Origin of the sequence: Tsukamurella ocularis (assembly GCF_965138335.1) — a bacterium.
GTDB classification, from domain to species: domain Bacteria; phylum Actinomycetota; class Actinomycetes; order Mycobacteriales; family Mycobacteriaceae; genus Tsukamurella; species Tsukamurella ocularis_A.
On the sequence record NZ_CBCSDV010000022.1, the window covers coordinates 1 to 56,438 of the forward strand.

General features: G+C 71.7%; 49 protein-coding genes and 1 pseudogene (1 of these 50 running past the window's edge). 25 read left to right on the forward strand and 25 right to left on the reverse strand.

The genetic code is table 11. The features are described 5' to 3' along the window. Window positions 1-594 precede the first annotated feature (594 nt). From ACNAYW_RS18085 to ACNAYW_RS18120, 8 genes are all read left to right on the forward strand, one after another. Entirely contained in the window at window positions 595-2,130 is a 1,536-nt protein-coding gene (locus ACNAYW_RS18085) for an ABC-F family ATP-binding cassette domain-containing protein (protein WP_415851047.1), read from the forward strand. Window positions 2,131-2,234: 104 nt separating this feature from the next. Next, entirely contained in the window at window positions 2,235-3,080 is an 846-nt protein-coding gene (locus tag ACNAYW_RS18090; RefSeq protein WP_415851048.1) for a Fic family protein, read from the forward strand. A gap of 46 nt (window positions 3,081-3,126) precedes the next feature. Next, window positions 3,127-3,708, forward strand: a complete 582-nt coding sequence (locus ACNAYW_RS18095; protein ID WP_415851049.1) for a hypothetical protein — start codon at window positions 3,127-3,129, stop codon at window positions 3,706-3,708. A gap of 101 nt (window positions 3,709-3,809) precedes the next feature. Further along, window positions 3,810-4,454 (forward strand): TetR/AcrR family transcriptional regulator, encoded by a 645-nt coding sequence (locus ACNAYW_RS18100; protein ID WP_415851050.1) that lies wholly within the window; start codon window positions 3,810-3,812, stop codon window positions 4,452-4,454. 79 nt (window positions 4,455-4,533) lie between these two features. After that, window positions 4,534-5,448, forward strand: coding sequence for an ABC transporter ATP-binding protein (locus tag ACNAYW_RS18105; RefSeq protein WP_415851051.1), 915 nt, complete (start codon window positions 4,534-4,536; stop codon window positions 5,446-5,448). Continuing rightward, window positions 5,445-7,100 carry an ABC transporter permease gene (locus ACNAYW_RS18110; RefSeq protein ID WP_415851052.1) on the forward strand — a complete coding sequence of 552 codons (1,656 nt, stop codon included), beginning with the start codon at window positions 5,445-5,447 and terminating at the stop codon, window positions 7,098-7,100. The genes ACNAYW_RS18105 and ACNAYW_RS18110 overlap by 4 nt, the downstream gene beginning before the upstream one ends. A gap of 256 nt (window positions 7,101-7,356) precedes the next feature. Then, entirely contained in the window at window positions 7,357-8,613 is a 1,257-nt protein-coding gene (nhaA, locus tag ACNAYW_RS18115) for a Na+/H+ antiporter NhaA (protein WP_415851053.1), read from the forward strand. Continuing rightward, the gene (locus ACNAYW_RS18120; protein WP_415851054.1) at window positions 8,610-8,963 is read left to right on the forward strand and encodes a hypothetical protein; all 354 of its coding nucleotides are present in this window, start codon (window positions 8,610-8,612) and stop codon (window positions 8,961-8,963) included. The genes nhaA and ACNAYW_RS18120 overlap by 4 nt, the downstream gene beginning before the upstream one ends. A gap of 9 nt (window positions 8,964-8,972) precedes the next feature. On the opposite strand, the gene ACNAYW_RS18125 is transcribed toward ACNAYW_RS18120, so the two are convergent. Genes ACNAYW_RS18125 through ACNAYW_RS18135 form a run of 3 tightly spaced genes read right to left on the reverse strand, consistent with a single transcriptional unit; the run spans window position 8,973 to window position 11,947 of the window. Further along, complete coding sequence (locus tag ACNAYW_RS18125) at window positions 8,973-10,130, reverse strand: winged helix-turn-helix domain-containing protein (protein ID WP_415851055.1); 1,158 nt, start codon at window positions 10,128-10,130, stop codon at window positions 8,973-8,975. Further along, on the reverse strand, window positions 10,127-10,531 hold the full coding sequence (locus tag ACNAYW_RS18130; protein ID WP_415851056.1) for an NUDIX hydrolase: 405 nt from the start codon (window positions 10,529-10,531) through the stop codon (window positions 10,127-10,129). Before ACNAYW_RS18130 ends, ACNAYW_RS18125 begins: the two co-directional genes overlap by 4 nt. Window positions 10,532-10,570: 39 nt before the next feature. Continuing rightward, window positions 10,571-11,947: an L-serine ammonia-lyase gene (locus tag ACNAYW_RS18135; RefSeq protein WP_415851057.1), complete on the reverse strand. Its 1,377-nt coding sequence runs from the start codon at window positions 11,945-11,947 to the stop codon at window positions 10,571-10,573. A gap of 31 nt (window positions 11,948-11,978) precedes the next feature. Here ACNAYW_RS18135 and ACNAYW_RS18140 point away from each other — a divergent pair, with 31 nt between their 5' ends. Next, window positions 11,979-13,064 (forward strand): adenylate/guanylate cyclase domain-containing protein, encoded by a 1,086-nt coding sequence (locus tag ACNAYW_RS18140; RefSeq protein WP_415851058.1) that lies wholly within the window; start codon window positions 11,979-11,981, stop codon window positions 13,062-13,064. A 25-nt stretch (window positions 13,065-13,089) separates the two neighbouring features. Here ACNAYW_RS18140 and ACNAYW_RS18145 read toward each other — a convergent pair whose 3' ends face one another. Beyond that, complete coding sequence (locus ACNAYW_RS18145; RefSeq protein ID WP_415851059.1) at window positions 13,090-13,407, reverse strand: helix-turn-helix domain-containing protein; 318 nt, start codon at window positions 13,405-13,407, stop codon at window positions 13,090-13,092. Between the two features lie 10 nt (window positions 13,408-13,417). After that, entirely contained in the window at window positions 13,418-14,824 is a 1,407-nt protein-coding gene (locus ACNAYW_RS18150; protein WP_415851060.1) for an MFS transporter, read from the reverse strand. 87 nt (window positions 14,825-14,911) lie between these two features. Here ACNAYW_RS18150 and ACNAYW_RS18155 point away from each other — a divergent pair, with 87 nt between their 5' ends. Then, window positions 14,912-16,270 (forward strand): MFS transporter, encoded by a 1,359-nt coding sequence (locus ACNAYW_RS18155; RefSeq protein ID WP_415851061.1) that lies wholly within the window; start codon window positions 14,912-14,914, stop codon window positions 16,268-16,270. Here ACNAYW_RS18155 and ACNAYW_RS18160 read toward each other — a convergent pair. Next, window positions 16,257-17,174: a LysR substrate-binding domain-containing protein gene (locus ACNAYW_RS18160; RefSeq protein ID WP_415851062.1), complete on the reverse strand. Its 918-nt coding sequence runs from the start codon at window positions 17,172-17,174 to the stop codon at window positions 16,257-16,259. The genes ACNAYW_RS18155 and ACNAYW_RS18160 overlap by 14 nt on opposite strands. 70 nt (window positions 17,175-17,244) lie before the next feature. Between ACNAYW_RS18160 and ACNAYW_RS18165 the strand changes: the two genes are divergently transcribed. Next, window positions 17,245-18,201 (forward strand): DMT family transporter, encoded by a 957-nt coding sequence (locus tag ACNAYW_RS18165; protein ID WP_415851063.1) that lies wholly within the window; start codon window positions 17,245-17,247, stop codon window positions 18,199-18,201. Here the strand turns inward: ACNAYW_RS18165 and ACNAYW_RS18170 are convergent. Next, the gene (locus ACNAYW_RS18170) at window positions 18,104-18,877 is read right to left on the reverse strand and encodes an alpha/beta fold hydrolase (RefSeq protein WP_415851064.1); all 774 of its coding nucleotides are present in this window, start codon (window positions 18,875-18,877) and stop codon (window positions 18,104-18,106) included. The genes ACNAYW_RS18165 and ACNAYW_RS18170 overlap by 98 nt on opposite strands. A 52-nt stretch (window positions 18,878-18,929) precedes the next feature. Here ACNAYW_RS18170 and ACNAYW_RS18175 point away from each other — a divergent pair, with 52 nt between their 5' ends. After that, entirely contained in the window at window positions 18,930-20,687 is a 1,758-nt protein-coding gene (locus ACNAYW_RS18175; protein ID WP_415851065.1) for a GNAT family N-acetyltransferase, read from the forward strand. Here ACNAYW_RS18175 and ku read toward each other — a convergent pair whose 3' ends face one another. Then, window positions 20,688-21,500, reverse strand: a complete 813-nt coding sequence (ku, locus tag ACNAYW_RS18180) for a non-homologous end joining protein Ku (RefSeq protein WP_415851066.1) — start codon at window positions 21,498-21,500, stop codon at window positions 20,688-20,690. 412 nt (window positions 21,501-21,912) lie between these two features. Between ku and ACNAYW_RS18185 the strand changes: the two genes are divergently transcribed. The 6 genes and pseudogenes from ACNAYW_RS18185 (at window position 21,913) to ACNAYW_RS18205 (ending at window position 26,996) form a co-directional block, all read left to right on the forward strand. Next, on the forward strand, window positions 21,913-24,330 hold the full coding sequence (locus ACNAYW_RS18185; protein ID WP_415851067.1) for an ATP-dependent DNA ligase: 2,418 nt from the start codon (window positions 21,913-21,915) through the stop codon (window positions 24,328-24,330). A gap of 47 nt (window positions 24,331-24,377) precedes the next feature. Further along, entirely contained in the window at window positions 24,378-24,836 is a 459-nt protein-coding gene (locus ACNAYW_RS18190; RefSeq protein ID WP_415851068.1) for a MarR family winged helix-turn-helix transcriptional regulator, read from the forward strand. Continuing rightward, window positions 24,833-25,219 carry a DUF5313 family protein gene (locus ACNAYW_RS18195; protein ID WP_415851069.1) on the forward strand — a complete coding sequence of 129 codons (387 nt, stop codon included), beginning with the start codon at window positions 24,833-24,835 and terminating at the stop codon, window positions 25,217-25,219. The genes ACNAYW_RS18190 and ACNAYW_RS18195 overlap by 4 nt, the downstream gene beginning before the upstream one ends. A gap of 83 nt (window positions 25,220-25,302) precedes the next feature. Further along, window positions 25,303-25,347, forward strand: a 45-nt coding sequence (locus ACNAYW_RS24710) for a hypothetical protein (RefSeq protein WP_462972179.1), incomplete at its 3' end; no start/stop codon positions are given. Window positions 25,348-25,352: 5 nt separating this feature from the next. Beyond that, window positions 25,353-26,151 (forward strand): annotated as a pseudogene (locus ACNAYW_RS18200) (P1 family peptidase); the annotation flags it as partial. Window positions 26,152-26,168: 17 nt separating this feature from the next. Further along, on the forward strand, window positions 26,169-26,996 hold the full coding sequence (locus ACNAYW_RS18205; RefSeq protein ID WP_415851070.1) for a chymotrypsin family serine protease: 828 nt from the start codon (window positions 26,169-26,171) through the stop codon (window positions 26,994-26,996). 4 nt (window positions 26,997-27,000) lie between these two features. On the opposite strand, the gene ACNAYW_RS18210 is transcribed toward ACNAYW_RS18205, so the two are convergent. Then, the gene (locus ACNAYW_RS18210; protein ID WP_415851071.1) at window positions 27,001-28,479 is read right to left on the reverse strand and encodes a bifunctional phosphatase PAP2/diacylglycerol kinase family protein; all 1,479 of its coding nucleotides are present in this window, start codon (window positions 28,477-28,479) and stop codon (window positions 27,001-27,003) included. A gap of 40 nt (window positions 28,480-28,519) precedes the next feature. After that, window positions 28,520-29,392 (reverse strand): LysR family transcriptional regulator ArgP, encoded by an 873-nt coding sequence (locus ACNAYW_RS18215; protein WP_415851072.1) that lies wholly within the window; start codon window positions 29,390-29,392, stop codon window positions 28,520-28,522. 71 nt (window positions 29,393-29,463) lie between these two features. Between ACNAYW_RS18215 and ACNAYW_RS18220 the strand changes: the two genes are divergently transcribed. Continuing rightward, window positions 29,464-30,075: a LysE/ArgO family amino acid transporter gene (locus ACNAYW_RS18220; protein ID WP_415851073.1), complete on the forward strand. Its 612-nt coding sequence runs from the start codon at window positions 29,464-29,466 to the stop codon at window positions 30,073-30,075. A 53-nt stretch (window positions 30,076-30,128) separates the two neighbouring features. On the opposite strand, the gene ACNAYW_RS18225 is transcribed toward ACNAYW_RS18220, so the two are convergent. After that, window positions 30,129-31,022 carry a DUF559 domain-containing protein gene (locus tag ACNAYW_RS18225; RefSeq protein ID WP_415851074.1) on the reverse strand — a complete coding sequence of 298 codons (894 nt, stop codon included), beginning with the start codon at window positions 31,020-31,022 and terminating at the stop codon, window positions 30,129-30,131. A gap of 95 nt (window positions 31,023-31,117) precedes the next feature. On the opposite strand from ACNAYW_RS18225, the gene ACNAYW_RS18230 reads away from it, so the two are divergent. Continuing rightward, window positions 31,118-31,768 carry an NAD(P)H-binding protein gene (locus ACNAYW_RS18230; RefSeq protein ID WP_415851075.1) on the forward strand — a complete coding sequence of 217 codons (651 nt, stop codon included), beginning with the start codon at window positions 31,118-31,120 and terminating at the stop codon, window positions 31,766-31,768. Between the two features lie 78 nt (window positions 31,769-31,846). Here the strand turns inward: ACNAYW_RS18230 and pntB are convergent, their stop codons facing one another. The 4 genes from pntB to ACNAYW_RS18250 form a co-directional block, all read right to left on the reverse strand. Beyond that, the gene (gene pntB / locus ACNAYW_RS18235) at window positions 31,847-33,295 is read right to left on the reverse strand and encodes a Re/Si-specific NAD(P)(+) transhydrogenase subunit beta (protein ID WP_415851076.1); all 1,449 of its coding nucleotides are present in this window, start codon (window positions 33,293-33,295) and stop codon (window positions 31,847-31,849) included. 7 nt (window positions 33,296-33,302) lie between these two features. Continuing rightward, the gene (locus tag ACNAYW_RS18240) at window positions 33,303-34,829 is read right to left on the reverse strand and encodes a Re/Si-specific NAD(P)(+) transhydrogenase subunit alpha (RefSeq protein ID WP_415851077.1); all 1,527 of its coding nucleotides are present in this window, start codon (window positions 34,827-34,829) and stop codon (window positions 33,303-33,305) included. A gap of 313 nt (window positions 34,830-35,142) precedes the next feature. Further along, window positions 35,143-35,619: a MarR family winged helix-turn-helix transcriptional regulator gene (locus ACNAYW_RS18245; protein WP_415851078.1), complete on the reverse strand. Its 477-nt coding sequence runs from the start codon at window positions 35,617-35,619 to the stop codon at window positions 35,143-35,145. Continuing rightward, entirely contained in the window at window positions 35,619-36,539 is a 921-nt protein-coding gene (locus tag ACNAYW_RS18250; protein ID WP_415851079.1) for a D-isomer specific 2-hydroxyacid dehydrogenase family protein, read from the reverse strand. Before ACNAYW_RS18250 ends, ACNAYW_RS18245 begins: the two co-directional genes overlap by 1 nt. 110 nt (window positions 36,540-36,649) lie before the next feature. Between ACNAYW_RS18250 and ACNAYW_RS18255 the strand changes: the two genes are divergently transcribed. Next, window positions 36,650-37,267, forward strand: coding sequence for a hypothetical protein (locus ACNAYW_RS18255; RefSeq protein WP_415851080.1), 618 nt, complete (start codon window positions 36,650-36,652; stop codon window positions 37,265-37,267). 78 nt (window positions 37,268-37,345) lie between these two features. On the opposite strand, the gene ACNAYW_RS18260 is transcribed toward ACNAYW_RS18255, so the two are convergent. The 4 genes from ACNAYW_RS18260 to ACNAYW_RS18275 form a co-directional block, all read right to left on the reverse strand. Further along, entirely contained in the window at window positions 37,346-37,603 is a 258-nt protein-coding gene (locus ACNAYW_RS18260; RefSeq protein WP_068523395.1) for an HPr family phosphocarrier protein, read from the reverse strand. A gap of 67 nt (window positions 37,604-37,670) precedes the next feature. Continuing rightward, the gene (locus tag ACNAYW_RS18265) at window positions 37,671-39,716 is read right to left on the reverse strand and encodes a PTS fructose transporter subunit IIABC (protein WP_415851081.1); all 2,046 of its coding nucleotides are present in this window, start codon (window positions 39,714-39,716) and stop codon (window positions 37,671-37,673) included. 39 nt (window positions 39,717-39,755) lie between these two features. Then, window positions 39,756-40,715: a 1-phosphofructokinase family hexose kinase gene (locus ACNAYW_RS18270; protein ID WP_415851082.1), complete on the reverse strand. Its 960-nt coding sequence runs from the start codon at window positions 40,713-40,715 to the stop codon at window positions 39,756-39,758. Then, window positions 40,712-41,485 carry a DeoR/GlpR family DNA-binding transcription regulator gene (locus ACNAYW_RS18275; RefSeq protein WP_415851083.1) on the reverse strand — a complete coding sequence of 258 codons (774 nt, stop codon included), beginning with the start codon at window positions 41,483-41,485 and terminating at the stop codon, window positions 40,712-40,714. Before ACNAYW_RS18275 ends, ACNAYW_RS18270 begins: the two co-directional genes overlap by 4 nt. 102 nt (window positions 41,486-41,587) lie before the next feature. On the opposite strand from ACNAYW_RS18275, the gene ACNAYW_RS18280 reads away from it, so the two are divergent. The 3 genes from ACNAYW_RS18280 to ACNAYW_RS18290 all read left to right on the forward strand — a co-directional run. Next, window positions 41,588-43,152: phosphoenolpyruvate--protein phosphotransferase (locus ACNAYW_RS18280; protein WP_415851084.1), on the forward strand; the 1,565-nt coding region annotated here is incomplete at its 3' end. Window positions 43,153-43,345: 193 nt separating this feature from the next. After that, on the forward strand, window positions 43,346-43,714 hold the full coding sequence (locus tag ACNAYW_RS18285; RefSeq protein WP_415851085.1) for a VOC family protein: 369 nt from the start codon (window positions 43,346-43,348) through the stop codon (window positions 43,712-43,714). A gap of 111 nt (window positions 43,715-43,825) precedes the next feature. Then, on the forward strand, window positions 43,826-44,362 hold the full coding sequence (locus ACNAYW_RS18290) for a YceI family protein (RefSeq protein ID WP_415851086.1): 537 nt from the start codon (window positions 43,826-43,828) through the stop codon (window positions 44,360-44,362). Between the two features lie 62 nt (window positions 44,363-44,424). Here the strand turns inward: ACNAYW_RS18290 and ACNAYW_RS18295 are convergent, their stop codons facing one another. The 3 genes from ACNAYW_RS18295 to ACNAYW_RS18305 all read right to left on the reverse strand — a co-directional run bounded on the left by ACNAYW_RS18295 (window position 44,425) and on the right by ACNAYW_RS18305 (window position 47,721). Further along, the gene (locus ACNAYW_RS18295) at window positions 44,425-45,366 is read right to left on the reverse strand and encodes an HpcH/HpaI aldolase/citrate lyase family protein (RefSeq protein ID WP_415851087.1); all 942 of its coding nucleotides are present in this window, start codon (window positions 45,364-45,366) and stop codon (window positions 44,425-44,427) included. Between the two features lie 114 nt (window positions 45,367-45,480). Beyond that, the gene (locus ACNAYW_RS18300; RefSeq protein ID WP_415851088.1) at window positions 45,481-46,443 is read right to left on the reverse strand and encodes an alpha/beta hydrolase; all 963 of its coding nucleotides are present in this window, start codon (window positions 46,441-46,443) and stop codon (window positions 45,481-45,483) included. A 300-nt stretch (window positions 46,444-46,743) separates the two neighbouring features. Beyond that, a complete protein-coding gene (locus ACNAYW_RS18305; RefSeq protein ID WP_415851089.1) occupies window positions 46,744-47,721 on the reverse strand; it encodes an alpha/beta hydrolase in 978 nt (325 codons plus the stop codon). 363 nt (window positions 47,722-48,084) lie between these two features. Between ACNAYW_RS18305 and ACNAYW_RS18310 the strand changes: the two genes are divergently transcribed. Beyond that, window positions 48,085-48,582: a GAF domain-containing protein gene (locus tag ACNAYW_RS18310; RefSeq protein WP_415851090.1), complete on the forward strand. Its 498-nt coding sequence runs from the start codon at window positions 48,085-48,087 to the stop codon at window positions 48,580-48,582. Here the strand turns inward: ACNAYW_RS18310 and ACNAYW_RS18315 are convergent. The 3 genes in view from ACNAYW_RS18315 to pks13 are tightly spaced (at most 19 nt apart) and all read right to left on the reverse strand, a layout consistent with a single transcriptional unit that may run on beyond the window. Beyond that, complete coding sequence (locus tag ACNAYW_RS18315) at window positions 48,579-49,928, reverse strand: FAD-binding oxidoreductase (RefSeq protein WP_415851091.1); 1,350 nt, start codon at window positions 49,926-49,928, stop codon at window positions 48,579-48,581. The genes ACNAYW_RS18310 and ACNAYW_RS18315 overlap by 4 nt on opposite strands. Then, window positions 49,929-51,512, reverse strand: coding sequence for an acyl-CoA carboxylase subunit beta (locus ACNAYW_RS18320; RefSeq protein WP_415851092.1), 1,584 nt, complete (start codon window positions 51,510-51,512; stop codon window positions 49,929-49,931). A gap of 19 nt (window positions 51,513-51,531) precedes the next feature. Then, on the reverse strand, window positions 51,532-56,438 hold the 3' portion of the coding sequence (pks13, locus tag ACNAYW_RS18325) for a polyketide synthase Pks13 (protein WP_415851093.1). Its footprint extends 211 nt past the window's final position; 4,907 of the gene's 5,118 nt are visible here — the last part of the coding sequence; the start codon falls outside the window, past its right edge; its stop codon occupies window positions 51,532-51,534.

The window sequence follows — 56,438 nt, forward strand, 5'->3', positions numbered from 1 at the left end:
GGTCGGGCCTGCGCGGCGCGGGCCTGCGCGGCGCGGGTGGGGGAAACGGCGGGGAGATCAACGACGGTCATGGTTCCTCGAAGTGTGTGCGTACGCCGCGACCTCCGGGATCGTCCCGGGCGCTGGCGTGAAATGGAGTTGTCGAACGGATCAGCCCAGGTGAAAGGGCCGGCGGAAATGCGAGCGGGAACGCTCAGCAGCAACACATTCGACAGTGCACGCGAACCATGGGGAGACGGCAGCCCAGCGCGACGGTCTCATAACCGACGCGCAGATGGGCCTCAAGACTCCCGGACATGGTTTGAAAGTAGCACTCCGAACCGCCGAGCGCGCAAGCGCACGGGACGGAACTGCGACGCAGGTCACACTCCGCTCGTGCGTCGGCGTCCGAAACCGCCGTTTCGCCGGGTCACGGCGATGTATTCGCATCGAGACCGAACAGAGGGCCGGTTTCGGACGGCGAAAAGCGGTGGCGCGCCGCACGCACCGGCTCCTATACTCATCGCCATGCTGTCCTGAGACGTCCTCGGCCCTGCCGCCACCCGGTGTGTCCACTCCACCCGTCGCGGCCCCTGACGACCTCAAGGAGCATTCATGGCTACCTCTCTCGCTGTCTCCGCACTGTCCCTGCGCTGGCCCGACGGCACCGTCGTGTTCGACGACCTGAGTTTCACCGTTCCCGCCGGACGCGCCGCGCTGGTCGGGGCCAACGGCGCCGGGAAGAGCACGCTGCTGCGCATCCTCGCTGGTCGGATCACCCCGACGTCGGGTTCCGTGAGCGGCGCCGGGGTCGTCGGCTACGTGCCGCAGCACCCGCAGGCGCGGTCCGAGGCGACCCTCGCCGACGCGCTCGGCATCGGCGGCGCCGTCGCCGCCCTCCGCCGCATCGAGGGCGGCTCGGCCGAACCGGAGGACTTCGAGGCGGTCGGCGACGACTGGGACGTCGAGGAGCGGGCGACCGCGGTCCTCGACGGCCTGGGCCTGCGGCTCGGGTCGCTGGACCGCGCCGTCGGCACGTTGTCCGGGGGCGAGGCCACCCTGCTCGCGATCGCCGGGCAGCTGCTGCGCAGGCCCGACACCCTGCTGCTCGACGAGCCGACCAACAACCTCGACGAGCGCGCCCGCGGCCTGCTCACCGACGCGCTGGAACGGTTCGCCGGCACGGCCGTCGTGGTCAGCCACGACCTCACGCTCCTCGACCGCATGGACTCGACCGTCGAGCTGTACCGGGGCTCCGTCCGCGTGTTCGGCGGGCCGTACTCGCACTACCGCGAGGTGCTGGACGCCGAGCAGGCCGCCGCGGAGCAGGCCGTGACGTCGGCGAAGGTCGACCTCAAGGCGCAGCGCCGCGACCTGGTGGAGGCGCAGATCAAGCTGGACCGCCGTGCGCGGTTCGCCGCGAAGGCCGAGGCCGAGAAGCGGGTGCCGAAGATCATCGCGGGACTGCGGAAGAACGCCGCTGAGGTCTCCGCCGGCAAGCACCGCGGCCTGCACGAGGACCGCGTCGACTCCGCGCGGGACGCCCTCGACCAGGCCAGGGAGGGCGTCCGCGACGACCGGTCCGTCCGGATCTCCATGCCCGAGCCGGGACCGGGCCTGCACAGGTCGCAGCTCGACGACGGCCCGCTGCAGGTCGTGGGCCCCGAACGGATCGCACTCGTGGGTCCCAACGGCGCCGGCAAGACGACGGTGCTGCGCCGCGCCATCGCCACCGCCCGGGCCGCGGAGCCGCCGACGGTGATCGGCTACGTCCCGCAGGACGTGCGGTTCGGGGCCGCCGAGGAGGGCTCGCTGCTCGACGCGGTGCGCGACGCCCACCCGGACCTCGACGCGCAGCACGCGCACGCCGCTCTCGCGCGGATGTTGTTCCGGGGGCGGCAGTCGGAGCGGATCGTGAGCACCCTCAGCGGCGGCGAGCGCCTGCGGCTCGCGCTGGCGATCGCCCTGCTCGGGGACCCGGCACCGTCGCTGCTGGCGCTCGACGAGCCGACCAACAACCTCGACGTCCCCTCGGTGGAGCTGTTGGTGGAGGCGTTGAAGTCCTGGGAGGGGGCGCTCGTCGTCGTCTCGCACGACCGCGCCTTCCTCGACCTGCTGGGGTTGACCCGCGAGGTCGAGATCACCCGCTGATCGCCTCGTGAAATCGGCCGATTCGGGCGGTACGAGGCCCATATCGGCCTCGTACCGCAGGATTCGGCGGTTTTCACGACAGCCGACCTCGATAAGCTGCGGGGATGGATCGGGCGACGGTGATGGGGGCGATCGCGAACAGCGTCCTCGAGGGCTGGGCTCCCACCGCGCTGGATTCCGAGCGACTGCTCGCGCTCGCGGACGGCGCCGTCACCCTCGACGAGTACGTCGCCGCCGCGATCGACCGCGCGCTGGCGGGTGCGGAGGTCGGCCCGCCCGACTGCATCGAGGTGCCGCGCGACTTCCCGGACACCTTCTATCCGGGAACCCGGATCCTGCGCAACCGCTTCGGGATCCGCGACCCGCACGTGCTGCGGCAGCTGGAGTTCGAAGTCGGGACCGCCCAGCAGGTCGGCATCGAGGCCGGGCTCATCGCGCTGCCCGCCACGTTCGACGGCGCGCACCTGGTCGCGATCCACCGCACCCTGTTCGGAGCGATCTACCCGTGGGCGGGCGTCTTCCGTCGCTACGACATGGGCCTACGGGACCAGACGTTCGGGGCCGCATTGATCGAGCGCTACCTCACGGACGCGACCGTGATCCTCCAGCTCCCCCAGGCGTCGTTCGCGGCGGCGATCGAACCCCGCGAGCGCGACCGGCGGGCCTACGCGCACCGCGCGGCCACCGCCTACGCCTACCTCAACTGCGCGCACCCCTTCCGCGAGGGCAACGGACGCGCCGCCAAGACGCTGCTGCAGCTCGTCGCCGCGCAGGCCGGGTACCGATTCGACTACGCCGCCGTCACGAAGAAGATGTGGGACGGCGCCTCCCGCCGATCGGCGCCCGACCCCGGCCACTACCGCCCCGACGCGCACGCCCTGTACCGCGTCTTCACAGCGATCACCGCGCGGAACGTCGCGACCGTGATCCCCCGGTCTGATGCTGAATAGCGATTCGTCGATTTGCCATATCTCATAGAGGCGTAGACTTCGACTCGTGGGGTTCGAATCACAGCGGAAGCGGTTCGCCGTGTTCGGGCTGCTCGCGATTCCGATGCTCATCGCTGCTGTCGCCGCCTACCTCGTGATTCACCTGGTCGTCTTCGGCGCCTGTCTGATCGCCATCGACGCGGTGTTGAGCCGTGTCTTCGCGAACGCGGCCTTCACCTACTCGGGCTGGTGGACGGTGTCCGTGATCGCGCTCGCGATCGCGACGACCGTCGCCCTCGGCCGGGGTTACGACCGGGCCGTCATCGCGCGGCGACGCCGGCGCGGTGCGGACGTCGACGGCCTGCACGCGACGACGCTCCGCAGAGACCTGGGCAGACTCCTGACCGGCGGTGTCGACTGGTGGGGGTTCCTTCGTTTCCTGGTCGCCACCGTTCCGGCGGTCGTCACTGCGATCTACGTCATGAAACACACCGTCGCGCAGTGGTTCGAGCTGTCGCCCGTCGTGACGGAAGTGCTCGTCGTTGTCCTCGCGTTCCTGATCGCCTATCCGATCCTCAGCCTGCAGGAGCTGCTTCTGGCGATCCACCACCGACGACGGACGGACGCGAACCGCGATCAGAGCCGGTAGCCCTCGATTCCCTGCCGGCCGGTCATCTCCGCGGTCGCGCCCCGCGGATTCAGAAGGGAACACCTCTTGCCTCCTCCATTGAACGGGTGTTCAATGGAGGAATGAGTGAGGCGGCCAGCGCTACCGCGCAACGGATCCGAGACGCTGCGGTGTACCGGTTCGGGGCCGACGGATTCGGTGTCGGGCTCCGGGCGATCGCAGGCGACGCCGGCGTGACCGCCGGGCTGATCATCCACCACTTCGGTAGCAAGGACGGCCTGCGCCGGGCGTGTGACGAGCAGGTCCTGGAGCTCCTGTGGTCGCACGAGCGCACTCAGGCGAGAACGTCGGCGATCACGGACTTCGGCGCCGAGGAGATCGCGGAGCTCAGTCCGGCCCTGCAGTACATGATGCGCAGCTTCCAGTCCGGCGGGAACTTCGCCCGGTCCATGATGGAACGGCTCGTCGCCGACACGGAGGGCTACCTCGAGCGAGGCGTCGCCGACGGGATGTTCACGCCGAGCGCGGTACCGGCGAGCCGGGCACGCTTCCTCACCTATCAGGCGGTCGGCGGCATGCTGGTGTGGCACCTGCTGCACGCGGACCCCGAGCGGCCCGACTTCGCCGACGAAGTGGCGACCTACATGCAGGCACTCACGCCCGGGGCACTCGAGCTGTTCACCCACGGACTCCTGGTCGATCGGACCATGCTCGACGACTACCTGATGTACGTCCCCGATCCGCCCCAGGACGACATACCCGCCTGAGTCCGGCGCACCATCCTCGATCATTCACGCGGTGTACGACGCCGCCGCAGTTCACCTCTCCCGGAAGGGATTCCTCATCATGTCTCCAGTCATTGACGTCACCGGACTGTCGAAGAACTTCGGCACCGTCACAGCCCTCGACCACCTCGACCTCCAGGTCGAGACCGGGCACGTGCACGGCTTCCTCGGACCCAACGGGGCGGGGAAGTCCACGACGATCCGCGTCCTGCTCGGACTACTGCGGAAGGATTCCGGCGCCGTGTCGGTGTTCGGCCGCGACCCGTGGGCGAGCGCCGTCGATCTGCACCGCAACCTCGCCTACGTGCCCGGCGATGTCGAGCTGTGGCCGTCGCTCACCGGCGGCGAGGCGATCGACCTCTTCGCCCGCTTCCGCGGCGGGGTCGACTCGCACCGCAAATCCGAACTCTGCGAACGCTTCGATCTCGATCCCACCAAGAAGGGACGGACCTACTCGAAAGGAAACCGACAGAAGGTCGCGTTGGTCTCCGCATTGGCGTCCGACGTCGATCTGCTGCTGCTCGACGAGCCGACCGCCGGCCTGGATCCACTCATGGAGGCGGTGTTCCAGGAGTGCATCGGCGAAGAGAAGACCGCGGGGAAGACCGTCCTGCTCTCGAGCCATCTGCTGTCGCAGGTGGAGGCACTGGCGGACCGCATCTCGATCATCCGGCAGGGCGCCGTCGTCGAATCGGGCTCGTTGCGCGAGCTGCGGCACCTGACCCGGACGACGGTCGAGGCCGTCACCGACCAGGCGCCCGCGGGACTGGCGGACCTGCCGGGTGTGCACGGGCTGACGACCGACCACGGCGTGATCCGGTGCGACGTGGACAACGCCGAACTGTCCGCTGTCACGGCGGAGCTCTCCCGCGCCGGACTCCAGAGCCTCACCGCACACCCGCCGACGCTCGAGCAGATCCTGCTGCGGCACTACGGCGATGCGGCGACCGCGGTGCACGAGGGGGCGGAACGATGACCGCCGCTCTCGCCGCCCGCCCCCGCACCGGATCCCGAGCCGGCGCGGACGGCCTGGTCGGCACCGGCGTACTGATCCGGTCGATGCTCCGGCGCGACCGGATCCGGTTCCCCGCGTGGACGATCGGACTGGCGGCCCTCATGCAGTACTTCGTCGCCGCGATCGGCCAACTGGTGCAGAGCGAGGACGACCTCCAGGGCCTGACCGGATTCACCTCCAGCGGCGTCGGAGCGCTGTTCGGCGGCGTGATCGGATTCGATCAGCTCACGATCGAGCGGTTCCTCGTGGGCCAGTACGGCCTCTACATCATCCTCGGGGCGGCACTGATGGGCCTGCTCACGGTCATCCGGCACACCCGCGCCGAGGAGCAGACCGGTCGCGCGGAACTCGTGCGCGCCAACGTGGTAGGCCGACATGCCCAGCTGACGGCAGCACTCGTGGTGACGCTGCTGATGGCGGTAACGGTCGCCGCCCTGGTCACCGGGGTGATGGTCGGCGGCGGGTACGGAGCCGGTGGAGCAGTGCTGTTCGGCTGCTCGATAGGGGCGGCCGCGATCGTGTTCGGCGCGATCGCCGCGGTGACGGCGCAGCTGTCGGAGTACCCACGGGCAGCGGCCGGGATGGCCGGCGCGGTCCTCGGGACCTCCTTCGTACTGAGAGGATTCGGCGACATGGCCGCATCGCAGGGCGCCGGCCCGGCCTGGCTGAGCTGGCTGTCGCCCATCGGCTGGTCGCAGCAGACGGGACCGTACACCTACGACCGCTGGTGGCCGCTCGGGCTCTCGCTGGTCGCGGCCGCGGTCGTGGCGGCCGTCGGGTACCACCTCTCCACCCGTCGCGACGTGGGCGCCGCACTGATCGCGCCGACCCCCGGTTCGCCGACTCTCGCGGCCTGGGTGACCGGCCCCGCAGGCCTGGCACTGCGCCTCCAGCGCCCCGGACTCATCGGCTGGACCGCTTCGCTGGCCGTCGCCGGAGCCGCCTTCGGCGCGTTCACCAAGCCCATCGCCGACGGATTCGCCGACGCACCTGAGGAATTGACGAAAGTGCTCGGCGGCAGCGGCGACCTGCTCCGCGGCTACCTGGGCGTGATGGGCTCGACCTCGGGCTTCCTCGTGGCCGTCTTCGCCGTGCTCGCAGTGCAGGCCCTCAAATCCGAGGAGACGGAGGGACGCGCGGAACCGGCCCTGTCGTGCGCGATCAGTCGAACGCAGTGGATGGCCGGTTGGTTGGCGGTGACCGTGGCCGCCGTCCCCGTCCTGCTGCTCGTGATGGGACTCGGCACCGGCCTCGGCGCGGGCATCGGCACCGGCGACGCCTCGCTGATCGGCAGCACCGTTCTAGGACACGTGGCGCACACGCCCGCCGTGTGGACCGTCCTGGCCATCGCCGCTGCGCTCTACGGCATCACTCCGCGGCTCACGGCTCTGACGTGGGTGATCGTCGTCTACGGCTACTTCGCCGGCATGTTCGGCGCACTCCTCAACCTGCCCGGCGCGATCGAATGGCTGTCGCCGTTCGCGCACATCGGGAACCACCCGGCCGACCCGATCAGCTGGATCGCCGCGGCGGTCCTGACGGCGGCCTCGGCGGCGATCGCGGCAACAGGTGTGCGGGCCTTCGGACGCCGGGATCTCGCTCTGACGACCTGAACGCGAGCACCCCTCGAACGAACGGCACCGGGCCGCCCCTCCGCGTGGGCGGCCCGGCGTCGATCTGCGAGCCGGCGACTCCTCCCTCGGGAAGGAATGCTGTAAACTGCATCCTGGAGCGCCGGGAAGTCTGGTCGGCACATTCGTTGTCGTCGACCCACGAGGTACCCCGACCATGCCTTCGCTCGTCCCCACAAATCTTGGCCCCGTTCTCTTCCGGCGCGGTTCCCCCGATGAGACACGACGAATCACCGAGTTGCTCCGCAAGGAGACGGTCGGCGGTTTCCTCCTGGTCCTCGCCGCGATCGCCGCCCTGATCGCCGCGAACAGTGCCTTCGCGGACGATTACGAGCGCCTTCGCACAATCACGATCGGTTACGCCCCTTGGCATCTCGATCTGACTATCGGTCAGTGGGCCTCCGACGGCCTGCTCGCCATCTTCTTCTTCCTCGTCGGTCTCGAACTCAAACGCGAATTCGTCCTCGGCGAACTGCGATCGCCTCGGACCGCCGCCGTCCCCGTCGTCGCCGCCGTCGGAGGCGTCGTCGCGCCGGCGCTGATCTACCTCGCCTTCACTGCGGGTACGGCTGGTTCCGACGGCTGGGCCATCCCGACGGCCACCGACATCGCCTTCGCCGTAGCGGTTCTCGCCGTGGTCGGGTCGCACCTGCCCTCCGCGTTGCGGCTGTTCCTCCTCACCCTCGCCGTGGTCGACGATCTGCTGGCGATCAGCATCATCGCCATCGCCTACACGGCCGAAGTGTTCTGGACTCCGCTGCTGTGGTCCGTCATTCCCCTGGGCCTGTTCGCCTACCTCACCCATCGCTATGCCGCCTTCTACTCGCGACATCACATCGCCGCTTGGCTGGTGCTCCTCCCCATCGGCTTCGCGTTCTGGGCGCTGGTGCACGCTTCGGGGATCCACGCCACCATCGCGGGCGTTCTCCTCGGTTTCGCGGTGCCCGTCCTGCGCGGCGGGCCCGATTCGGGGGCAGGCCTCGCCGAGGAGTTCGAGCACCGCTTCCGCCCGTTGTCGGCGGGAATCGCCGTACCCGTCTTCGCCTTCATGGCGGCGGGCGTGCCCGTGCTCGGCAGCGGTGATGCCGGACTGTCGGACACCCTGACCGACCCGATCGTCCTCGGCATCGCGGCGGGCCTGCTGCTCGGCAAGCCACTCGGGATCCTCGGCTGCACATGGGTCGTCACGAAGCTCACCCGCAGCACACTCGATCCCACCATCCGCTGGATCGACCTCGTTGCCGTGTCCCTGCTCGCCGGAATCGGCTTCACCGTCTCGCTCCTCATCGCCGAGCTCACCTTCGCCGACTCCGCCGCGGCGCTGACCAACGCCAAGTTGGCCATCCTCGTCGCGTCCACCGCGGCCGCGATCGCCGCCGGCACGATCCTCGCGTTCCGGAGCCGTCACTACCGCCGCATCGAGGAGGCCACCGCCGCAACGGGCTCCGCAGCAGCCCGCGGCGGTGCGACGCCCGCACCGGTGTCCGATCGATGACCGGGACCGACGCCGGCAGTCCCGCGATCCTCATCGTGAAGACCTTCGTTCCGACGACCGCTCGGTGGCTCCTCGGCACTGCGCGCCGGCCGATCTGGCTGCACGTCGGGGATCGTCCGATCCGGCTCGACGTCGATCAGGACCTCCGGCTCGAACTCGCCGCGGGGCCGCGCACGCTGGCCGCGGCTCCGTCCTCCGGCCTCACGGAGACGCCCACTCCCCGTCAGTGGTCGCGGTCGTCGGCGAGCCTGCAGACGCACCTCCGCGGGGGCCGGACCGCCGTGGTCGTGGTGATCTCCACCCCGCTCGGGCTGAAGATCGGCTCGCTCGTCCGCTGCCGCCGGCCGTGACCCCGGGCCTCAGAGCCGGTAGGACTCCAGCCCCAGCCAGCAGGCCATCTCGGCGACGGTCTGCTCCAGCGCGGCCTCCGTCGCGGCATCGCGGCCGCCGGGCTCCCAGGTGGTGGAGTGCACCAGCAGCTCCCCCGCCGCGCGGTCGGCCTTGACGTCGCACCGGGCCACGATCCGGTCGCCGAACAGGAAGGGCAGCACGTAGTAGCCGTGCACCCGCTTCTCCTTGGGCGTGTAGATCTCGATCCGGTAGAAGAAATCGAACAGCGCCTCCGCCCGCTCGCGCTGCCAGACGACGGGGTCGAACGGCGAGAGTAGCGCCCGCGCCGCGATCGCCCGGGGCCGCTTGGCCTCCGCGTGCAGGTAGACGGTGCCGGGCCACCAGTCGGCCTCCACCGGGATGAGTTCGCCCGCGGCCACCAGCTTCTCGACCGCGGGCGCGGCCTGCGCGGTGGACAGCCGGAAGTAGTCGCGCAGGCAGCGCAGGTTCCCGATGCCGTGCGCCTTCGCCGACTGCCGCAGCAGCTCCACGAAGGCCTCCTCGTCCGAGACCTCCCGCTCCGCGAGCGGGCCGAGCACCGTCGACGTGGGGGCGTACAGGCGCTCGAACTGGCTGGTGCGGCCGGCGCTGGTGACCTCGCCCGCGTGGAAGAGCACCTCCAGCCCCTCCTTCACCGACGACCAGTTCCAGCCCCAGTGCGTCTTCTCCACCACCTGCTCGTGCTCCAGATGCGCCTCGAGCGCGCGGGCGGTGAGCGGCGGCAGCTCGGCGAGCGCGCCGCGCAGTCGGTCCAACTGGCCGGGGTGCCGGGCGTCGTAGCTCGCGAACCGCTGCGCCACCCGGTCCGCGGTCCGACGGTGCCGCAGCAGCGGCCACGTCTCGGGCGGGACCAGCGAGGCCTCGTGCGCCCACGCCTCGACGAGCCGCCGCGGGTTCTTGTCACGCGCGCGGTCGAGCAGCGCCGTGTCGTAGTCGCCGAGCCGCGCGAAGACCGGGAGGTACTGGCTGCGCGCGACCACGTTGACGCTGTCGATCTGGAGGAGCTTGAGCCGGTCGATGGTCTTCTGGACCTGCCGCATCGTCGGGGTGGACGTCCCTGCGAAGCCCGGCTCGAAGCCCTGGGCCGCGAGCGCGATGCGCCGCGCCTGGGGCTGGGTGATCCTCATGCGCTCGGCGCGCCCGCCAGCCGCGGGAAGAGGTACTGCTCGAGCATCGGCGCGATGGTCACGTCGCCGTGGTCCGCCGGGTCGATCCAGCGCGCCTCGGCGATCTCCGCGGCGGCCCGCGGCTCCACGCGCAGCTCGGTGGCGAAGACGGTGGACTCGATATCGGTGTTCGCCTCGTTCGCGGCGGGGCCGCGCCAGGACACCAGATGGGTCAGGTCGTCAGTGGTCAGCGCGACGCCGAGCTCCTCGTCGATCTCGCGGACCGCGCAGTCGATCGCGGCCTCCCCCGGCTCCAGCTTGCCGCCGGGCAGCATGAACGCGTCGGTGCCGCGTTTGCGCACCGTGAGCACCCGCCCGGCCTCGTCCCGGAAACACACCGCCGCCACCGTCAGCACGTCCATGCCCGCCACCCTAGCGACGACCCCCGACAGCTTCTGCGCTCAGCACTCCGGCACGTTGACGGCGAGGCCGCCGAGGGAGGTCTCCTTGTACTTCGACAGCATGTCAGCGCCGGTCTGGCGCATGGTCTCGATGGCCTGATCCAGGGAGACGCGGTGCGTGCCGTCGCCGTGCAGGGCGATGCGCGCGGCGTTGACGGCCTTCACGGACGCGATGGCGTTGCGCTCGATGCAGGGGATCTGCACGAGCCCGCCGATCGGGTCGCAGGTCAGGCCCAGGTTGTGCTCGATGCCGATCTCGGCGGCGTTCTCCACCTGCGCGGGCGTGGCGCCCATGACCTGCGCGAGCGCGCCGGCCGCCATGGAGCACGCGGAGCCCACCTCGCCCTGGCAGCCCACCTCGGCGCCGGAGATGGAGGCGCGCCGCTTGTAGAGCACGGCGATCGCGGCGGCGGTGAGCAGGTAGTCGCACACCGTCTCGTCGCGCCGCTCGGCGAGGTGCGGCCGGAACTTCAGCGCGTAGTAGAGCACCGACGGCACGATCCCGGCCGCGCCGTTCGTCGGTGCCGTCACGATCCGCCCGCCGCACGCGTTCTCCTCGTTGACGGCCATGGCCGCGACGTTAAGCCAGTCCATGGCGTCGGCACCGTCGGAATCGACGATCCGGCGGTACAGCCCCGGCGCGCGCCGCTTGACCCCCAGGCCCCCGGGCAGCAGGCCCTCGGCGCGGAAGCCCCGCTCGATGCACGCCTCCATGACCTCCCAGATGTGCAGCAGCCCGGCGCGCACCTCGCGTTCCGCGATGTCCGACGGTCCGCCGTGGAGCGCGATCTCGTTCTCCAGCATCAGCTGCGGCACCGATTTTCCGGTGCGCGGGCAGGTCTCCAGCAGCGCGGCGGCGGTGTCGAAGTCGTGGGGCACGCCGGGGGTCCCGGCGAGCGGGTTCACCGTGTCGGCGCCGGACTCGCGCTCGACGAAGCCGCCGCCCACGGAGTAGTAGACGGCCTCGTGCTCGGAGCCGTCGGCGAGCTCGGCGCGGAACCGGATGCCGTTGGTGTGCCGCGGCAGCACGGTGAGCGGGTGCAGCACGATCTGTTCGGCGCACAACGGCACGTCGTCGCGCCCGGCGAAGCGCACCGTCCGGGTCGCCTCGATCTCGGCGCCGCGCCTTTCGACGTACTCGGGGTCGACGCTCTCCGGCCGGTTCCCCTCGAGCCCCAGGAGCACGGCCGCGAAGGTCCCGTGCCCGCGCCCGGTGGCCGCGAGCGAGCCGTACAGGTCGACGCGCACGGTGCGCACCGTCGACGGCGACGCGCGCAGCTCATCGGCGAAATCGGCGCCCGCCCGCATCGGCCCGACGGTGTGTGAACTCGACGGGCCGATGCCCACCGAGAACAGCTCGAACACACTGATCGTCACCCTTCCAGCCTATGCCCCATACAGTGGTCTCATGGGCGACGCCGAAGATCTGGACATCGACGGTCTGCTCCTCCCGGGCAAACGCAAGTACACCTTCCGAGAGCTCGCGGAGCAGGGCGGCATCGACGTGGAGGACCTCCGCGTCTGGTGGACCTCCGCGGGCTTCGCGGACCTGCGTGACGACGACCAGAAGGCGTTCACCCGCGACGACGTGGCGATCGTCAAGGACCTCGCCGACCTGTTCGCATTGGACGTCATCGACCGGGAGGCCGTGCTGCCGGGGGCGCAGTCCCTCGGCCAGGCGATGTACCGGCTCGCCGAGTGGCAGGCCGGCATCGTCAAGGCGCACCTCGACACCGCCCACGACGCCGGCGTGAAGGATCCGTCGGCCGGGGTGGCGCAGGTCATCGACAAGATGGAGAACCTGCAGGCCCACGTCTGGCGGCGGCACCTGTCCACGGCCACCCAGCGCCTCGTCACGCACGACTCGTCCGACGCGATGACCGCGATGATGGCCGTCGGCTTCGCGGACATGGTCGGCTACACGCGCCTGAGCCGCGGGCTCGCGGTGGAGGAGCTCAACACCCTGGTCGCGACGTTCGAGGCGCGGATGCAGACCGTGATCTACGGCGGCGGCGGGTGGATCATCAAGGGCGTCGGCGACGAGGTGATGTTCGCGGCCGAGGATCCCGCGGCGGCGGCCCGCATCGGCCTCGAGCTGCAGGAGCCGCACGACTACCCCGAGCTGGACGTCATCGAGATCGAGTTCCCGCAGCTGCGGGTGGGCATGGCCTACGGCGAGGTGCTGCAGCGCTACGGCGACCTGTTCGGCAGCGTGGTGAACCTGGCGGCCCGGCTGACCAGCGCGGCGCGGCCGGGAACCGTGCTCATCGACGACAACTTCACGCAGGTCATCGCCGACGAGCCGGGGCTCGAGACGCGCAGCCTGCGCGCCTACCGCGCCCGCGGGTTCCGGGCCGTGCACCCGCACCTGCTGCGCTACGACAAGGACACGCGCGCAGCCAAGGAAGCGGAAGCCGCCGAGGCGGTCAAGGAAGCAGAGGCCGCCGAAGCGGCCGCCACTGCGGAGGCCGCCGAGCCGACCGACGGGTCGTAGCCGCCCACCGCACGGGGAGGGGCGGTCAGGCGGCGGCGAGCGCGACGGGGCGCGTGCGCGCGCCGAGCAGCTCGCGGTGCACGCCGCCGACGAACTCGATCATCGAGCCGCCGAGCGCGTCGCAGACGCTGGCGAGGACCTCGGACGAGGCCTCCTTGCGGCCGCGCTCGACCTCGGAGAGGTACTGCGTGGAGACGCCGGCATCCCGGGCGACCTCGGCCAGCGTGCGGCCCTGACGGGTGCGCTCCTGGCGCAGCACGCGGCCGAACACCTCGCGCAGCAGCGGCGGACGCGCGGCCTCCGCCGACTCGTGCGTCTCGATGCTCGCCACCCCGCTTGTCATACGAGTCAGCCTATCCGACGGTGCGCTCGCTCGGCGGAGCGTTCACGGTCGGCGAAACCGGCGCGTCGCCGGATCCCCCGGCTCGGTCGTCCGCCGCCCCGGCGATCCGGTCGGCTACGTCCGCGTCCGCGTCGGCTCCGTCCGCGTCGTCGCGGAGCGGATGCGCCAGCTCGTCCTGCGGCATCCGCGCGGCGAGGATCGCGACCACCGCGAGCGGGATCGGGATCAGCGCGGCCAGGGCGAAGGTGGCGGTGAGGCCGATCGCCTGGCTCACCGGGCCCGCCAGCGCGAAGGAGAGCGGCATGAACACCAGCGAGACGAAGAAGTCCAGGCTGGAGACGCGGCCCAGCAGGCGCCGCGGCACGCGGCGCTGCAGCAGCGTGCCCCAGATCACCACCGGCGCCTCGAACAGCACGCCGAGCACGAAGCCCGCGATCACCATGGGCCACACGGTCTCGGCGATGCCGAACACCAGCATCGGCAGCGACGCGATGCCCCAGATGCCCATCATCACCGTGAGGTAGCGGTGCGGCATCTTCCGGGCCGCCATGACCAGCGCACCGGCCACGCCGCCGAATCCGTACGCGGCCAGGATCATCGAGTGCTCGCTCGCGGCGCCGTGCGCCTGGTCCTTGATCGCGAAGGGCAGCAGGACGTCGATCGGCCCCACGGTGACGAGCACCATCAGGCTCGCGAACAGCAGGGTCGCGAGCAGCCACGGGGTCCGCCGCACGTAGGCGATGCCCTCCCACAGCTCGCGCAGCGGCGAGCCGGGCTGCTCGGCCTCGTCGGCACCGTCGGCCTTCGGCACGCGGATCCGGACCACCCAGAGCGCGGCGAGCAGGCAGATCCCGCCCGCCACCAGGAGGGCCACGCCGGGATCGGCGACGGCGATGATCCACGCCGCGACCGCGGGCCCGACGGCCATCGCCGCGGCGGGGCGGACCGCGGACTCGTAGCCGTTGACCGCGAGCAGCTCCGCCGGCGGAACGAGCCGGGGCACGAGCGCGGAGTAGGCGGGGAAGTAGAAGCCCGACACCAGCCCCAGGGCGAGGGAGCCCGCCATCAGGACCGGGACGGTGACCGCACCGGTCACGATGAGCGCGCCGATGCCGCCGATCACCAGTACCTTGAGCAGTTCGAGGACGAACAGGATGCGCTGCTGCGACACCCGATCCGCGAGGACGCCGCCGGCGAGGGTGGAGACGAGCAGGCCGATCGAGGCGGCGCCGGAGACCAGCGAGACGCTGGTCGCGGAGCCGCCCATGTGGATCACCTGCCACACCACCGAGACCAGCCACATGCCGTCGGTGACGAGGGCGCAGAGCAGCGTCACGAAGAGGAGTCGGTAGTCCCGGCGCAGCAGCGGCCGCAGCATGCGGGGCACGCGGGGGCGGGCGCCGAGGTCGGTGTGCACCGTTCCACGATGCCGCCGCGGGCTGCCGCATTCAACCGATTTTTCTCGGTTGACCTCAACCGAGGTCGACGTATTAGCGTGCTGGCAGTGACCGTCGACGAGGATGCCCGCACGCTCCCCGACCGGGCCCGGCTGCGCTGGTTCCTGGTGGGGTCCGTCGCGCTGATCTCCTTCTCCGCCTTCGAATCCCTCGCCGTGGGCACGGTGCTGCCGCGCGCCGCGGCGGAGTTCGGCGCCACCGCCGAGTACTCGGTGGCGTTCGGCGCGGCCTTCGCGGCGATGATCGTCGCGATCGCCTGGGTGGGGCCGTGGGTGGACCGCGCCGGGGTGAAGCCGCCGCTCATCGCGGGCGCGCTGCTCTTCGCCGCCGGACTGGTGATCGTGGGCGCCGCCCCGGGCATGAGCGTGCTCGCACTGGGCCGCGGTGTGCAGGGCCTGGGCAGCGGCCTGATCAGCGTGGTGCTGTACGCCATGGTGGGCCGGCTGGTGCCGCCGGAGGGGCGGCCGCGGGTCTTCGCCGCGTATTCGACGGCGTGGGTGGTGCCGTCGCTCATCGGCCCCGCCGTCGCCGGCCTCGCGGCCGATACCGTGGGCTGGCGCTGGGTGTTCCTGGGGCTGGCCGGGCCGTCGCTGCTCGCGCTCGTCGCGACGCTGCGGGCGACCGCCGGGCTCGACGAGACGACCTACCGCACCGACGATCCGCCGAACCGCGGCCTCCTGGTCGCCGCCCTCGCCGCGGGCGTCACGATCGCCGTCGCCCAATTCGCGGCCCCGCGCGGCGGGGCCGGTGCGCTCGCTGTGGCCGCGGCCGCGCTGGTGATCGCCGTGCTGGCCGTGCGCCGGATGCTGCCCGCCGGATCACTGCGCGGCCGGCCCGGCATCCCGCGCCTGATCCTGGCGAGTCTGCTGATGGCGGGCGCCTTCTTCGCCGCGGAGATCTACGTGCCGCTCTATCTGGTGCACATCGACGGGCTCTCCCCGTTCGCGGCGGGCTCGGTGATGACGGGCGCGGCGCTGCTGTGGGCGCTGGCCTCGCAGATCCAGGCGCGGATCCCGGCGTCGGGCACGGTGCGCGAGCGACTGCCGCTGATCGGATCGGGGCTGCTGGTGCTCGCGCTCACCGCGGTCGCGGCGGCCTTCGCCCTCGACGCCCCGTGGCCGGTGATCTTCGTGGCCTGGGCGATCGGCGGGTTCGGCATGGGCCTGACCTATCCGACGCTCTCGATCCTCCTGCTCGCACGCAGCGCCGACGACGAGCAGGGCGCGAACTCGAGCGCGCTCAAGCTCTCCGACGCGGTGGGCACGGCCCTCGCGATCGCCTGCGCGGGTGCGGTCTTCGCGCAGGTCCTCGCCTGGGGCCACACCGGGTTCGCGGTCACCCTGCTCGTCCCCCTCGCCTCCGGCCTGGCGATGGTCGCGGTCGCCGCGCGACTCACGGCCGATTAGCCGCGACGGCCGCCTCCCGCAGCAGGTGCATCGCACGGCGCACCACGGGGTTCCGGCACTCGGAGTCCTTGACGTAGGCCACGATGGTGCGCCGCGGCGCGGGATTGCAGACGTCGACCGCGACGGTGCCGGGCGGCAGCTCGGTGGCGCCGAGGCGGGGCAGGACGGTGACGCCCACACCCCGCGCGACGAAGCGCAGCGCCGACGGGTAGTCGGTGGTCTCGACGACGAACCGGGGCGTGAATCCGGCTGCGGCGCAGGCGTCGAGCACGGCCTGGCGGCACGCGCCGCGGCGCACGTCGTTGTCGATCCACCGCTCGTGTTCGAGTTCGGCCATGTCCACCAGCTCCCGTCCGGCGAACTCGTGGTCGGCGGGCACCACGGCCACGTACGACTCCACCACGAGGTCCTCGTGCGAGAAGCCCTGCACCGCAGTGGTCTGGCTGTGCTCCTGGCGCACGGCGACGGCGAGATCGGGCCGGCGGGCGGCGATCTCGGTCACCTCGTCCTCGATCCGCAGCCGCAACCGGGTATCGGGGAACTCGGCGCTCAGCGTCTGCACTACCGCGGGCATCCAGTGCGTGCCCGCGGTGGCGAAGACGTTCATGGTGATCCGGTTCGCCTTGCCGGCGCGCAGGTCGTCGACGGTGGCGCCGAGGTCGTTGAGGCTGCTGAGCACCCCGTCGGCCTCGGTGGCGAGCACCCGCCCCGCGGGGGTGAGCTCCACGCCCCGTCCGACCCGTTCCAGGAGCTTGAGCCCCGTCTCGCGCTGCAGGGCCGCGACGTGCTGCGAGACGGCCGACGGCGTGTAGCCGAGGCTGGCCGCGGCCGCGGCGACGGAACCCGTGGCCGCGACGGAGCGGAAGATCATGAGCCGGTGCGCGTCGAGCATGAGCGTCTCCATTCAGTCTTACTGAATGATAGTGCAGAAATATGCGCTTGTGCTTACTTTGAGGCGGTCGCAGAGTGGACGCATGACGAAACGACTTCCCGCCCTCGCCCTCGTGGCCGTGATGTTCGCGTGGGCCTCCGCGTTCGTGGTGATCCGCGGGATCGGCCCGCACGTCTCCCCCGTCGCCATGGCGGAGGGCCGCCTGCTGGTGGGCGCCGCCGTGCTCGGCCTGATCTGGGGCATGAACGCCCTGTACAACGGCGGCGTCCGGGTGCCGCGCGGCCGGACGCTGGCGCTGACCATCGGCTACGGCGCCCTGTGGTTCGCGCTGTACACCGTGCTGGTCAACGCGGCGGAGCAGCACCTCGACGCCGGCACCACGGCGCTCCTGGTCAACATCGCGCCGATCATCGTCGCGATCCTGGCCGGCGCGTTCCTGCAGGAGGGCTTCCCGCCCCTGCTCGTGGTGGGTATCGCGATCAGCTTCGCCGGGGCCGCGGTCATCGCCTTCACCGGGGACGGCCGGCGCGACGGTGCCGGCGTCGCCCTCGCGGTCGCGGCGGCCCTGCTCTACGGCATCAGCGTGGTGGCGCAGAAGCTGGTGCTGCGCACCGTCGACCCGCTCACCGCGACCGCCCTCGGGGCGGGCGTCGGCGCGATCGTGCTGTTCCCCTGGGCGCCCCGCCTCTTCGACGAGCTGGCGGCCGCACCGATGTCGAGCACCGTCGGCGTGATCTACCTGGGCCTCGTGCCCACCGCGCTGGCCTTCCTGCTCTGGGCCTACGCGCTGGCGCACACCCCCGCCGGGGTCACGGCCTCGTCGTCCTACGCGGTCCCGGGCCTGTCGATCCTGCTGAGCTGGGCCTTCCTCGCGGAGACGCCCACCGCGTGGGGCCTGCTGGGCGGCGTCCTGTGCCTCGTCGGCGTGGCGGTCTCGCGACTCAGCCCGCGACGTCCCGGCGCAGGACCGACGGCCACTCCTGCACGTCCTGCGGAGTCCGAGCGATCGACAGCGTCGCCCGCGGGAGCGTCTTGCTGAGCTCCTCGGCCGTCGAGACCGGGTGCGCCGGATCGTCGATCCAGGCGAGGACGGTGACCGGCACGTCGATGCGGGCGATCTCCCCGAGCGCGGGGAGATCGCTCGCCGCGGCGCCCCGGAACAGCGCGGGCAGCAGCGCCTCGGGGACGTCGGGCCGCGTCGGCGGGTGCAGGGCGGTGGCCGGCGGCGGGACGGCGCCCTCCCCGGCCGCGAGGAACTCCTCCAGCCCGCGCTCCTCGATCAGCGCCGCGGCGGCGCGGTACTCGGCCGCCTTCGCCACCCGCGTCGCCCACGCCGTCGGCGGCACCATCAGGGTGAGCCCGCTGAAGCGATCGGGTTCGCGCACCGCGGCGTGGAGCAGGGTGCCGGTCCCCATCGACGGCCCGACGCCGTGCACCTGCTCCCCGGGGAACCAGCTGTCCAGCAGCCGCAGCAGGTCGTCGGCGAGGTTCCGCCAGCGGTAGTCGTCGGGAACCGCGCGCCCCGTGGAGGATCCGTGGCCCCGGGCGTCGTAGCGCAGCAGCCGCGTCCCGCTGAGGCCGCGGCCGAGGTCCAGGTCCAGGACGCGGTCGCGGGCGCGGCTGGAGGTGAGGCCGTGCAGTTGCACGACGGGGCGGCCGTGCTCGTCGCTGTACTCGGCGGCGAGCCGCGCCCCGGGGACGTCGAAGCTGGTCATCCGGCCTTCTCTCGCCGCGCAAAGGGGTCGTCGGAGGGCTAGGGTACCGCCCATGCGCCTGACCAACGTCGCCCACCTGCGCCTGCCCTTCGGCCGGCTGTACGGCTACGACGTCACGGCGTCGGAGCCGGGTGCGGCGCTGCCGGTGTCCTTCGACCAGGCGCGGCACGTGGGCGGCGGGGACCGCCCGGGATCGTGGATGGCGCTGTCCTTCCGGCTCCCCGAGCCCGTGCCGCGCGACCAGCTCGCCGCCGCGTGGCTCGCGGTGATCGCCCGGCACGGCACGTTGCGGACCGCGTTCCTCCCCGGGCCCGACGGGCCCGTCCTGCACGAGATCTCGGTCGGGCCGGGGAACTGGGTCGAGCACGCGATCGGCCCGGGCCAGGCCGTCAACGACGCCCTGCGGGACGTGCTCGACGACGCCTGCTCCCCCTATCGCGCTCCGGCGCACCGGCTCTGCGTCCTGGAGACCGCCGCGGGTCCCACCGTGATCGTGGCCGCCGACCACTCGCACACCGACATGTGGTCGATGCTCGTGATCGCGCGCGATCTGCTCGCCGCCCTCGACGACGTCCGGGCCGGGCGGGCACCGTCGACCGCGGTCGTGCCGCCGTTCGTCGACCACACCCGCGCGCTGGCGGACCGCCCCGCCGCCCCCGACGCCGTGCGACGCCGCTGGGCCGAGATCATCACGGCCAGCGGCGGAGTCATGCCGCTGTTCCCGCTGCCCCTGGGCACCCCCGAGGCGCACCGGGAGCGGGTGGAGGTCCGGGACGTCTTCGGCACCGACGAGGTCGCGGCCTTCGCCGCTGCCGCCCGCGCAACGGGCGTGTCGACGCTGTCGGCGACGGTGGCGGCGCTCACCAGCGTCACGCTGGACCTCGCCGGCGCACCGCTGCGCGCGGTCTTCCCCGTGCACAGCCGATACGAGGACACCTGGCACGACTCGGTCGGCTGGTTCATCACGAACTCGGTTCTGGACTCGCCGTCCGCGGAGCCTCATGCGGCCGCTGACGCCGTGAAGGAGGCGGTGCGGCTCGGCTCGTGGCCGCTCGCCGACGTGCTCGCGGAGTGGGGCGGGATGCCCGAGGCGCCGGGCATGTTCGCCATCTCCTGGCTGGACCTGCGGCGCCTCCCCGTGCGGATCGACGCCACTCGCCTCGACGCGCAGTACGTCGGCGCCACCATCCGCACCGACGGGGTGATGCTGTGGTTCATCCTCGACGAGGCCGGGCTGCACCTGCGCTGCCGCTACCCGGACACTCTCGAGGCGCGCGCGAACGTCGGCGCCTGGCTCGACGGGGTGGTCCGCGAGCTGCAGGCCCGCGCCTCCGTCGGCGGGTTGCTCCGCGGCGTCGGCGGCACCTACCGGGTGGAGCGCGCGCGCCGCGACGACGTGCCCGCGATCGTCGCACTGCTGGCCGACGACGAGCTCGGCGCGACCCGCGAGGTGGGGGACGCCGCGGAGTACGACAGCGCGTTCGAGCTGGTGACGCGCGACCGCTCGCAGTACCTCGCGGTGATCCGCGACGACGCCGGCGACGTCGTGGGCACGATGCATCTCACGGTGATCCCGGGGCTGTCCCGCGGCGGCTCTACACGGCTGCAGATCGAGGGGGTCCGGGTGGCCCGCGACCATCGGTCGCAGGGACTGGGCACGGCGATGATCGAGTGGGCGCACCACCACGGGCGGACCCACGGCGCCGTGCTCTCGCAGCTCACCACCGACGTCTCCCGCGAGCGGGCGCGCGCCTTCTACGGCCGGCTCGGTTACCGCTCCGAACACGTGGGACTCAAGCGCACGCTGTGATCAGCTCGCGGTGCGCTTGCGGGCGGGACGCTCCGGCCGTGCCTCGCGGTTCTTCACCGAGGCCTTGAGGGCGGCCAGCAGGTCGGCGACCTCGTCGTCCTCGGTCTCCTCCTCGGGGGCCTCGGGGAAGGCCGTCCCGCCGGTCGCCTTCGCCTCGATGAGCTGCCGAAGCTGCACCTGGTAGTCGTCCTCGTACTGCTCCGGATCGAAGTCCGTGGCCATCGAGTCGATGAGCGAGGCCGCCATCGCGAGCTCCTGCGGGCGGATCTTCACGTCCTCGGTGAGAGCGGGGAACTCCGGCGTGCGCACCTCGTCGGGCCAGAGCAACGTCTGCAGCACCATGACGTTGCCGACCACGCGCAGCGCGCACAGCCGCGTGCGGTTGCGCAGGGTGAAGGTGCAGATCGCGAGGCGGTCGGTCTCCTGCAGCGCCTGCCGCAGCAGCACGTAGGCCTTCGGCGACTTCGACGAGGGCTCCAGGAAGTAGGGCTTGTCGAACATGATCGGATCGACGTCCTCGCGCGGCACGAACTCGGTCACCGCGATCTCCCGGTGCTTCTCCACCGGCATCGACTTGATGTCCTCCTTCGAGAGCACCACCGTCTCGCCCCCGTCGGCCTCGTAGGCGTTCGCGATGTTCGCGAACTCCACCTCGTCGTCGGTGCCCTCGCGTACGCGCTTGTACCGGATGCGGACCCCGTCCTTCGAGTCCACCTGGTGCGACTTCGCGTCGTGGCTCTCGACCGCGGAGTACACCTTCACGGGCACGTTCACGAGCCCGAACGACAGCTCACCCGTCCATATCGCGCGCATGTGACCATTGTGACTGGTGAGAGTCCAGAATGCGAGACCAGCATTCGGTCCGTGCTCGCCGGGCGGGCGAGGTCGGCAACGATCACCCACGCTTCGGAGGTCGTGTCCGATGCGACGAGGCATGCGTCGGGCGCATGGGGGCTGACCTGCGAGGTTGCGGCAAGGGTATGCGGTTCGCGCATGACCGAGTTCGCCCCCCGGCCCGGCGCGTGGCGATTCCGCCCCGGACGGTCGGATCGGGTCGCGACCGGGACAGACCGGCCAGGCGGCACTCGACCAGATTCGAAGGGTATGCGTGAACCGCATAGCCTGACCTCGTTTCTGCAGGTCAACGGCCATGCGCCCCACGCATGTCCGCACCGGCGACCACCGATCCCCTTCCCACTCAGCACCCGCGCTCGATAATGGGGACGTGGCGCAGATCCGGGAGAACCGCGAGGTCGACGGCGTCGGCGTGCAGCTGACCAACCTCGACAAGGTGCTCTACCCCGCCACGGGCACGACGAAGGCCGAGGTGATCGACTACTTCCAGGCGATCGCGCCGTTCGCGCTCCCGCACCTCCGGGACCGGCCGCTCACCCGCAAACGCTGGCCCAACGGGGTGGACAAGACCGCCTTCTTCGAGAAGCGGCTGCCGGGCCACGCGCCCGCGTGGATCCGCCGCGGCAGCCAGTTCCACTCCGACGGCGAGTCCCAGTACCCCGTCATCGAGAGCGTCGCGGGCATGGTGTGGTTGGGCCAGCAGGCGGCGTTGGAGCTGCACGTGCCGCAGTGGACCTTCGTTCCCGACGGTGCCGACCCCGACCGTCCGGAGGTGCCCGGACCGCCGAACCGCCTCGTGCTCGACCTGGATCCCGGCCCGGACGTCACCCTCGACGAGTGCGCCGCCCTCGCCCTCCGCATCCGCGAGCTGCTGGCCGCGATGGGCATGGACGGCTACCCCGTGACCAGCGGTTCGAAGGGGCTGCACGTCTACGCGCCGCTGCCCGGCGCCATCTCGGCGAACGGCGCCCGCACGCTCGCCCGCGCGATCGCGTCGCAGCTGGAGGCCGAGTCCCCCGAGCTCGTGACGGCGTCGATGGCCAAGGACCGGCGCGGCGGGCGCATCTTCGTCGACTGGTCGCAGAACAGCGCCTCGAAGACCACGGTCGCGCCGTACTCGTTGCGCGGCCGCGAGCGCCCGTGGGTCGCCGCGCCGCGCACCTGGGACGAGCTCACCCGGCCCGGCCTGCGCCAGCTCGAGTTCGGGGAGGTCCTCGCGCGGGCCCGGTCCGACGGTGACCTCCTCGCCGGGCTCGACGGTGCCGGCGACTCGGCGCCCGGCACTGCGGGCGACTCCGCGCCCGGCGGTGTGGGGACCGCGCCGGCGGCACCGTCGGCGCCGCCGCCCGAGCCCGTCGACCTCGGCGAGTACCGCGCCAAGCGGGACGCGCGGAAGACGCCCGAACCCTTCGGGGGCGCACCGTCGTCGGGCGATCCGATCTTCGTCATCCAGGAGCACCACGCGCGGCGCCTGCACTACGACTTCCGCCTGGAGCACGACGGGGTGCTCGCCTCCTGGGCCGTGCCGAAGAACCTCCCCGACGACCCCGAGATCAACCACCTCGCCGTCCGCACCGAGGACCACCCGATGGACTACGCGGCGTTCGAGGGCAGTATCCCGAAGGGCGAGTACGGCGGCGGTGACGTGACCATCTGGGATCACGGCACCTACGAGCTCGAGAAGTGGCGCAGCAGCGAGGTGATCGTGACTCTGCACGGGAACCGCTTGCAGGGCACGCGGTACGCGCTGATCCGCACCGGCGAGAAGAACTGGCTGGCGCACCTCACCAAGGACAAGGCCACGCCCGCTAAGCCCGCCGCCACCCTCGCGCCGGATCCGATGCTGCCCACGGAATCACCCATCGACGGACTCTCCGGCACGGACTGGGCCTTCGAGGGCAAGTGGGACGGCTACCGCATGATCGCGACGGTGCGCGGCGGCACCGTCTCGCTGCGCACCCGGTCGGGCCGCACGGTGACCGGCGAGTTCCCCGAGTTCGAGTCGCTGGCAGCCGATCTCGACGGCATGGACGTGGTGCTCGACGGGGAGGCGGTGGTGCTCGACCCGGACGGCGTACCGTCGTTCCACCTGATGGCGGGCGGCGACACCCGGGCCGGTGCGGTGGAGCTGCACCTCTTCGACGTACTGTCGCTGAACGGCGTGGACCTGACGAAGCGCCCGTGGGCGGTGCGCCGCCAGGTGCTGGAGGGCCTCGCGCCGCTCCTCGAATCCGACACCGCGGTGAGCGTGCCGCCGCTCGTCGACGCGGAGACCGGCGCCGAGGCGGTCGCGCTCAGCGCCGACCGCGGCTGGGAGGGCATCATCGCCAAGCGGCGGGACTCGCCGTACCTGCCGGGCCGGCGGGTGCGCGCCTGGCTCAAGCACAAGAACTGGCGCGACCTGCAGGTCGCGATCGGCGGCTGGAAACCCGGGAAGGGCTCGCGGGCCAACGGGATCGGCTCGGTATTGGTGGGACTCCCCGCCGAGACGGGACTCCTGTACCTGGGCTCGGTGGGCTCGGGGTTCAGCGACCGCGACCTGGCCGCGCTCGCCGAGGAGCTGGAGCCGCTCCGCATGCGCCGCTCCCCGTTCACCGCGCCGATCGACGATCCGGAGGCCCGCGACGCGGTCTGGGTGCTCCCGAAGGTGATCGGCGACGTGCGCTACTCGTCGCTGCGCCGCGGCGGCCACCTGCGGCAACCGACCTGGCGCGGATTCCGGCGCGACCTGCTCCCCGGCGATCTGCCCTCCGCCGACGAGGCGCCGTGGGAGGGCCCCGAGGAATAGTTAGTGCACTATTGATTCGTGCACTACTTATCTGCTAGCGTCGAAGCATGACAGATCCCGATCCGCTCGCCCTGGAACGCCAGGTGTGCTTCGCGCTGGCGATCGCCAACCGCGCGGTGCTCTCGGTGTACCGGCCGATCCTGGCACCGATGGGCCTCACCCATCCCCAGTACCTCGTGATGCTGGCGCTGTGGGAGGCGTCGCCTCGGTCGGTGAAGGAGATCGCCGAAGTGCTGCAGCTGGATTCGCCGACGCTGAGCCCGCTGCTCAAGCGGCTCGAAGCGCAGGGCCTGCTCACCCGTGGCCGTGCCGCCGAGGACGAGCGCCGGATCGACGTCGAGCTCACCGACGCCGGTCGCGCGCTGCGGGAGCAGGCCCTGGCAGTCCCGCCCGCCGTGATCGACCGGCTGGGCGCCAGCCTCGACGAGCTCGAGGACCTGCACCGCGTGCTCACCACCGTCAACGCCAAAGCGCTCGCCGCGGGCGCGCTGAAGGAGTCCCGATGAACGCCGTCCACCGACCCGACCCCCTGCACTACCTCGCCTGGGTGTACACCGGCTCGCTGCCGGAACGGAACCGGGAATGGGTGCGGCGCAACCTGACCCGTCGCAGCTGGGCGGCGCGGCACCTGATCCGCGGGCAGCTCGCGGTGCTCCCGGTGTACGCCCTGCTCATGCTGCTGCCCGGCCCCCTGGCGCTGCGGGGCGCCACGGTGCTGCTCGGCGCTCTGCTCGCCGTCTTCTACAACGCCGCCTACATGCGCCCCAACCGCGCCCGCCGACTGGAGAAGAACGGCCTCGATCCCGAGCTCGAGAACCCCGCCGTGGCCGAGCGCCGCGACGCGACCCGCGCCGCCTACGAGGCCGCGTACGCGCCGGCCCGCGCCTGAACCGCACCCGCGCGCGCCCGACGGCACTCACGTCGTCGACGGCACCGTCGCGCGGTCCGGCGCACCGTCGTAGCCTGGGTGGCATGCCCGTCGCCCAGAGCGTCACCGTCCCCGGCGTCCGCGTCGGCNACGNGGCGGCCCGCACCGGCTGCACCGTCGTGACCTTCCCCGACGGCACCGTCGGGTCCGGGGAGGTGCGCGGCGGCGCCCCCGCCTCCCGCGAATTCGACCTGCTCTCCCCCGAGCGCTCCGTCGAGGAGATCCACGCCGCCGTGCTCACCGGGGGCTCGGCGTTCGGGCTGGCCGCCGCCGACGGTGTGATGCGCCGCCTCGAGGAGGAGGGCCGCGGCGTCGAGACCGTCGCCGGCCGCGTGCCGATCGTCCCCACCCTGGGCCTGTTCGACCTCATGGTCGGCGATCCGACGGTCCGCCCGACCGCCGAGGACGGCTACGCGGCAGCCGCTTCCGCGAGCGCCGGGGCCGAGCTGCACGGCCTGATCGGCGCCGGCACCGGGGCCACCACGGGCAAGGCACGCGGCCTCGAGAACCTGCACGACGCCGGGCTGGCGTACGCCGAGGCCCGCGCGGGCGACGTGGTCGTGGGCGCGCTGTGCGCCGTGAACGCCTTCGGCGACATCCTGACCGGCGAGGCCGGGCCCGCCGATTTCGGCGACTACGAGCCCTTCGGCGGCAACCGGCAGAACACCACGATCGGCGTGGTGTTCACCAACGCGCGGCTCACCAAGATCGAGTGCCTCCTCCTCGCCCAGGGCGCGCACGACGGCCTCGCCCGCGCGATCGACCCGCCGCACACCCGGTACGACGGCGACGCCTTCATCTCCGCCGCGACCGGCGCGGTGGAGGCCAAGGTCGACGTGGTGCGCGCGCTGGCGATCACCGCGGTCGCCGAGGCCATCCGCTCGCGGGCCTGACGGCCTACGCTGGGTCGGTGACCACCGCCCGCCGCCCGCTCCGGGCCGGAGCGTGCGCCGCGACCGTCGTGCTGCTCGCGGGGTGCGCGGTGATCCAGCGGGACGAGGTCGCGGCGCCGGAGGCACCGGCGAGCACGTCGGCGGTGGTGGTGACGACCCCGGTGGTGCGGCCCTACGACGTGGTGGCGCCGGACCTGCGGCCCGCGACGGCACCGAAACCCACGACCGGCGCCGGGATCACCACCTACGCCGACCCGCTCGGCGTGTACGCGAGCGTCTGCACCCTGGGCTTCCTGGCCCGCTACCCCGGCGGCGAGGTAGTGGCCTTCACCGCGGGGCATTGCGCCGAGCTCGCCGGGACGGCGCGCCCCGGCCGCAATCCCGTGGCCCGGTACCTCACGCCCGGCGGCGGCAGCACCCCGTTCGGCGAGTACATCAAGGCCACCCGCAGCACCCGCGGTCAGGACATCGCCATCATCCAGCTGGCGGGGAACGACGTGGCGCCCGTCGCGCGGGCGATCGGCGCCGTCCGCGGGGTCAGTAGGACCGAGGACCTGCGCGCGGGGCGGCCGGAGATCTGCGTCGTCGGCGCCCGCACCGGCCGGCACTGCGGCGTCCTCGACGACGTGACCGGCACGCGCGTCACCTGGGCGGGCATCCCTGCGGTCGAGGGCGATTCGGGCGGGCCCGTCTACGCCCGGTGGCCCGACGGGAGTTTCACGGCCGTCGGGGTGATCAACACCGTGCACACCCGGACCGACGGCACCGGGACCGGCGGCGGCACGGGCACGCTCATCGCCGCGGACATCGAGGCCAACGAGATGACGCTGCTGGGCGTCTCGTGAGCGGTCAGCGCGTGAGGCTGGTGCCGAAGACCCGCAGTGCGCGGTAGTCGACCCGGAACCGCGCGCGCGTGTGCAGTTCGCCGGCCTCGCCGTCGTGGGCCACCCGGAAGGGCTCGTCGGCCTCGATGGTGACGACGGGGGCCTGCACCTCCCGGTAGACCTTGGAGTTGCGGATCCGGCCGCTGATCCAGGACAGGAACAGCCGCGCCGTCGTGTTGCGGTGCCCGTCCTCGAGGTACCGCACGTCGAGCACGCCGTCGTCGAGGCGGGTGCGGCGGCCCGGCACGAAACTCGGTGCGCCGTACATGGAGTTGCCGAGGAAGAAGAACGAGACGGTGGCCGGCTTACCCTCGATCCGCACCGTGACCGGCGCCGTGTCGCGCAGGATCCTGCGCATCGCGCGCACCGTCGCCGTGACACGGCCTATCCGCCGCCGCTGATACCGCGTGCGCGTGCGCACGAACTCCGGGTAGGCGCCGATGCTGGCGGTGTTGAGCAGCAGCTTCTCGTCGTTGAGCCACACCACGTCGACGTGCGCGAGCCGCCCGGCGCGGATCGATTCCACGACCGCGGCGACGGTCTCGGCGCCGATGTCCTTCGCGAAGTGGTTGAAGGTGCCGGCGGGGAACACCGCGAGGGGCTTGTCCGCCGCGAGGGCGTGCGCGGCGAGGGTCGCGACGGTACCGTCGCCGCCCGCGACGCCGAGGAGGTCCGCGCGGCCGGCGGCCGCGGCGGCGATGGCGTCGATGTCGGAATCCTCCTCGAGCTCGACGATCTCGGCCTTCGGGAGCGTCCGCCGGATCTCCTCCGCCACACGGGTTCCGGTGCCGTCGCCGGAGGCGGGGTTGAGCACGACGACGAGGCCGTCCCCGTCGGGGTCCGTCGCGATCCGCTCGACCGTGGGCTCCGGCGTCATGGTGCGGCTGTCGTCGACGGGCGGCACCAGCCGGGCACCGGCGACCGCGACGCCCGCGCCGACGGCGAACCCGGCCAGTACGTCGCCGGGATAGTGGGCGCCCGTCGCGATCCGGGAGAAGCCCACCGCGCCGGCGAGCCCGGCGAGCGCGTACCCGGCGATGCGGTTCTCCAGACCCACGCCGATCGCGAAGGCCGCCGCCGCCGCGGAGTGCCCCGACGGGAAGGAGGTCGACGTGGGCTGGCGGCGGGCCCGCTTGACCGGCACGCCGGCGTGGACGGGGCGGCGCCGCGGGTAGATCCGCTTGAGCCCCTGGTTGACGATGAGGCTGGTGACCGCGAGCGAGGCGACGCCGCGCACGGCGCCGCGGCGCGAGGACAGCCCACCCAGCCCGCCGATGCCCGCAGCGAGGACCATCCACAGCTTCGAATGGTCGGCCGCCGCCGACAGCGGGCGCATGGTGAGGTCGAGCAGCGGGCTGGGCGAGTCCGCGACGGCGTCGAAGAGCCGGCGGTCGAGATCGCTGAGGCCCTCGTGGAGCGTGCGGAGCGGGTGGGGTTCCGGCATGAGCGCCAACGTACCCCCGCCTCGGCGGGTGCGCGCGGGATCAGCGCAGGTGGACGGCGGCCGCGGCGTGGATCGCGTCGGCGAGGCGCGCGGTGGCGCGGGTGTGCAGCCGCCAGGACTGCCAGTACAGCTTCACGTCCACGATGTCGTCCGTGAGCCGGACCAGCGTGCCGGTGTCGAGGGCGTCGCCGAGCTCCGCCTCGGGCAGGCTGCCCCAGCCGAGGCCGGCACGCACGGCATGGGAGAACGCTTCGGACGACGGGATGCGGTGCATCGGTGGCGACTCCCGGATACCGCGGCGATGCAGCACCTTGGTCTGCAGCTCGTCCTTGCGCAGGTCGAACTGCACGACGGGCATCTCGCGCCAGCGCCAGCGACCGCCAGTGCGCCAGCGCGCCGCGTAGCCGGGCGTGCAGACCGGCACGTACCGCAGGGTGCCGAGGTATTCGACGGCGCAGCCCTGCACGGGTTCCGGGTCCGTGGTGACGGCGCCCAGCACCGAGCCGGCGCGCAGCAGGTCGGCGGTGTGGTGCTCGTCGTCGACGACGAGCCGCAGCAGCGGAGCGTCGGGCAGGGCGGCGACCGCGTCGATCACGTCGCGGAACCACGTGGCGAGGGAGTCGGCGTTCACCCCCACGTCGAGGACGGCCGACGGGGCGCCGCCCGCGAGCCGGCCCAGCGCGTCGGCCTCGAGCGAGGCGACGCCGCGGGCCAGACCGAGCAGCACCTCGCCCTGCGCGGTCGGGCGACACGGCCCCTCACGGGTCACGACCACGTGCCCCACCCGCTGTTCCAGCGCGCGGATCCGCTGGCTGACCGCCGACTGCGTGATGCGCAGGCGGGCGGCGGCGGCGCCGAAACTCTCCTCCTCGACCACCGCCGCGAGGGTCTCCAGATGATGCCCGCTCAGCATGAAGCGATTCTAATGGGTGATCGCCTTCTCGTATTGGTGCTTATGCCCATGCCGGACCTAGCGTCGACGCCATGACCTCAGCGATCCTCGCCGGCCTCGGGCTCGGCCTCTCCCTCATCGTGGCGATCGGCGCCCAGAACGCCTACGTCCTGCAGGTGGGCGTCCGCGGCCGCGGGCTGGGCGCGGTGGTCGCGGTGTGCATCGCCTCGGACGTCGCGCTGATCCTGGCCGGGGTCGCGGGACTCGGCGCCGCGGTCTCGGGGCGGCCGCTGCTCATGGAGGTGGTGAAGTGGGCCGGCGTCGTGGTGCTGGTGGGGTACGGCCTGCGCTCGCTGTGGTCGGCGCGGCGCTCGGAGGGGCTCGTCGCGGGCGGCGACGGAGCGGCGTCGGTCGCGGCCGTCGTCACCGGCGCGCTGGCACTGACGTGGCTCAACCCGCACGTCTACCTGGACACCGTGCTGCTGCTCGGTTCGGCCTCCACGCGGTACGCCGGAGACCGGTGGTGGTTCGCCCTCGGCGCCGTGGTCGCGAGCGTGGCCTGGTTCTGCCTGCTCGGCTTCGGCGCCCGGCGGCTGTCCGGCGTGCTCGGCCGCCCCGGCGTGTGGCGCGCGATCAACGCCGCCATCGGCCTGCTGCTGCTCGTCCTCGCCGTCCGGCTCGCCACCATGCCCCTCGGCGGATAGCCCTGTGGAGGATCGACCCCGGTGAGCGACGGCGATCCTCCACAGGATCGCGCTCACGCCGCGATCGCGTTCACTGCGGCCAGCACGTCGGTGATCACGGCCTCACCGTCACCATCGATCTGATGCCAGCCGAACCGCAGTACTCGCCAGCCCGCCAGCGTGAGTCGGTTCTGTTTCCGCGCATCGCTCGCCGCGCGATCCGCCGTCCGATGAAAGGCCCAGCCGTCGATCTCGACGGCAACGCGCTGCTCGGGGAAGGCGAAGTCCACCGTGTACACGCCGAACGGGAGCTGGGCCCGCCACCCGGTGATGTGGTGCAGCTCGAGCAGGATCTGGAAGCGTCGCTCCGCTTCGGACTCCGCATCGCCGGACACCACATCGAACAGCCGCCTCGCCTCTGCCATCCCGTGCCTGCCCGCGTTCCGCTTCATCGCCGCGCTGAGCGAATCGACGGTGACGAGCCCCTCCTGCAGCGACCGATCGAGCAGGACGCTGCCGTCCTCCGCGGCGGCTTCGAGCATCGACAGTGGCGCGGTCGTCACGGCGAGACCACGGACCACGTCGAGATCGGCCGGGAGCAGGTCGCGGCGGCTGACCACTGTCGAGAACGGCAGTGTCGGAGATCGGCGACTGCTTCGCGGCACGGTGACCGCCACAGTGTCCGGCGCCTCGCCGATTCCGTGCCACCAGGCCGCGGCCGTGCCGGCCACCACGCCCGATGTCGCGCCCGCCGCAGCCCGCAGTCTGGCCTCCGCCGTGAAGGTGTGGGTCGCCGACAGGTACGTTCCCCCGCCGAGCGGAATCCACATCTTCGCCTGCACGCGACGATCCATCGCCTGCGGACTCATGCCGAGCTCCCGCGCGGCGGAACGCGTGATCACCCCGTCATGCTCGGCGAAGTACTCCGCGACGAGGCGCGGCACCGCCGGATCCGATGATCGCTCCATGTCTGCCCCCTGACCTTTAGACGCACCGGCTCCGCCCCGGGTTCCGGCTCCGGCGTGTCGATCCTCCACACGCCGGAGCGCGTACGTTGGAATGCATGGCAGCTGTCACGATCATCGGTGGACACGGCAAGATCGCGCTCATCCTGGCGCGCGTCCTCAGCTCCCGGGGCGATGCGGTCACCTCGTGGATCCGCAACCCGGAGCACGCGGCGGACGTCACGGCGACCGGAGCGAACGCCCTGGTCCTGGACGTGGAGCACGCCTCGCGCGAGGAGATCGGGGCGGCGCTCGCGGGCGCCGACGCGGTGGTCTTCTCCGCGGGCGCGGGCGGCGGGAACCCCGACCGCACCTACGCCGTGGACCGCGACGCGGCGATCCGGTCGGTCCAGGCCGCCGAGTCGGCCGGTGTGCGGCGCTTCGTCATGGTCTCGTACCTCGGCGCCGCTCCGGACCACGGCGTCCCGGAGACGGACGCCTTCTTCCCGTACGCGGAGGCGAAGGCCGCCGCCGACGTGGCCGTGCGCGCGTCCGACCTCGACTGGACCGTGCTCATGCCGGGCCGGCTCACCCTCGACGAGCCCACGGGCAGGGTCGATCCCGCGGCCGTGCGGTCCGCGGACAACCCCGGCACGTCGCGCGCGAACGTCGCGCTGGTCGCGGCGTCCGTGCTGGACCGGCCGGACACCGTCGGGAAGGACCTGCCGTTCACCGATGGCGATGTGCGCATCGAGGAGGCCTGGACCTAGCACCCCGGAGACCAGCACCGGAGACGACTCGGGCCCGGCACCGTCCTTCGACAGTGCCGGGCCCGAGTGCCGTTCGCGTCAGCGCATCGCGGAGAGGATGTCCTGCACGCGGTCCTTGGCGTCGCCGAAGAGCATCGCCGAGTTGTCACGGAAGAACAGCGGGTTCTGGACACCGGCGTAGCCGGCGGCCATGGACCGCTTGAAGACGATCACGTTCTCGGCCTCCCACACCGTGAGGACCGGCATGCCCGCGATGGGGCTGCCCGGATCCTCGGACGCGGCGGGGTTGACGGTGTCGTTGGCACCGATCACCAGGACCACGTCGGTCTCGGGGAAGTCGTCGTTGATCTCGTCCATCTCGAGCACCACGTCGTACGGCACCTTCGCCTCGGCGAGAAGCACGTTCATGTGGCCGGGCAGGCGACCAGCGACCGGGTGGATGCCGAACCGGACGTTGACGCCCTTCTTGCGGAGCTCGCTGGTGAGCTCGGCGACGCCGTACTGCGCCTGCGCCACGGCCATGCCGTAGCCCGGGGTGATGACCACGGACTTCGCGCCGGTGAGGAGCTCGGCGACCTGCTCGGCGTTGACCTCGCGGTGCTCGCCGTAGTCCTTGTCGTCGGCCGGGCCGGCCTCGATGCCGAAGCCACCCGCGATGACGGAGATGAACGAGCGGTTCATCGCCTTGCACATGATGTAGCTCAGGTACGCACCCGAGGAGCCGACGAGCGCACCGGTGACGATGAGCAGGTCGTTGCTCAGCAGGAAGCCCGACGCGGCCGCGGCCCAACCGGAGTAGCTGTTGAGCATCGAGATCACGACCGGCATGTCGCCGCCGCCGATGGAGGCCACGAGGTGCCAGCCCAGGAACAGGGCGAGCGCGGTGATGACGCCCAGCAGGATCATCGAGGTGTTGTCGCCGTGGGTGTCGCGCGAGACGTACACGGCGGTGAGCACGATGAAGACGACGATCGAGCCGACGTTGATGAGGTTCTTGCCGGGCAGCATGAGCGGCGCCGACTTCATCTTGCCGGAGAGCTTGCGGTTCGCGACGATCGAGCCGGTCAGGGTGACCGCACCGATGAAGATGCCGATCGCGATCTCGGCCTCATGGATGTTGGTCAGCGCGCGGACGTCCGCCGGGTTCACGCCGTCGGCGTGGAAGCCCTCGAGCGCGCCGTTCCAGCCGATGAGCACGGCCGCCAGGCCCACGAAGGAGTGGAGCAGGGCGATCAGCTCGGGCATGCCCGTCATCTCGACGATGCGCGCGCGCCAGAAGCCGATGAGCGCGCCGATCACGATGGCGCCGGCCATGAGCAGGACGGGCAGCCACGTCAGGTCGAGCTCGGGCTTGAGGACCTTGTCGATGACCAGCGCGATGGTCGCCACCAGGGCGATGCCCATGCCGACGATGCCGTAGGTCAGGCCGCTCTTGGAGGTCTCGTGCTTGGACAGCCCGGCCAGCGAGAGGATGAACAGCAGCGAGGCGACGATGTACGCCGCAACGGAGATTGCAGTGATACTCATGGGTTACTCATGCCCCCTTGCTGAACATGGCGAGCATGCGGCGGGTGACCGCGAAGCCACCGAAGATGTTGATCGACGCGACCAGGATCGCGATCGTCGACAGCACCAGGACCGTCGTGGTGTTCGTGGCGATCTGCAGGAGCGCGCCCACCACGACGACGCCGGAGATGGCGTTGGTGACCGACATCAGCGGCGTGTGCAGCGCGTGCGCCACGTTGCCGATGACGTAGTAGCCGATGACGATCGCCAGCATGAGCACGGTGAAGTGCTGGGGCAGCGGGTTCGGCGAGAAGCTGATCAGCAGCCCGAAGAGGACGACGCCCACGAGCGTGAGCGAGACCTTCTTGGACGCCGACATCGGCTCCTTGACGGGCTTCGCCTCGACCTCGGCGGCGGGCGCGGCCTTCGGCGCGGCCGAGACCTGCACCGGCGGCGGCGGGAACAGCAGCTCGCCCGCGCGGGTCACGGTGATCGACCGCTGGACCGGGTCCTCGAAGTCGAGCACGAGCTGCCCGTCCTTCTCGGGCGTCACCAGCTTGAGCAGGTTGACGAGGTTCGTGCCGTACAGCTGCGAGGCCTGCGCGGGCAGCCGGCCCGCGAGGTCGGTGTAGCCGATGATGGTGACGCCGTTCGGCGTGACGATCGCCTGGTCCTTGACGGTGCCGGCGACGTTGCCGCCGTTGGACGCGGCCATGTCGACGATGACGCTGCCCGGCTTCATGGACGCGACCATCTCCTCGGAGATGATCCGCGGCGCGGGGCGCCCGGGGATCAGCGCCGTGGTGATGATGATGTCGACGTCCTTGCACTGCTCGGCGTACAGCTGCGCCTCGCGGGCCTTGTAGTCGTCGCCCATCTCCTTGGCGTACCCGGTGGCCGAGACCTCGGCCTCCTCGTTCTGCACGGAGAGGTACTCGCCGCCCAGCGACGCGACCTGGTCGGCCACCTCGGGGCGCGGGTCGGTGGCGCGCACGATCGCGCCGAGCGAGCCGGCGGCGCCGATCGCGGCGAGGCCGGCGACACCGGCGCCCACGACGAGCACCTTGGCCGGCGGGACCTTGCCGGCGGCGGTCACCTGGCCGGTGAAGAACCGGCCGAAGACGTGTGCGGCCTCGACGACGGCGCGGTAGCCGGCGATGTTCGCCATCGAGGACAGCACGTCCATCGACTGCGCGCGCGAGATGCGCGGCACCGACTCCATCGCGAGTGCGGTCAGCTCGCGTCCGCGCAGGTCCTCGAGCAGCTCGGGGTTCTGCGCGGGCGCCAGGAGCCCGGCGATGGTCGTGCCCGGCCGCATGGCGTCGAGCTGCGCGGCCGACGGGGCGTTGACACCGAGCACGATGTCGGCGGCGCGAGCGTCACCGATCGACGCGCCTGCCTCCACATAGGCCTCGTCCGCGAACGAGGACGCCGCACCGGCGCCCGAGTCCACGACCACCTCGTAGCCGAGCTTGATCAGCTGGGCCACCGTGGCGGGGGTTGCGGCGACGCGGGTCTCGCCCGGCTGCGCCTCTTTCAAAGCTCCGATGATCATGCGCAGCACTCCCACTGCCGACCCGCGGACGGGGTCATGGTCGGTCCACCGACGTTCATTGATTCGTTCCTGTCGTCCCTACCGGGCCGCGCGGGTGCACGCCCGGAGCTCCGGCACCGAGGAGACTCCATGCGTGTACGACCCCGCCGCGGTGTGAACGGAGGCGAATTTACGCGGAAGGCCCGGGGTCGCCGGGCATCGCGAGGGCACGCTGGTCGCCTGATGCACAGAACAGTGGGCTGACCATAGCACGGCATAACTTACCGCTCGGTAGCCTCGTGAGCCGCATCACTTCCCGCGATTCCGCCCGTGATCAGAGGCCTGCCGGGGGCTCCTCGCCGGGCAGATCGACGCTCATGTACCGGTCGATCAGGGTGGCGAACGTGCGCAGTTCCGCGGGCGACCAATCCGCCGTTCGGGCCTCGATCCGGCGTCGCCATTCGCGGTCCGTCTCGGCCAGCACCCGCTCCGCCTTCTCCGTCAGTCGCAGCTGCCGGGACCGGGGGTTGCCGGGGTCCACGTCGCGGGTGATGAGGCCCCGTCGTTCCAGACCCGCGAGCTGGCGGCTGGCGGTGGACTTGTCGATGGACACGGCCTCCGCGAGGTCGACGGCCCGGATGCCCGGCGACTCGTGCAGCACGAACAGCAGCGTGAAGTCGACGTAGGAGACCTCGGCGCCGACGAACCGGGCGTCGCTGCGGATCCGTTTGGCCAGCCCGACGATGCCCCGCACGATGAGGTCGACCTCATCGGGTTCCGGCGGAGGCGCCCCCGGCGGGCCACTGGACATCAGTAGCCCCGGTCGGCGTCGATGACGGCGAGCGGCTCCATGTCGTTGGCGAAGCGGCGGACGTTGACCTCGACCCGGGCGAGGAGCGCGGGGCGCAGGTGCTGCGGCGGGTTCGCGACGTGCGGCGTGATGATCGCGTTGGGGATCGACCACAGCGGGTGGTCGTCCGGCAGCGGCTCGGGGTCGGTGACGTCCAGGCCGACGCCGCCGATCGTCCCCTTCCGCAGCGCCTCGACCAGCGCGTCGGTGTCGATGAGCGAGCCCCGGGCGATGTTGATGATCCACGAGTGCGGCTGGAGCTGCGCGAGGACCTTCGCGTTCACCAGGGCGTGGGTCTCCGCGGTCGACGGTGCCGCCAGGATCACGTGGTCGACAGCGGGCCAGACCTCGTCGAGCCGATCGGCGGTCACCACGACGGCGTCGGAGACGTCGGTGCCCGAGCGGTTCACGGCGATCACCTTGACGCCGAGCCCGCGGAGCGCGGGGATGACGTCCCGGCCGATGCCGCCCGCGCCGACGATCGCCACCGTCGTGCCGCCGAGCCGGCCCGTGCGGGCGGCGGCACCGGCCGCGTCCCACGCCGTCTCGCGGTGCCAGAGCCCGCGCACGCCGGCGAGGAGCAGCGCGATCGCCTGCTCGGCGACGGTGCCGGAGTACGCCCCGGCCGCCGAGGTGAAGACGACCTTCGGGTTGTCCGTGACCACGCCGCTGTCGAGGAAGCCCTCGACGCCGGCGAAGGGCAGCTGGACCCAGCGCACGCTCGCCGGCAGCGCCGGCAGGGCCGCACGGGAGTCGGTCCAGACGAGGCCGTCGGCACGGTCCAGCGGGCCGGGCTCCCCGCCGCCCGCGGTGATCGCGGCGTCGAAGTCGGGATCGGGCTTCGGCCCCACGGCGATGACGGGCGCGTCGTCGAATGACATGTGGCAAAGCCTAATGAGCCTGCGTCGGCGCCGTGGCCCAGCCGCGCCGATTGGATCTGTGAAAACTGAGACTTGTGTTACCTAGTGAGTCTCAAGTTAAGATTGAGACTATGTCGATGCCCTCCCTGCACCCCGCGCAGCCGCGTCTCGCCGCGCTCCGGCGTCGCCTCGAGGCGACGCCGGTGGGCCGGCGGCTCGACGAGGTGCGACCCACCACCACCTGGAAGGTGGTCAGCTCGGTGATCTACTCCGGCCTCATCGCAGCGCTGGTGATGGGCGCCGCGGTGCTGCTGCTGGGCGTCAAGCCGTCGAGCCCCGAGGTCGCGCCGGTGAGCTCCGTCGAGGTCGGGGACTGCGTCACCGTCTCGGGCGGCAATGCCACCCGCACCGGCTGCGACGGCGACGGGTTCAGCTTCGCCGTGGCCGAGAAGGCCGCCGCGAAGACCGCGTGCAGCGCGCCGAGCTACGCCCGCGTCGAGTCCGCGGGCTCGGTGCTCTGCGTGGTCCCCAAGCTGACGCTGGGCAACTGCTACCAGGTCAAGCCCGACACGGCGGCGACCACCGACATCCGCCCCGTCGCGTGCCCGTCCGCGACGGGCAGCGCACCGGCGAACGTGATCCGGGTGATCCAGCGCGCGGCGGGCGCCCCGCTGACCTGCCGCGGCTCGTCGGCCCTGAACTACGCCGCGCCCCAGCGCGTGAGCTACTGCATCGCGCCGGTCACCTAGGCCGGAGACGACGGAGGGGCGGCCGGGTGATCCGGCCNCNCCGTCGTGNCGTGGGTCCCGCTCAGGCGTCGCGCCCGCTCAGGCGTCGAGGTCCTGGGCGACGAGGGCCGCGATCGCGTCGACGGTGCCCTGATCGGCGGATTCGACGGTGACCTCCACGCCCTGCTCGGCGCCGAGGGTCATGATCATCAGCGCCGACCCGGCGTCCACGGGCTCGCCGCCGGCGACGGACAGGGTGACCTCGTGGCCCGACTCGTTGACGGCGTTCGCGATCACGGCGGCGGGGCGGGCGTGGAGGCCGACGGCCGATCCGACGGCGACGGTGGTGCTGGGCATGTCTCTCCTCGTGGGGTGTGTTCGTCTCCGCGCCGCCGGTCGGCCGCGCGAGTGGTCAGGACCAGTATTACGCGGCGACGGCCGCGGGCTGGGCGGATTCGGCGGCGGAGGCGCCCGCTCGTCCGACGGACTTGGCCGCGACGACCGCCACGGCGCTCACCACGACGCCGGCGGCGAGGGCGATGAGGAACTTCCACCACGTGCCGTTCATGGCGAACAGGACGAAGACGCCGCCGTGCGGGGCGCGCAGCTGCGCGCCGAGCGCCATCGACAGGCCGCCGGTCACGGCGCCACCGAGCATCATCGACGGGATCACGCGCAACGGGTCGGCCGCCGCGAACGGGATGGCGCCCTCGGAGATGAACGAGGCACCGAGGAACCAGGCGGCCTTGCCGTTCTCCCGCTCGGGCTCCGTGAACAGGCTCGGCCGCAGCACGGTGGACGCGAGGGCGAGCGCCAGCGGCGGGACCATGCCCGCGGCCATGACGGCGGCCATCATCTCCCACTGCGGCACGCCCGCGGTGGCGAGCCCGATCCCGGCGACGCCGAAGGCGTACGCGGCCTTGTTCACCGGGCCACCCAGGTCGAAGCACATCATGAGGCCGAGGACCACGCCGAGCGCGATCTTGCTGCTGCCGCTCATCCCGTTGAGCGCGTCGGTCATGGTCTCGTTGACCCAGCGCAGGGGGCCCGCCAGGACCATGTACATCAGGCCGCCCGTGATGAGCGTGGCGAACAGCGGGATGATCACCACGGGCATCAGGCCGCGGGCCCACTGCGGCAGCTGCAGCTTGCCGATCCACAGCGCGACCACGCCCGCGAGCAGGCCGCCGACGACGCCGCCGATGAAGCCGGCGTTCACCGTCACCGCGAGCACGCCGGCGACGAATCCCGGTGCGAGCCCGGGACGATCGGCGATGGCGTAGGCGATGTAGCCCGCGAGCACCGCGACCATGAGGCCCATCGCCGCCTGGCCCGTCGCGAAACTGACCGCGCCGAGGTACTGGAGCAGCCCGCCCGGGGGCAGGTTCCAGAGTGAATTGTGCAGTGCGTAATAGGCGCCGTCGGATGTCCCCTCGGACACCGTGCTGTTCCCGATCTCGTACCCCGCCAACAGGAAACCGAGGGCGATGAGCAGGCCGCCCGCGGCGACGAACGGGATCATGTAGCTGACGCCGGTGAGCAGGGCGCGCTTGAGCTGCCCGCCCAGTCCCTGCTGCGCGGGAGCGGATTCGGCGCTCGCGGCGGCGGCACCGTCGACCTTCGCGGCGTGCGGGTCCGTCGCCGCGGCGACGGCCTCCGCGATCATCGTGTCGGGCTCGTTGATGCCGCGCTTGACGCCGGCGGTGATCACGGGCTTGCCCGCGAACCGTTCCCGACCCTTGACCCCCACGTCGGTGGCGAAGATGACGGCGCCCGCGTCGGCGATGGTCTGCGCCGACAGCGGCGTGGAACCGGAGGAGCCCTGCGTCTCGACGGTCAGCTCGACACCCGCGCGCTCGGCCGCCAGCTTCAGCGCGTCGGCGGCCATGTAGGTGTGCGCGATCCCCGTGGGGCAGGCCGTGATCGCCACCAGCGCGGGCGTGCCCGACGGTGCCTTCTCCTCAGCCGGGACCGGAGTGGCAGCGGCAGCGGGCGCGGCCGGCGCGGCGGCCGGCTTCGGCGCGATGACGTCCTCGACGAGGGCGACCACCTCCTCCGGCGTCGCGGCCGCGCGGAGCGACGCGGTGAACTCGGGCCGCACCAGGGCGCGGGCGAGCGCGCTGAGCAGCTTCATGTGCTGCGAGCCGCCGGATTCCGGTGCGGCGATGAGGAAGACGAGGTCGGCGCCGCCGTCGGGCGCGCCGAAATCGACCTTCGGGTCGAGCCGGGCGAAGCCGAGGCTCGCTGCGGTGACGGCCGCCGCGCGGCAGTGCGGGATGGCGATGCCGCCGGGGAGGCCGGTGGCGGACTGGGACTCGCGGGCGAGCGCCGCCTCGACGAGCCCGTCGACGGAGGTGGAGCGGCCGGCATCGGTGATGCGGCCGGCGAGGTAGGCGATCACCTCGGACTTGTCGGTGCCGGCCGAGACGTCGAGCGCGACCAGCTCGGGCGCGATGATCGATTCGGTCATAGGGGTGTTCTCCGGTTCTGCTGGTGGATCATCGGGGAGCTAGAGGGCGAGGACCCGCACGTCGGCGACGGCGAGCTCCTCGGGTCGGGGCGCCTGGGTGCCCGGCAGTGCGGCGGCCGCGGCGCCGTAGGCGACCGCGAGGGAGAGTCGCTGCGGTGGTGTGGCGCCGCGCGCGTGGGCGATGAGATAGCCGGCGAGGGAGCTGTCGCCGGCACCGACGGTGCTGCGCACCGCGATCGGCGGCGGGGTCGCGGACCAGGCGCCCTCGCCGGTGACGAGGAGCGCGCCCGCGGCGCCGAGCGTGGCGAGGACGGCGCCGCCGGTGGCGCGGTGCAGCTCCTGGGCGGCGGCGGCCACCGGGCCGAAGTCCCCCTCGGCCGCACGGTTCTCGAGCTCCGTGCCGGCCGGGGAGCCGAGGCCCACCAATTCGGCCAGTTCCTCGGCGTTGGGCTTGAGCAGCCCGACGCCGCGCACCGCGGAGGCGGCGAGCGCCGCGCCGGAGGTGTCGACGGCGATGCGCGGGCCGCCGGGCCCGGCGCCGAGGCGCGCGACGAGACCGGCGTACCAGTCGTCGGGGAGACCGGGCGGCAGCGAGCCGCACAGCGCGACCCAGGCGGCACCGTCGGCGGCGGAGACGACGGCGTCCTCGAGGGCGCGCACGGTCTCCGGCGCCAGCGGCGCCCCCGGGGCGTTGAGCTTGGTAGTGGTCCCGTCGGGCTCGGTGACCGTGATGTTGCTGCGGACCTCGTGGCCGACCGGCACCGGGATCGCGGGGACCCCGCGCCGGGAGAGCCCGACGAGGAGCGGATCGCCCTGGTCCGCGGGGAGCACCGCGACGGTGCCCTCCCCCGCGGCGTGCACGACGCGGGCGACGTTGACGCCCTTGCCGCCCGGGTCGGCGGCGGCGGCCGCGGCGCGGTGCACGGCGCCGCGGCGCAGGGGTCCGCCGAGGACGACGAGCCGGTCCAGGCTGGGATTGGCGGTGACGGTGACGATCATCGGGCGGCGACCTCGACGGTCACGCCGTGGTCCGCGAGCGCCGCCGCGAGGGCGCCGGTGGGCGCGGCGTCGGTCACCAGCACGTCGACCGCGTCGAGACCGGCGAAGGCGACGAGGCTCTCGCGGGCGAACTTGGAGGAATCGGCGACCAGCACCACGAGGTCGGCGGCGCCGACCATCGCGGTCTTCACCGCCGCCTCGTCGGCGTCCGGCGTGGACAGGCCGCGCTCCGCGCTGAGTCCGTTGGCGCCGAGGATCGCGACGTCGGTGCGCAGTCCCGCGATCTCGGCGACGGTGCCCGCACCGACCGCCGCCTGCGTGAGCCCGCGGACGCGGCCGCCGAGCAGCCGCAGCTCGACGGTCTCGCGGGTGGACAGGGTGGCCGCGACGGGCACCGAGTTGGTGATCGCGGTGATGTGCAGGTTCCCCGGGACCTCGCGGGCCGCGGCGATGGTGGAGGTGCCCGCGTCGAAGAGGACGGAGCCGCCCGCAGGCGGGAGGAAGCGACGGGCCGCGGCGCCGATCGCGCGCTTGGCCTCGGCGTTGATGCCCTCGCGCTCGCCCAGCCCGGACTCGGCGCCGGCGAGGACACCCGCCGCCACGACGCCGCCGTGCACCCGGCGGACGCCGCCGAGCCGCTCGAGCGCGTCCAGATCGCGGCGCACCGTCTCCGGGGTCACGTCGAACCGCTCGGCCAGCTCCATGACCGACGCGCGCCCACGGCCGCCGACCAGTTCACTGATCGCGCGTTGTCGTTCCTCCGCGTACATGGCCCCTCCGAGTTCGTGGGTTTCTGTGGTTATGGATTTGATTTTTCTGTTTTTACGCCTGTTTGTGTTGACAAGTCAAGAGGATTTCGTAATCTGGGTCACATGAGTTCGCAGCAGTCGACCGCGCCCGGCCTCGCCACCCTCACCGGCACCCCCGTCGTGCCCGGCGTCGCCTACGCCCCCGTCATGTGGCCCGGCGCGCGTCCCGAGGTGCCGCCGCCCGTCGACGTGCCGGAGGGCGACCGGGACGCCGAGGCCACGCGGTTCTCGACCGCGGCGCAGGCCGTGGCCGACCGGTTGCGCGCCCGCGCCGCGCAGGCCCAGGGCGCCGCGGCGGAGGTCCTCGGCGCGAACGCCGGCCTCGCCTCCGACAAGGCGTGGATCGGCACCACGGAGAAGCTGATCCGGGCCGGCACCCCCGCCGCGAACGCCGTCGCCGCCGCCACCGAGCAGTTCGCCGACATGTTCACCAACCTCGGCGGCCTCATGGCCGAGCGGGTGACCGACCTGCGCGACGTCCGCGACCGCGTCGTCGCCGAGCTGCTCGGCGGCCCCGAGCCCGGCGTCCCCGTGCCCGACGCACCGTCGATCCTGCTGGCCGACGACCTCGCGCCCGCCGACACCGCGGGCCTCGACCCCGCGCTCATCGTCGGGATCGGCACCCGGCTCGGCGGCCCCACCAGCCACACCGCGATCATCGCCCGCCAGCTCGGCATCCCGTGCATCGTCGGGCTCGCGGAGGCGGGCACCGTCGACGCGGGCACGCCCGTCCTCCTCGACGGCGGGGCGGGCACCGTCACCGTCGACCCGGATGCGGACGCGGCCCGGCTCCGCGTCGCCGAGGCGGCCCGGGAGGCGGCCGAGGTCGCGCGGTGGCGCGGCCCGGGGCACACGTCCGACGGTGCCGCGGTCGCGATCCTCGCCAACGTCCAGGACGGCGCCACCGCACGGGGCGCCGCCGAACGGCAGGTGGAGGGCGTGGGCCTGTTCCGCACCGAGCTCGCCTTCCTCGACCGCGCCGACGAGCCGTCGGTCGACGAACAGGCCGCGCTGTACCGCGAGGTGATCGACGCCTTCCCCGGGCAGAAGGTGGTGATCCGCACGCTGGACGCCGGCTCGGACAAGCCGCTCAAGTTCGTCGACCACGGCGAGGAGGAGAACCCGGCGCTGGGCGTGCGCGGCATCCGCATCGCGGAGAACGACCCCGGGCTGCTGGAACGGCAGCTCGACGCGATCGCGGCCGCGGCCGCGAGCGCCGCCGCGCCGCCGTGGGTGATGGCGCCGATGATCGCGACCGCCGCCGAGGCGCGCGCGTTCGCCGCGCAGTGCCGGGCCCGCGGGCTGACGGCGGGCGTCATGGTGGAGGTCCCCGCCGTGGCGCTGTGCGCCGATGCGGTGCTGGCGGAGGTGGACTTCGTCTCGATCGGCACCAACGACCTCACTCAGTACGCCATGGCCGCCGACCGGATGAGCACGGAACTCGCCGCGCTCACGGATCCGTGGCAGCCCGCGGTGCTGCGGCTGATCCAGTTCACGGCGCGGGCCGGCGCCGATGCGGACAAGCCCGTGGGCGTCTGCGGCGAGGCCGCGGCCGATCCGCTGCTCGCCTGCGTGCTCGTGGGCCTGGGCGTGACCTCGCTGTCCTGCGCGGCCGGCGCGGCGGCGGCNGTGGNGGCCNGNNTGGGCGGTGTGACGCTGCAGCAGTGCCGCTGGGCCGCGGAGGCGGCCGTCGCCGCCGCCGACCCCCGGGCCGCGCGGGAGGCCGCGCGCGCCGCATTGGCCTGAATCCTGTCGGTCCCGGGTGCTACACCTGAGGCGTCACGGGCGCAGCGGGCGCCCCACATCGGGCGAGGAGCCGTCATGATCGACCACTTCGGGATCAACTGTGCCGACCTGGACGCCGCGAAGCGGTTCTACGACGGGGTGCTGGCCGTGCTCGGTTCGCGCCGCCTGATGGACTTCGACGTGGCCGTGGGCTACGGCGCGGAACAGCCCGTCTTCTGGATCTCGGGCGCTGCCGCGGGCGCGTCGAACCGGGAGGCGCACATCGCGTTCAGCGCGCCCGATACGGCCACCGTCGACGAGTTCCACCGGGTCGCCCTCGAGCTCGGCGCGGAGTCGCTGCACGCACCCCGCCTGTGGCCCGAGTACCACCCCGGCTACTACGGCGCCTTCGTCCGCGACCCCGACGGCAACAACGTCGAGGCGGTCTTCCACGGGGCCGCCTAGAACCGGACATCGGGGTAGTTTTCGGGCGGATGCACGGCGCCCGGAATGCATCGGACCGCAGTCCGGTTATGCTTCGGTGAGTCGTGAGTCCACCAACGAAGGAGCATTCTCATGAGCAACGTCCTCCCCGCCGGCACCTACGTCGTCGATCCCGTCCACTCGTCCGTCGAGTTCTCCGTGCGCCACCTCATGGTGAGCAAGGTCAAGGGCCGCTTCGACGAGTTCAGCGGCACCATCACGGTCGCCGAGGACGGCACCGCGTCGCTCGCGGCCGAGGTCGACGTGACCTCCGTGAACACCCGCAACGCGCAGCGCGACGCCCACATCCGCACGGCCGACTTCTTCGACGCCGAGAACCACCCGAAGGCCACCTTCGTCTCGACCGGCGTCGCGGAGAAGGGCTCGGACTACGTGCTCACCGGCGAGCTGACCCTGCGCGGCGTCACCAAGCCGGTGCAATTCGACCTCGAGTTCCTCGGCACGAACCCCGGCATGGGCCAGGGCGAGGTGGCCGCGTTCGAGGCCAAGACCGTGATCACCCGCCAGGACTTCGACATCACCATCGACATGCCGCTGGAGACCGGCGGCAAGGTGATCGGCGACAAGATCACCCTCACGCTCGACATCGAGGCCCTGCGCCAGGCCTGATCCGTCGCCCGTCGAAGCCCTCGCACCGCCCATGAGCGCGGAGCGGGGGCTTCGTCGTCGGGTCAGTAGTGGAAGGTGTCCGACGGTGCCGGCGCGTGCTCGCCGTCGAGACCGTCCGGCACCACGATGCCGTAGGCGCGCGCCAGGTCCAGGATCTTCGTCGCGCGCGCGATGCGGGGCAGGTCCGAGCCGTTGCGGATCTCGCCGCCGTCGCGGTCGAAGTCCGCGAAGAACTCCCGCGACCAGCGGATGTCCTCCGGCGACGGGCTCAGCCCTTCGTTCACCGGGTGGCACTGGTCGGGCGTGAGGCAGATCTTGCCGGTCATGCCGAACTCGGCGGAGACCGCGGTCGCCTCCGTCAGCAGCAGCCCCTTCGAGCCGACGGTCGGCCCGTCGATCGCGCCGGGCAGGTGCGCGGCCTTGGCCGCGATGGTGAACCGGGAGCGGGCGTAGGCCAGCGTCGTCGGGTCGCCGCCGAAGCCGGTGTCGCGCCGGAAGTCGCCGATGCCGAAGGCCAGCCGGAAGGTGCCCTTCGCGGAGGCGATCTCACTGATCCGCTCCAGCCCGCGCGCGGTCTCCACCAGCGCGACGATGAGCGTGTCGGGGAGTCGCTTGGCCGTCTCGGTCACGTGGTCCATCGACTCGACCATCGCGAGCATCACGCCGCCGAGGTGCTTCGCCTCGCGCAGCGCCTCGAGGTCGTCCGCCCACCACTGCGTGCCGAAGCCGTTGACGCGGACCCAGCCGTCGTTCGGCGTACCGTCGACCTCGCGGCCCAGCCAGTCGACCACGTTGTTCCGCGCGGCCACCTTGTCCTTGGGCGCGACGGCGTCCTCGATGTCGAGCACCACGATGTCCGCCCGGGAGCGGGCCGCCGCGTCGAAGCGCTCGGGCTGCGCGGCGTTGACGAGCAGCCAGCTGCGCGCGAGCACGGGGTCGATCCGGAAACCGAGGGGCTCGTCGGTGTCGGCGGTCGTGGGGGTGAGCGGGGCCGGCGGGGTCATGAGGGCTGCAACCTCGACTCTCTCGTGTGGGTTCGCTGAAAAGCGTACCGATACGCCGGAAGGCCCCGGGCAGGTGCCCGGGGCCTTCCTCGCGATCACTCGATCAGCGCGGGATCAGTTGAACCAACCCGTGCGCTGCATCTGCCACACCTGGTCGCTCCAGTAGCCCCACGTGTGGGTGCCCACCGACGAGAAGTCGTAGTGAGCGCTGACGCCGGCCTTGTCGGCGGCGGCCTTGAAGGCCTCCGACTGCGACTTGGCCAGGATCTCCAGCGGCACGCCCTGAACGATGTCGGCGGGCGACGGGTTCGGGGTGTACTTGCCGGGCTCACCGGTCGAGGCGGTGATCCACAGCTTGGTGCCCTTCAGGCGCGCGACCTGCTTGGTGGGGTCGTTCTTCTCCCAGTTGGCGTCGAACGGGCCGCCCCACATGTCGAGGACGTTGTAGCCGCCCGCGTCCAGCATGGCGACGCCCACGGCGACCGGCATGCCGGGGGCCGAGGTGTTCAGGAAGCCCGACAGCGCGGCGGCGCGCTTGTAGACGCCCGGGTTGTTCGCGGCGTTGATGAGCGACGCGCCGCCACCCATCGAGATGCCGACGAGCGAGAGGTTGCTCGAGAAGCCGCGCGACTTGATGTAGTTCGGCAGGCTCGAGGCCAGGAAGTTGCCCCAGGTCGCCTTGTAGGTGCCGTTGCCGTGCTTGGAGGTGTTCGCCCAGTTCGTGTAGAAGCTGGCGGTACCGCCGACGGGCATGACGACGTTGATGCCCTTCTGCGACAGGAAGGCGACGTTGGAGTCACGCTCCCAGCCGGAGACGTCCTGCGTGGCGCGCAGACCGTCGAGGAAGACGACGGTCGGGGCCTTGGACGGATCGGTCGTGGTCGAAGCCCACGAACGCACCGTGACGGCCGGCATGCCCGCACCGTCGACCTTCTCGGACTTGAAGCCCTTGGGCGGATTCTTCGCCGACCCCGGACCCCAGGCGCCGGCGACGCCGGCGCCCATACCGGCGAGGGCGGGCACCATGGCCGCGGTGAGAACCGCTGCACCCGCTCGCTTACCCCAGGCTGCTCGCATTGCTGACCTCTCCTTTTTCACACGGATTCTCCGCGCAGTAGCTGGTGGACCGGACGGATGGTCGCACTCGACCAGCCTTGTCACAGCCGTCACTCTAACATCGTTCGTCACACATGTCACATGTTTCACATAGGTCACATGAGCGACACTCTCCCTGGATCTCATCGAAATCACAGGGTAAGTCGTTACAGACCCTCCCCGTTTCCTCAGGAAAGTCGTCCACATCACAATACGACAAACGGCCCCGTTCGTCCGAACGAGGCCGCCTGTCGTGTGATCTGTTCGTGCAGTCGCGAAGGGTTACTTCGAGAACCAACCGGTGCGCTGCATCTGCCACACCTGGTCCTGCCAGTAGCCCCAGGTGTGGGTGCCGGCCGGCGGGAAGTCGAAGTGCGCCTTGGTCAGGCCGGCGCGCTTGGCCGCACCCTCGAAGGCACGCGACTGCGACAGCGCCAGCCACTCGAGCGGCACGCCCTGGATGACGTCGGCCGGGCCCGGGTTCGGGGTGTACTTGCCGAAGACGCCGTTGCCCGCCGAGATCCACAGCGGCATGTTCTTCAGGCGGTTCACCTGCACGGTCGGGTCGTTCTTGGCCCAGCGGGCGTCGAACGGGCCGCCCCACATGTCGAGGCCGGCGTTGTAGCCGCCCGAATCGAGGGAGGCGATGCCGACGGCGATCGGGACGCCGGGCGCCGAGATGTTGTTCAGGCCGGAGAGCGAAGCGGCGCGCTTGTAGTAGCCGTTCGACTCCACGGCGTTGATGATCGCGGCGCTACCGGACATCGACAGGCCGACCAGCGAGACGTTGTCGCTGAAGCCGAGGCTGCGGATGTACTGCGGCAGGCTGTTCTTGAGGAACGAGGCCCAGGTGTAGCGGTAGGCCTGGCGGTTCGTCGAGGACGGGCCCTGCCAGTCGGTGTACCAGCTCGAGGTGCCGCCGACGGGCGTCACGACATTGATGCCCTTCTGCGACAGGAAGGCCACGTTGGAGTCGCGCTCCCAACCCGAGACGTCCCAGGTGGCGCGCAGACCGTCGAGCAGCACGACGGTGGGGGCCTTCTTGGGGTCGGTGGTGGTCGAGGCCCAGCTGCGGACCTTGACGTTCGGCATGCCGGCACCGTTGACGAAGGCCTGCTTGAAGCCCTTCGGCGGGTTCTTGGCGTTGCCGGGGCCCCAGGCGTTCGCGGCGCCCGTGCCGGCGATCGTCAGGGCCGGAATGGCAGCCACGGTGACCGCGGCGGCGGTGGCCTTCTTGGCCCAGCCGTTGCGCATACGCATACGAGACTCTCTTCCTCAGTGTTTCCGCCCGGTGGGCGCGTGCAAACCGCTTGCGCGGCGCCGGCGTGCCGGCCCCGTCGGTACCACAGGAGGACCCCGTGACACGGCAACGCGAGCGATTCAGTGCTCGCCAGGCACTGTATGCGAGATCTCAGTTCCTGACAAACTCTTAGTCGGAGCGTCACGTCATCGCGTTACGACTACCACTGAAGATCGATACGCTCGGGCTGGTCAGCGCAGTACATGAGCTGTTTTTCGGTCTCGATCACGCCGGTTCGGTTTCCTCGACGCTCTCAGCTTCCGCCCAGAATCAGGCCCTGCGCGAGGGTGCCGGCGCACCGTCGAGGGCCGTACTGTCGGGGCGTGTCGTTCACACTCCCCGACCTCTCCGACTCCCCCGCCGAGCGCTACGCCGAGCTCGCGACCTACGCGCGCGCTCTCGTCGACGGCGAACCCGACCGGATCGCCAATGCCGCGAACCTCTCGGCCCTCGTCAAGGCGACGGTGCCCGACCTCAACTGGGTGGGCTTCTACTTCTACGACGGTGCCGAGCTCGTCGTCGGCCCCTTCCAGGGCCTCCCCGCGTGCATCCGCATCCCGCTGGACCGCGGCGTGTGCGGGGCCGCCGCGCGCACGCGGGAGACGCAGCGGGTCGACGACGTGCACGCCGTCGCGGATCACATCGCCTGCGACGGCGCGACCAACTCCGAGCTGGTGGTGCCGCTGCTGCGCGACGGCGAGCTGATCGGCGTCTTCGACCTCGACAGTGAGCGGACGGCGCGGTTCACCGACGACGATCAGCGCGGTCTCGAGGCCATCGCCGCGGTCTTCGTGGCGTCGCTCGGCCCGAGCGAGCGCTAGAAGCCGCGGCCGGGGTTGAGGAGGTTCTTCGGGTCCCAGACGGCCTTGATGCCGCGGTGCAGCTCGAGGACGTCCTCGGAGAGCTCCTCCCCCACCCAGCGGGCCTTGAGGACGCCGACGCCGTGCTCGCCGGTGAGCGTGCCGCCGAGCGCGAGCGCCGCCTGGAAGACCTCGTCGGCGGCGTCCCAGATGGCCTGGGGCACCTCCCGCTCGCCCTTCGGGTAGATCAGCGTGGGGTGCAGGTTGCCGTCGCCCGCGTGCGCGCAGGTGGGGATGTCGACGCCGTACTTCGCGGAGATCGCCTCGATGCGGGCGAACATCTCGGGCAGCTGCGAGCGCGGCACGCCCACGTCCTCGGAGAAGATGTTGCCCGCGTGCTCGTAGGCGTGGAAGGCGGCGCGGCGCACGGCCAGCAGCTCGGCGGCCTCGACCGGGTCGTCGGAGACCACCGTGTAATGCGCTCCGGCGGCATCGAACTCGCGCGCCAGCACCGCGGCGTCCGCGGGCGTCGAGCCCTGCCCGATGAGCATCGCCCGGGTCTCGTCCTCGAGTCCGAAGGGGCGCAGCGCCTCCACGCACTCGAGGGTGCGCCGATCCATCAGCTCCATGAGCGCGGGCACGACGCCGGTGCCGACCACCGCGGCGACGGCGGCCGCGGCACTCACCACGTCCGGGAACGACGCAGCGACGGTCGTCGGCGGGACCACCGGCGCCGGACGGAGTTTGACGGTGACCTCGGTGACGATGCCGAGCGTGCCCTCGCTGCCGACCAGCAGCTGGGTGAGGTCGTAGCCGGTGACGCCCTTGACGGTGCGCCGGCCCGTCCGGATGATCCGCCCGTCGGGCAGCACGACGGTGAGCCCGAGGACGTACTCGCGGGTCACGCCGTACATCACGCAGCGCAGCCCGCCCGCATTGGTCGCGACGTTGCCGCCGATGGAGCAGATCTCGAACGACGAGGGGTCCGGCGGGTACATCAGCCCGTGCGCGCGGACCGCGCGATCGAGGTCGGCGTTGATGACGCCCGCCTCGGCGATCGCGTACTGGTCCGCGACGTTGATCTCCTTGACCGCGTTCATCTTCGCGAGCGAGATGATCACGCAGCCCTCGATGGCGCTGGCACCGCCCGCGAGGCCGCTGCCCGCGCCGCGCGGCACGATCACCACGTCGTGGGCGTAGCACCAGGCCGCCGCGGCGGCCACGTCCTCGGTGGTCTCGGCGAGCACCACCGCGAGCGGAACCGCGCCGTGCACCGGCGAGCAGTGGTCGACGGCGTACGCCGCCATCACGTCCGGGTCGGTGAGCACCGACCCGGTGAGCTGCGGAAAGCCTTCCAGCGAAGCCATCTACATCGGCATGAGGTAGGTGCGGCGCGGCACGCGCTGCAGCTCCTTGTCGCGCAGCTGCGCGATCGACTTGCGGATCAGCAGGCGGGTCTCCTTCGGCTCGATCACGCCGTCGATGTACCCGCGCTCGGCCGCCAGCCACGGCGTCGCCATGAACTGGTTGTAGAAGTCGATGAACGCCTGCCGGATCGCGGGGCCGTTCTCGCCGGCCTCCTCGATCTCGCGCCGCTTGATGATCGCGGCGGCGCCCTCGGCGCCCATCACGGCCAGGCGCGCCGTCGGCCACGCGAACACGAAGTCGGCGCCCAGCTGCTTGGACCCCATCACGGCCCACGCGCCGCCGTAGGACTTGCGCAGGATGATGGTGACCTTCGGGACGGCCGCCTCGACGTAGCTGAAGATGAACTTGCCCGACCGGCGGATGGTGCCGATCTTCTCCTCCTCGACGCCGGGCAGGATGCCGGGCACGTCCACGAGGAAGACGAGCGGGATGTTGAAGGAGTTGCACAGCCGCACGAACCGCGCGGCCTTCTCCGAGGCCTGCGTGTCGAGGGTGCCGGCCATGTGCATCGGCTGGTTCGCGACGACGCCGACGGGCTGGCCGTCGACGCGGGCGAATCCGGTCACGATGTTCGGCGCCCACAGCTCGGCGTACTCGAGGAAGTCACCGTCGTCGAAGACGCGCAGGATCACGTCGTGGATGTCGTAGCCCGCGGTGTCGGCGTCCGGCATGATCGTCTCGAGCTCGAGGTCCGAGTCGGTGATCTCGGGCTCCAGGCCCGGGTTGATCAGCGGCGCGCGCTGGTGGATCGAGTCCGGCATGAACGACAGGTACCGCTTGACCCAGTCGAAGGCCGCCGCCTCGTCGACCGCGACGTGGTGCAGGTTGCCCCACTGGGCCTGCTTGATCGCGCCGCCGAGGTCCTCCGCGGAGGTGGTCTCGCCCGTGGTCGGGCGGATCACCTCGGGGCCCGTGACGAACATGTAGGTGTTGTCCTGCACGCCCACGAGCACGTCGGTGTTGGCCGGCGCGTAGACCGCGCCGCCCACGCAGGTGCCGAGGATCATCGAGATCTGCGGGACCTGGCCGCACAGGCCGTCCTGGTGCCGGCCGAGCTCGGCGTACCAGGCGATCGACGTGGCCGCATCCTGGATGCGGGCGCCGCCCGAGTCGTTGATGCCGACGACCGGCAGGCCGGCGGCCGCCGCGAAGTCGTACAGCTTGACCATCTTCCGGCCGAACATCTCGCCGACGGTGCCCGCGCCCACGGTCTGGTCGTGGCTGAAGGCCGCGACCTTCCGGCCGTTGACCAGGCCGTAGCCGATGACCACGCCGTCCTTGATCTTGTCGTCGCCGGGCGACTTCGCGAGCTGATCGAGCTCGACGAAGGTGCCCTCGTCGAACAGCATGCGCATGCGGGCGCGCGCGCTGGGCAGGCCCTTCGCGTCGCGGCGGGCCCGCGCCCGCTCGCTGCCGGGATCCTTGGCCGCCTCGAGGCGGCGGTACAGATCGTCGAGCTTGCCGGCGGTGGTGCTCAGATCGGCGGTGCCGACCCCATCCGATACGTCCGTCACGTCTGTCACCCTATCCCTTGCCCGGAGCTCACCGGCCGCCGTCGGCCCGGTTGAGCTCGTCCGCCATGTGCGTCGCGATCTTGCCGACGTACGGCTCGTCGATGATCTGCAGGTGGTCGCCGCCGATCTTGACGATCCGCAGGTCCTCGACCACCGGCGCCCAGCCGCCGTCCGGCGCGATGTCCGCGAAGTTCGGCTCCAGCTCGACGGCGCCGTCGTGCATGCGGTCCGCGCGGTACAGCGTGACCGTGCCGCCGAACTTCCCGTAATCGGCCGGGTTCACCTTGATGAGCATCCGGTTGTCCACGAAGGACGTGCGCTGGTGCTCGATCATCGACGTCGGGATCTTCTTGTCGGACAGCTGCACCAGCTCCATGATGATGCGGAACTGGCCCTCGTCGTCGGCCGCGTTGAGGCGATCCATGGGCAGCTCGATCTCGCTGCCGATGTCGTAGTTCTTGCGCGCGAACTTCTCCCAGCGCTCCAGGCGGGCCTTCTTCTCGGCGGGCTCGTCGGTCAGCGGCACCCTGGGGGCCACCACGTCGAGCAGGCCGACGTACGCGACCTCCTGGCCCTCGTCCTCGAGCGCGCGCGCCAGCCCGTAGGCGAAGGCGCCGCCGAGGCTCCAGCCCGCGAGCCGGTACGGCCCCGTCGGCTGGATCTCCTTGAGCTTGGGCAGGTACTCGGCGACGCGCTCCTCGATCTCGCCCTCGACGCGCTCGAAACCGTAGATCGGCAGGTCCTCCGGCAGCTTGCGCAGCAGCGCCTCGTAGGCGGTGGTGTTGCCGCCCGCGGGGTGGAAGAGGAAGAGCGGCTTGCGGTCCGAGCCCTCCGGCTTGCGCAGCGTGCGGACGAAGCCGTCCACCGGGGTCGCCTCGTTCATGACGGCGCCCACGTAGGTGGCCATCTCCTCGATGTTCTTCGAGTCGATGACGTCCTCGATGTCGATCTCGCCGCCGGCGCGCTCCGAGAGGCGTGCGGTCAGCTTCTCCGCCACGTCCTCGGCCAGCACGTCGAGCTCGTTGAACACCCCGCCCGGGGACTTCCCGACCACGATCGCGTAGGTCGCGAAGGTGAGGCGCTCCGCCGCGTCGCGCGGGGGCACGCCGTCGCCCACGGCCGCCGCGACGGCGGCGCCGTCGAGCAGGTCGGGGGTGTCGGCCTCGGTCTTCTGGTCCGACGGTGCCGCCTCGGTGTCGGCCGGCGCTGCCTCGGCGGCCGGGGCCGCGGGGGTCTCGGCGGCCTCGGCCTTCGCCGCGGCCTCCGCCTTGGCGGCCTTCATCATCTCGGCCAGCTGCCCGGCGTCGGCGAGTTCGCCACTGCCGGACTGGTGCTCGGCGAGGGCGTCCACCTGGTCGCGGTGCTCGACCGCGTACTCGACGAACTGCACCACGTCGTTGAAGGAGGCGTCGCGCACCGCCTGGATCTGGATCGGCGGGATGTCGAACTCGTACTCGGCGCGGTTCTTGATGCGCATCGCGATGAGCGAGTCCATGCCCAGGTCGATGAGCGGAATCTCCTTGGGGAGGTCCTCGATCTCGAAGCCCATGATCTCGGCGATGATCAGCCCGAGGCGGTGTTCCACCGTCTCGCCCGTGTCCGGGGACCAGCGCTCGCCGCTGCCCTCGGGTGCGGGGGCCTCGGTCTCCTCGGAGACGGTGATCGCGGGCTCGGCGTCGAGCTCGTCCGACTCCTCCGCCGCGGGCGCGACGGCCTTGGTGATGAGCGGCGCCGCGGCGGTGCCGGAGGCCTGGCCGCCCGCGACGACGGCGTCCAGCAGGAGCCGGAAGCCCTTGCCGGTGTTCTCGTGCACCTGGATCGACGCGCCGCCGGGGTGCGGGGTCAGCGTCGTGGTGAGGGTGAGCCCGTCCTTCGGCTCGCCGTGCTCGACGGCCGCGGTGACCGCGGCACCGTCGAGCACCTGGGCCGCGGCGTGCTTCGCCAGATCGACGAGCGGGATCCGGGACTGGTCGCCCAGGGTGAGCGCGCCGGCGTCGAGCTGCCAGACGTGCCGGCCGTCGGGCAGCGCGACGTGGCCGCCCGGGACCACGCCGGAGCCGCCGTCGGGCAGCTTGGTCTGGATCCAGATGTGCTTGCGCTGGAACTTCGTTCGGGGCACCGGCGCGTACCGGCCGGGGCCGAACAGTGCGGCGACGTCCACGTGGTGGCCGCGCGCGAAGACGGTGGCGAGCGCGGTCATGATCGTGCCGGGCTCGTCCTCCTTGCGCTTGAGCGTCTGCACCAGCGCGGCGTCCTGGATGCCGGAGCCGAAGGTGACCGCGGCGACCGAGATCAGCGTGATCGGGTTCGGGGAGAACTCGATGAAGGTGCGGTAGCCGGCCTCGACGGCCTTCTCCACGGCCTGGGTGAACCACACGCTGTGGCGCAGGCCCTTGATCCAGTAGTCCACGTCGTGCACCGGCGCGTGGCCGGCCTTGTAGAACTCGTCCTTGTTCACGGTCGAGTACATCGGGTACTGCAGCGCGTGCGGCTCGATGCCCATGAGCTCGGCCTGCAGCTCGCCGAGCAGCGGATCCATCTGCGAGGTGTGGGAAGCGCCGCGCGTCACCAGCTTCCGCGCCATCAGGCCCTTGGCCTCGGTCTCGGCGACGATCTTGTCGATGACCTTGCCGGGGCCGCCGAGCACGGTGTGGGTGGGGGCCGCGTAGACGCAGATCTCCAGGCCCTCGTAGTCGCCGAGCACGGTCTCGATGTCGTCGGCGCTGTACTCGACGAGCGCCATGAAGCGCTCCATCTCCTCGGGCAGCATCTCCTCGCCCTCGCCCATGAGGCGCGAGCGCTGGCAGATGACGCGCACCGCGTCCTCGAGCGAGAGGCCGCCGGTGACCCACGCCGATGTGGCCTCGCCCATCGAATGCGGCAGCACCACACCGGGTTCGATGCCGTAGTGGCGGAACAGGCCGACGAGCGCGACCTGGATGGCGAAGATGCCCACCTGGCCGGTCTCGATGTGGAAGGTCTGCTCGTCGTCGGTGATCATGTCGGCGTAGTCGTTGCCCGACTCGTCGATGATGAGCTCGTTGACCTCGTCGAAGTAGTGCTTGAAGACGGCGTCCTCGAGGTAGAGCTGCTTGGCCATCTTGCGGTGATGGCTGCCGAAGCCGGAGAAGATGAACGCCGGGCCGGCCGCGTCGGGCTGGTTGGCGGAGATCACGTTCGGGGCGTTCTTGCCCTCGGCGATCGCGCGGAAGCCCTTGATCGCCTCGTCGAGGTCCTTGGCCATGACCACCGAGCGGACGCGGCCGTGGTTGCGGCTCGCGAGGGTGCGGCCGATCTCGGCGAGGGTGTACTCCTTCGCCTCGTCGCTTTCGAGCCACGCGAGCAGCTCGGCGGCGGCGGCCCTCCGGCGCGACGGGACGTAGGCGGTGAGCACGAGCGGGACCGCGGCACCGTCGACGGTGCCGGGGTGGAAATCGGGCACCGCGTTCGCGGTGGCGTCGCCGGCCTCGGCCTCGCCCTCCACGATCTCGGGCGCGACGTACTCCTTGATCACGACGTGGGCGTTGGTGCCGCCGAAGCCGTTGCCGGTGACGCCCGCGAGACGGTTGCCGGAGTACTTGGGCCACTCCGTGTTCCGCGTCGCCATGAGCAGGCGGTTGGCCTCGAACTGGATGTACGGGTTCGGGCTGGTGAAGTTGAGCGAGGCGGGGATCTGCCCGTGCCGCATGGCGAGCAGCACCTTCGCGACGCCCGCGATGCCCGCGGCGGCCTCGAGGTGGCCGAAGTTCGTCTTCGCCGAGCCGAGGAGCAGCGGCTTCTCGGCCTCGCGGCCCCGGCCGAGGACGCGGCCGATCGCGTCGGCCTCGAGCGGGTCGCCCAGGATGGTGCCGGTGCCGTGCGCCTCGAGGTAGTCGACGGTGCGCGGGTCGATGCCGGCGTCGATGTAGGCGTCGCGCAGGTTGATGACCTGCGCCTCGGGATTCGGCGCGAAGATGCCGTTGGACTTGCCGTCGGAGGTGACCGCGGACCCGGCGATGACGCCGAGGATGTCGTCGCCGTCGCGCTCGGCGTCGGCGAGCCGCTTGAGCAGCACGACGCCGCCGCCCTCGGCGCGGATCATGCCGTTCGCGTCGGCGCTGAAGGCCTTGATCTTGCCGTCGGGCGCCTGCGCGCCGAGGCTGTCGAAGCCCAGCGTCGCGGCGGGCACGATGAGCATGTTCACGCCACCGGCGACGGCCATGTCGGTCTCGCCGTCGCGCAGGCTGCGGATCGCCTGGTGGATCGCGACCAGGGAGGACGAGCACGCGGTGTCGACCGCGACCGACGGGCCGTGGAAGTCGTAGAAGTACGAGACGCGGTTCGCGACGATGGAGGTCGACGTGCCGGTCAGCGCGTACGGGTTGGCCTTCGTCGGGTCGGCGACGGCCAGCATCTGGTAGTCGTTGGCGGAGCTGCCCATCCACACGCCCGTGCGGGTGCCCTTGACCGAGCTGGGCGGGATGTTGGCCTGCTCCAGCGCCTCCCAGGTGAGCTCGAGCGCGAGCCGCTGCTGCGGGTCGACCATCTCGACCTCGCGCGGGGTCATCTGGAAGAACTCGGCGTCGAAGGAGGCCACGTCGTCGAGGTAGCCACCGAAGGTGTTGGCCTCGTCGAGCACGGCCTTCAGGCGCGGGTCCTGCTTGAACTCGAGCCAGCGGTCCTCGGGGAGGTCCGTCGTGCCGTCGCCGTTCCCGATGAGGAACTCCCACGTCGACTCCGGCGTCTCGCCGGCCTTGGGGAAGCGGGTCGCGAGGCCGACCACGGCCACGTCGTGCACGCCGCGGTTCGCCTCGAACTCCTCGCCGCGGTCGTACTGCGCCGCCTCGGCCGCGAGGTCGTCGTCGGAGACCACCGGGTCGCCGTCGATGATGCGCTGGCTGAGCAGGGCGATCGTCGGGTGCTGGAAGGCGACGGTGGCCGTCAGCTGCACGCCGG

Coding starts and splice junctions, on each gene's coding strand:
- ACNAYW_RS18220 (WP_415851073.1), top strand. CDS start 29,464: ATGACCTCAGCGATCCTCGCCGGCCTCGGGCTCGGCCTCTCCCTCATC.
- ACNAYW_RS18170 (WP_415851064.1), bottom strand. CDS start 18,877: ATGACCAGCTTCGACGTCCCCGGGGCGCGGCTCGCCGCCGAGTACAGC.
- ACNAYW_RS18105 (WP_415851051.1), top strand. CDS start 4,534: ATGTCTCCAGTCATTGACGTCACCGGACTGTCGAAGAACTTCGGCACC.
- ACNAYW_RS18270 (WP_415851082.1), bottom strand. CDS start 40,715: ATGATCGTCACCGTCACCGCCAATCCCAGCCTGGACCGGCTCGTCGTC.
- ACNAYW_RS18195 (WP_415851069.1), top strand. CDS start 24,833: ATGAACGCCGTCCACCGACCCGACCCCCTGCACTACCTCGCCTGGGTG.
- ACNAYW_RS18250 (WP_415851079.1), bottom strand. CDS start 36,539: ATGTCATTCGACGACGCGCCCGTCATCGCCGTGGGGCCGAAGCCCGAT.
- ACNAYW_RS18295 (WP_415851087.1), bottom strand. CDS start 45,366: ATGACCCCGCCGGCCCCGCTCACCCCCACGACCGCCGACACCGACGAG.
- ACNAYW_RS18160 (WP_415851062.1), bottom strand. CDS start 17,174: ATGGAGACGCTCATGCTCGACGCGCACCGGCTCATGATCTTCCGCTCC.
- ACNAYW_RS18265 (WP_415851081.1), bottom strand. CDS start 39,716: ATGACCGAATCGATCATCGCGCCCGAGCTGGTCGCGCTCGACGTCTCG.
- ACNAYW_RS18145 (WP_415851059.1), bottom strand. CDS start 13,407: ATGACAAGCGGGGTGGCGAGCATCGAGACGCACGAGTCGGCGGAGGCC.
- ku (WP_415851066.1), bottom strand. CDS start 21,500: ATGCGCGCGATATGGACGGGTGAGCTGTCGTTCGGGCTCGTGAACGTG.
- ACNAYW_RS18175 (WP_415851065.1), top strand. CDS start 18,930: ATGCGCCTGACCAACGTCGCCCACCTGCGCCTGCCCTTCGGCCGGCTG.
- ACNAYW_RS18240 (WP_415851077.1), bottom strand. CDS start 34,829: ATGATCATCGGAGCTTTGAAAGAGGCGCAGCCGGGCGAGACCCGCGTC.
- ACNAYW_RS18230 (WP_415851075.1), top strand. CDS start 31,118: ATGGCAGCTGTCACGATCATCGGTGGACACGGCAAGATCGCGCTCATC.
- ACNAYW_RS18120 (WP_415851054.1), top strand. CDS start 8,610: ATGACCGGGACCGACGCCGGCAGTCCCGCGATCCTCATCGTGAAGACC.
- ACNAYW_RS18085 (WP_415851047.1), top strand. CDS start 595: ATGGCTACCTCTCTCGCTGTCTCCGCACTGTCCCTGCGCTGGCCCGAC.
- ACNAYW_RS18315 (WP_415851091.1), bottom strand. CDS start 49,928: ATGGCTTCGCTGGAAGGCTTTCCGCAGCTCACCGGGTCGGTGCTCACC.
- ACNAYW_RS18210 (WP_415851071.1), bottom strand. CDS start 28,479: ATGCCGGAACCCCACCCGCTCCGCACGCTCCACGAGGGCCTCAGCGAT.
- ACNAYW_RS18225 (WP_415851074.1), bottom strand. CDS start 31,022: ATGGAGCGATCATCGGATCCGGCGGTGCCGCGCCTCGTCGCGGAGTAC.
- ACNAYW_RS18305 (WP_415851089.1), bottom strand. CDS start 47,721: ATGCGTATGCGCAACGGCTGGGCCAAGAAGGCCACCGCCGCCGCGGTC.
- ACNAYW_RS18100 (WP_415851050.1), top strand. CDS start 3,810: ATGAGTGAGGCGGCCAGCGCTACCGCGCAACGGATCCGAGACGCTGCG.
- ACNAYW_RS18260 (WP_068523395.1), bottom strand. CDS start 37,603: ATGCCCAGCACCACCGTCGCCGTCGGATCGGCCGTCGGCCTCCACGCC.
- ACNAYW_RS18300 (WP_415851088.1), bottom strand. CDS start 46,443: ATGCGAGCAGCCTGGGGTAAGCGAGCGGGTGCAGCGGTTCTCACCGCG.
- ACNAYW_RS18140 (WP_415851058.1), top strand. CDS start 11,979: ATGGGCGACGCCGAAGATCTGGACATCGACGGTCTGCTCCTCCCGGGC.
- ACNAYW_RS18290 (WP_415851086.1), top strand. CDS start 43,826: ATGAGCAACGTCCTCCCCGCCGGCACCTACGTCGTCGATCCCGTCCAC.
- ACNAYW_RS18130 (WP_415851056.1), bottom strand. CDS start 10,531: ATGGACGTGCTGACGGTGGCGGCGGTGTGTTTCCGGGACGAGGCCGGG.
- ACNAYW_RS18275 (WP_415851083.1), bottom strand. CDS start 41,485: ATGTACGCGGAGGAACGACAACGCGCGATCAGTGAACTGGTCGGCGGC.
- ACNAYW_RS18245 (WP_415851078.1), bottom strand. CDS start 35,619: ATGTCCAGTGGCCCGCCGGGGGCGCCTCCGCCGGAACCCGATGAGGTC.
- ACNAYW_RS18110 (WP_415851052.1), top strand. CDS start 5,445: ATGACCGCCGCTCTCGCCGCCCGCCCCCGCACCGGATCCCGAGCCGGC.
- ACNAYW_RS18190 (WP_415851068.1), top strand. CDS start 24,378: ATGACAGATCCCGATCCGCTCGCCCTGGAACGCCAGGTGTGCTTCGCG.
- ACNAYW_RS18255 (WP_415851080.1), top strand. CDS start 36,650: ATGTCGATGCCCTCCCTGCACCCCGCGCAGCCGCGTCTCGCCGCGCTC.
- ACNAYW_RS18215 (WP_415851072.1), bottom strand. CDS start 29,392: ATGCTGAGCGGGCATCATCTGGAGACCCTCGCGGCGGTGGTCGAGGAG.
- ACNAYW_RS18285 (WP_415851085.1), top strand. CDS start 43,346: ATGATCGACCACTTCGGGATCAACTGTGCCGACCTGGACGCCGCGAAG.
- ACNAYW_RS18125 (WP_415851055.1), bottom strand. CDS start 10,130: ATGAGGATCACCCAGCCCCAGGCGCGGCGCATCGCGCTCGCGGCCCAG.
- ACNAYW_RS18090 (WP_415851048.1), top strand. CDS start 2,235: ATGGATCGGGCGACGGTGATGGGGGCGATCGCGAACAGCGTCCTCGAG.
- ACNAYW_RS18165 (WP_415851063.1), top strand. CDS start 17,245: ATGACGAAACGACTTCCCGCCCTCGCCCTCGTGGCCGTGATGTTCGCG.
- pntB (WP_415851076.1), bottom strand. CDS start 33,295: ATGAGTATCACTGCAATCTCCGTTGCGGCGTACATCGTCGCCTCGCTG.